This is a genomic window from Arthrobacter sp. ISL-48 (genome assembly GCF_018613805.1).
Taxonomy (GTDB): Bacteria; Actinomycetota; Actinomycetes; order Actinomycetales; family Micrococcaceae; genus Arthrobacter.
On sequence record NZ_JAGGPL010000003.1, the window covers coordinates 569443 to 626608 of the forward strand.

The 57166-nt window shown below is 64.1% G+C and carries 53 protein-coding genes, 1 tRNA gene, 1 other RNA gene and 1 riboswitch (2 of these 56 running past the window's edge); of the genes, 26 read left to right on the top strand and 29 right to left on the bottom strand.

Translation table 11 applies throughout. The annotated features are described in order from the left end of the window. From prmC to argS, 8 genes are all read right to left on the bottom strand, one after another. Positions 1–209, bottom strand: the 5' end (the start) of a protein-coding gene (gene prmC / locus J7E83_RS06530) for a peptide chain release factor N(5)-glutamine methyltransferase (RefSeq protein ID WP_214960137.1). The gene continues 661 nt to the left of window position 1, outside the view; only the first 209 of its 870 coding nucleotides appear in the window; it begins with the start codon at positions 207–209; the stop codon falls past the left edge of the window. A 13-nt stretch (positions 210–222) separates the two neighbouring features. After that, a complete protein-coding gene (gene prfA, locus J7E83_RS06535) occupies positions 223–1296 on the bottom strand; it encodes a peptide chain release factor 1 (RefSeq protein ID WP_214960153.1) in 1074 nt (357 codons plus the stop codon). Between the two features lie 320 nt (positions 1297–1616). After that, the gene (gene rho / locus J7E83_RS06540) at positions 1617–3857 is read right to left on the bottom strand and encodes a transcription termination factor Rho (RefSeq protein ID WP_214960155.1); all 2241 of its coding nucleotides are present in this window, start codon (positions 3855–3857) and stop codon (positions 1617–1619) included. A gap of 298 nt (positions 3858–4155) precedes the next feature. Next, positions 4156–5130 carry a homoserine kinase gene (gene thrB / locus J7E83_RS06545; protein WP_214960157.1) on the bottom strand — a complete coding sequence of 325 codons (975 nt, stop codon included), beginning with the start codon at positions 5128–5130 and terminating at the stop codon, positions 4156–4158. A gap of 2 nt (positions 5131–5132) precedes the next feature. Then, positions 5133–6239 (bottom strand): threonine synthase, encoded by a 1107-nt coding sequence (thrC, locus tag J7E83_RS06550; RefSeq protein ID WP_214960159.1) that lies wholly within the window; start codon positions 6237–6239, stop codon positions 5133–5135. Further along, positions 6240–7568 (bottom strand): homoserine dehydrogenase, encoded by a 1329-nt coding sequence (locus tag J7E83_RS06555; protein ID WP_214960160.1) that lies wholly within the window; start codon positions 7566–7568, stop codon positions 6240–6242. Continuing rightward, entirely contained in the window at positions 7569–9053 is a 1485-nt protein-coding gene (gene lysA / locus J7E83_RS06560) for a diaminopimelate decarboxylase (protein ID WP_214960162.1), read from the bottom strand. Positions 9054–9058: 5 nt separating this feature from the next. Continuing rightward, complete coding sequence (gene argS / locus J7E83_RS06565; protein ID WP_214960164.1) at positions 9059–10708, bottom strand: arginine--tRNA ligase; 1650 nt, start codon at positions 10706–10708, stop codon at positions 9059–9061. Positions 10709–10913: 205 nt separating this feature from the next. Between argS and J7E83_RS06570 the strand changes: the two genes are divergently transcribed. From J7E83_RS06570 to J7E83_RS06585, 4 genes are all read left to right on the top strand, one after another. Continuing rightward, positions 10914–11390 carry an FMN-binding protein gene (locus tag J7E83_RS06570; protein WP_214960166.1) on the top strand — a complete coding sequence of 159 codons (477 nt, stop codon included), beginning with the start codon at positions 10914–10916 and terminating at the stop codon, positions 11388–11390. A gap of 3 nt (positions 11391–11393) precedes the next feature. Beyond that, a complete protein-coding gene (locus tag J7E83_RS06575) occupies positions 11394–12266 on the top strand; it encodes an FAD:protein FMN transferase (protein ID WP_214960168.1) in 873 nt (290 codons plus the stop codon). Then, a complete protein-coding gene (locus J7E83_RS06580) occupies positions 12263–13828 on the top strand; it encodes an FAD-dependent oxidoreductase (RefSeq protein WP_214960169.1) in 1566 nt (521 codons plus the stop codon). Before J7E83_RS06575 ends, J7E83_RS06580 begins: the two co-directional genes overlap by 4 nt. A gap of 80 nt (positions 13829–13908) precedes the next feature. Further along, positions 13909–13981 (top strand) — tRNA-Arg (locus tag J7E83_RS06585). 81 nt (positions 13982–14062) lie between these two features. Here the strand turns inward: J7E83_RS06585 and J7E83_RS06590 are convergent. The 3 genes from J7E83_RS06590 to J7E83_RS06595 form a co-directional block, all read right to left on the bottom strand. Continuing rightward, positions 14063–14515, bottom strand: coding sequence for a PKD domain-containing protein (locus J7E83_RS06590; protein WP_311379593.1), 453 nt, complete (start codon positions 14513–14515; stop codon positions 14063–14065). 510 nt (positions 14516–15025) lie between these two features. Beyond that, entirely contained in the window at positions 15026–15685 is a 660-nt protein-coding gene (locus J7E83_RS21595) for a DUF6318 family protein (RefSeq protein WP_396020498.1), read from the bottom strand. Positions 15686–15960: 275 nt separating this feature from the next. Then, positions 15961–17427: an HNH endonuclease signature motif containing protein gene (locus J7E83_RS06595; RefSeq protein WP_214960171.1), complete on the bottom strand. Its 1467-nt coding sequence runs from the start codon at positions 17425–17427 to the stop codon at positions 15961–15963. 215 nt (positions 17428–17642) lie between these two features. Between J7E83_RS06595 and J7E83_RS06600 the strand changes: the two genes are divergently transcribed. Continuing rightward, the gene (locus J7E83_RS06600) at positions 17643–18701 is read left to right on the top strand and encodes a M4 family metallopeptidase (protein WP_214960173.1); all 1059 of its coding nucleotides are present in this window, start codon (positions 17643–17645) and stop codon (positions 18699–18701) included. Between the two features lie 60 nt (positions 18702–18761). Continuing rightward, on the top strand, positions 18762–19082 hold the full coding sequence (locus J7E83_RS06605; RefSeq protein ID WP_214960176.1) for a protealysin inhibitor emfourin: 321 nt from the start codon (positions 18762–18764) through the stop codon (positions 19080–19082). Here the strand turns inward: J7E83_RS06605 and J7E83_RS06610 are convergent. Continuing rightward, entirely contained in the window at positions 19079–20047 is a 969-nt protein-coding gene (locus tag J7E83_RS06610; RefSeq protein ID WP_214960178.1) for a GlxA family transcriptional regulator, read from the bottom strand. The two genes, J7E83_RS06605 and J7E83_RS06610, sit on opposite strands and share 4 nt — an antisense overlap. 81 nt (positions 20048–20128) lie before the next feature. Here J7E83_RS06610 and J7E83_RS06615 point away from each other — a divergent pair, with 81 nt between their 5' ends. Then, positions 20129–20293 carry a hypothetical protein gene (locus tag J7E83_RS06615; RefSeq protein WP_214960179.1) on the top strand — a complete coding sequence of 55 codons (165 nt, stop codon included), beginning with the start codon at positions 20129–20131 and terminating at the stop codon, positions 20291–20293. Positions 20294–20370: 77 nt separating this feature from the next. After that, positions 20371–24408 carry an ATP-dependent RNA helicase HrpA gene (gene hrpA, locus J7E83_RS06620; protein WP_214960181.1) on the top strand — a complete coding sequence of 1346 codons (4038 nt, stop codon included), beginning with the start codon at positions 20371–20373 and terminating at the stop codon, positions 24406–24408. Positions 24409–24450: 42 nt separating this feature from the next. On the opposite strand, the gene J7E83_RS06625 is transcribed toward hrpA, so the two are convergent. Genes J7E83_RS06625 through J7E83_RS06635 form a run of 3 tightly spaced genes read right to left on the bottom strand, consistent with a single transcriptional unit; the run spans position 24451 to position 26979 of the window. After that, entirely contained in the window at positions 24451–24882 is a 432-nt protein-coding gene (locus tag J7E83_RS06625; RefSeq protein WP_214960183.1) for an HIT family protein, read from the bottom strand. Then, a complete protein-coding gene (locus J7E83_RS06630; protein ID WP_214960185.1) occupies positions 24879–26063 on the bottom strand; it encodes an NAD(P)-dependent alcohol dehydrogenase in 1185 nt (394 codons plus the stop codon). The genes J7E83_RS06625 and J7E83_RS06630 overlap by 4 nt, the downstream gene beginning before the upstream one ends. Positions 26064–26109: 46 nt before the next feature. Then, positions 26110–26979 carry a sulfurtransferase gene (locus tag J7E83_RS06635; RefSeq protein WP_214960187.1) on the bottom strand — a complete coding sequence of 290 codons (870 nt, stop codon included), beginning with the start codon at positions 26977–26979 and terminating at the stop codon, positions 26110–26112. A 97-nt stretch (positions 26980–27076) separates the two neighbouring features. Between J7E83_RS06635 and J7E83_RS06640 the strand changes: the two genes are divergently transcribed. Next, positions 27077–28141 (top strand): PLP-dependent cysteine synthase family protein, encoded by a 1065-nt coding sequence (locus J7E83_RS06640; protein ID WP_214961029.1) that lies wholly within the window; start codon positions 27077–27079, stop codon positions 28139–28141. Positions 28142–28146: 5 nt separating this feature from the next. On the opposite strand, the gene J7E83_RS06645 is transcribed toward J7E83_RS06640, so the two are convergent. Then, the gene (locus J7E83_RS06645) at positions 28147–28803 is read right to left on the bottom strand and encodes an MBL fold metallo-hydrolase (RefSeq protein WP_214960189.1); all 657 of its coding nucleotides are present in this window, start codon (positions 28801–28803) and stop codon (positions 28147–28149) included. A 124-nt stretch (positions 28804–28927) separates the two neighbouring features. Here J7E83_RS06645 and J7E83_RS06650 point away from each other — a divergent pair, with 124 nt between their 5' ends. Further along, positions 28928–29431, top strand: coding sequence for a Fur family transcriptional regulator (locus tag J7E83_RS06650; RefSeq protein WP_214961031.1), 504 nt, complete (start codon positions 28928–28930; stop codon positions 29429–29431). Between the two features lie 77 nt (positions 29432–29508). Here J7E83_RS06650 and J7E83_RS06655 read toward each other — a convergent pair whose 3' ends face one another. From J7E83_RS06655 to J7E83_RS06675, 5 genes are all read right to left on the bottom strand, one after another. Continuing rightward, a complete protein-coding gene (locus tag J7E83_RS06655; protein WP_214960191.1) occupies positions 29509–30384 on the bottom strand; it encodes a metal ABC transporter permease in 876 nt (291 codons plus the stop codon). After that, entirely contained in the window at positions 30384–31199 is an 816-nt protein-coding gene (locus J7E83_RS06660; protein WP_214960193.1) for a metal ABC transporter ATP-binding protein, read from the bottom strand. The genes J7E83_RS06655 and J7E83_RS06660 overlap by 1 nt, the downstream gene beginning before the upstream one ends. Beyond that, positions 31196–32203, bottom strand: coding sequence for a metal ABC transporter solute-binding protein, Zn/Mn family (locus J7E83_RS06665; protein WP_214960195.1), 1008 nt, complete (start codon positions 32201–32203; stop codon positions 31196–31198). The genes J7E83_RS06660 and J7E83_RS06665 overlap by 4 nt, the downstream gene beginning before the upstream one ends. A gap of 86 nt (positions 32204–32289) precedes the next feature. Then, a complete protein-coding gene (locus J7E83_RS06670) occupies positions 32290–33360 on the bottom strand; it encodes a hemolysin family protein (RefSeq protein ID WP_214960197.1) in 1071 nt (356 codons plus the stop codon). Then, the gene (locus J7E83_RS06675) at positions 33357–34691 is read right to left on the bottom strand and encodes a hemolysin family protein (protein WP_214960199.1); all 1335 of its coding nucleotides are present in this window, start codon (positions 34689–34691) and stop codon (positions 33357–33359) included. Before J7E83_RS06675 ends, J7E83_RS06670 begins: the two co-directional genes overlap by 4 nt. A gap of 582 nt (positions 34692–35273) precedes the next feature. Between J7E83_RS06675 and J7E83_RS06680 the strand changes: the two genes are divergently transcribed. The 5 genes from J7E83_RS06680 (at position 35274) to J7E83_RS21600 (ending at position 41630) form a co-directional block, all read left to right on the top strand. After that, positions 35274–39098 (top strand): multifunctional oxoglutarate decarboxylase/oxoglutarate dehydrogenase thiamine pyrophosphate-binding subunit/dihydrolipoyllysine-residue succinyltransferase subunit, encoded by a 3825-nt coding sequence (locus tag J7E83_RS06680; RefSeq protein ID WP_214960201.1) that lies wholly within the window; start codon positions 35274–35276, stop codon positions 39096–39098. Positions 39099–39254: 156 nt separating this feature from the next. Further along, the gene (locus J7E83_RS06685; RefSeq protein WP_214961039.1) at positions 39255–39854 is read left to right on the top strand and encodes a GDSL-type esterase/lipase family protein; all 600 of its coding nucleotides are present in this window, start codon (positions 39255–39257) and stop codon (positions 39852–39854) included. Positions 39855–39942: 88 nt separating this feature from the next. Then, a complete protein-coding gene (locus tag J7E83_RS06690; protein WP_214960203.1) occupies positions 39943–40800 on the top strand; it encodes a DUF4097 family beta strand repeat-containing protein in 858 nt (285 codons plus the stop codon). Then, positions 40800–41417 carry a PadR family transcriptional regulator gene (locus tag J7E83_RS06695; protein WP_214960205.1) on the top strand — a complete coding sequence of 206 codons (618 nt, stop codon included), beginning with the start codon at positions 40800–40802 and terminating at the stop codon, positions 41415–41417. The genes J7E83_RS06690 and J7E83_RS06695 overlap by 1 nt, the downstream gene beginning before the upstream one ends. Positions 41418–41555: 138 nt before the next feature. Beyond that, entirely contained in the window at positions 41556–41630 is a 75-nt protein-coding gene (locus tag J7E83_RS21600; RefSeq protein WP_369299106.1) for a 50S ribosomal protein bL37, read from the top strand. 110 nt (positions 41631–41740) lie between these two features. Here J7E83_RS21600 and rsrA read toward each other — a convergent pair whose 3' ends face one another. After that, positions 41741–42001: a mycothiol system anti-sigma-R factor gene (rsrA, locus tag J7E83_RS06700; protein ID WP_214960207.1), complete on the bottom strand. Its 261-nt coding sequence runs from the start codon at positions 41999–42001 to the stop codon at positions 41741–41743. Then, positions 41998–42894, bottom strand: a complete 897-nt coding sequence (locus J7E83_RS06705) for a sigma-70 family RNA polymerase sigma factor (protein WP_396020520.1) — start codon at positions 42892–42894, stop codon at positions 41998–42000. Before J7E83_RS06705 ends, rsrA begins: the two co-directional genes overlap by 4 nt. 267 nt (positions 42895–43161) lie before the next feature. Here J7E83_RS06705 and J7E83_RS06710 point away from each other — a divergent pair, with 267 nt between their 5' ends. The 11 genes from J7E83_RS06710 to J7E83_RS21370 all read left to right on the top strand — a co-directional run bounded on the left by J7E83_RS06710 (position 43162) and on the right by J7E83_RS21370 (position 51945). Next, a complete protein-coding gene (locus J7E83_RS06710) occupies positions 43162–43710 on the top strand; it encodes a DoxX family protein (RefSeq protein WP_214960208.1) in 549 nt (182 codons plus the stop codon). Between the two features lie 6 nt (positions 43711–43716). Beyond that, on the top strand, positions 43717–45108 hold the full coding sequence (gene aroA, locus J7E83_RS06715) for a 3-phosphoshikimate 1-carboxyvinyltransferase (protein ID WP_214960210.1): 1392 nt from the start codon (positions 43717–43719) through the stop codon (positions 45106–45108). Continuing rightward, entirely contained in the window at positions 45092–46207 is a 1116-nt protein-coding gene (locus J7E83_RS06720; protein ID WP_214960212.1) for a ribosome small subunit-dependent GTPase A, read from the top strand. The genes aroA and J7E83_RS06720 overlap by 17 nt, the downstream gene beginning before the upstream one ends. 99 nt (positions 46208–46306) lie before the next feature. Beyond that, positions 46307–47119, top strand: coding sequence for a histidinol-phosphatase (hisN, locus tag J7E83_RS06725; protein WP_214960214.1), 813 nt, complete (start codon positions 46307–46309; stop codon positions 47117–47119). A gap of 167 nt (positions 47120–47286) precedes the next feature. After that, positions 47287–47400: riboswitch (SAM riboswitch) on the top strand. 35 nt (positions 47401–47435) lie between these two features. Further along, positions 47436–48884 carry an aminotransferase class V-fold PLP-dependent enzyme gene (locus J7E83_RS06730; protein WP_214960216.1) on the top strand — a complete coding sequence of 483 codons (1449 nt, stop codon included), beginning with the start codon at positions 47436–47438 and terminating at the stop codon, positions 48882–48884. Between the two features lie 127 nt (positions 48885–49011). Then, positions 49012–49770: a class I SAM-dependent methyltransferase gene (locus J7E83_RS06735; protein ID WP_214960218.1), complete on the top strand. Its 759-nt coding sequence runs from the start codon at positions 49012–49014 to the stop codon at positions 49768–49770. 31 nt (positions 49771–49801) lie between these two features. After that, the gene (locus tag J7E83_RS06740) at positions 49802–50515 is read left to right on the top strand and encodes a metal-dependent transcriptional regulator (RefSeq protein ID WP_214960219.1); all 714 of its coding nucleotides are present in this window, start codon (positions 49802–49804) and stop codon (positions 50513–50515) included. Positions 50516–50530: 15 nt separating this feature from the next. Beyond that, a complete protein-coding gene (locus tag J7E83_RS06745; RefSeq protein ID WP_251043472.1) occupies positions 50531–50935 on the top strand; it encodes a CrcB family protein in 405 nt (134 codons plus the stop codon). After that, positions 50932–51330, top strand: a complete 399-nt coding sequence (locus J7E83_RS06750; RefSeq protein ID WP_214960222.1) for a CrcB family protein — start codon at positions 50932–50934, stop codon at positions 51328–51330. Before J7E83_RS06745 ends, J7E83_RS06750 begins: the two co-directional genes overlap by 4 nt. Before the next feature lie 30 nt (positions 51331–51360). Next, positions 51361–51729, top strand: coding sequence for a hypothetical protein (locus J7E83_RS06755; protein ID WP_214960223.1), 369 nt, complete (start codon positions 51361–51363; stop codon positions 51727–51729). An 81-nt stretch (positions 51730–51810) separates the two neighbouring features. Next, a complete protein-coding gene (locus tag J7E83_RS21370) occupies positions 51811–51945 on the top strand; it encodes a hypothetical protein (protein ID WP_285289313.1) in 135 nt (44 codons plus the stop codon). Between the two features lie 9 nt (positions 51946–51954). Here the strand turns inward: J7E83_RS21370 and J7E83_RS06760 are convergent, their stop codons facing one another. The 6 genes from J7E83_RS06760 to ftsE all read right to left on the bottom strand — a co-directional run. Then, the gene (locus J7E83_RS06760) at positions 51955–52935 is read right to left on the bottom strand and encodes a S1C family serine protease (protein ID WP_214960225.1); all 981 of its coding nucleotides are present in this window, start codon (positions 52933–52935) and stop codon (positions 51955–51957) included. Positions 52936–53206: 271 nt separating this feature from the next. Then, positions 53207–53575, bottom strand: a transfer-messenger RNA (tmRNA) gene (gene ssrA, locus J7E83_RS06765). Between the two features lie 106 nt (positions 53576–53681). Next, positions 53682–54152, bottom strand: a complete 471-nt coding sequence (smpB, locus tag J7E83_RS06770) for an SsrA-binding protein SmpB (RefSeq protein ID WP_214960228.1) — start codon at positions 54150–54152, stop codon at positions 53682–53684. Positions 54153–54239: 87 nt separating this feature from the next. Continuing rightward, positions 54240–55646 (bottom strand): peptidoglycan DD-metalloendopeptidase family protein, encoded by a 1407-nt coding sequence (locus J7E83_RS06775; protein WP_396020500.1) that lies wholly within the window; start codon positions 55644–55646, stop codon positions 54240–54242. A 27-nt stretch (positions 55647–55673) separates the two neighbouring features. Next, positions 55674–56588, bottom strand: coding sequence for a permease-like cell division protein FtsX (gene ftsX / locus J7E83_RS06780; RefSeq protein ID WP_214960230.1), 915 nt, complete (start codon positions 56586–56588; stop codon positions 55674–55676). Continuing rightward, positions 56585–57166, bottom strand: partial view of a cell division ATP-binding protein FtsE gene (gene ftsE, locus J7E83_RS06785; protein ID WP_214960232.1) — the 3' portion only. It continues 210 nt past the right edge of the window; the window shows 582 of its 792 coding nt (coding positions 211–792); its start codon lies off the right edge, out of view — the gene reads right to left on this strand; it ends in the stop codon at positions 56585–56587. The genes ftsX and ftsE overlap by 4 nt, the downstream gene beginning before the upstream one ends.

Here is a 57166-nt window from a genome sequence, read left to right on the forward strand (position 1 = left end):
CGGGCCCGCTCGGCAACGAGCTCGGCGTATCCCTCAGGGGCCGGCGCGTCGCCCAGCATGAGGGCCCGCAACCTGCCAAGGCCTACGCCCAGCAGGTGATCCGCCAGCAGCTCGGCGTCAACGCGCGGACTGGGAACCCCGGCATCCCGGAGGAGGGCCGTGGCCTCGCTGACGGCAGCCGCCAGGGACTGCCCCGACATGGTTGTCATCTGAATCCGGCGGCTATTCGCCGATGGCGTCCAGGCGTGCCTGTTCGTCCATCTCGATGGCGGACTGGATCACCGGTTCCAGGTCGCCGTTCATGACCTGGTCCAGGTTGTACGCCTTGTACCCGGTACGGTGGTCGGCGATCCGGTTTTCGGGGTAGTTGTAGGTGCGGATGCGTTCCGAGCGGTCCATGGTCCGGATCTGGGACTTCCGCTGGGCCGAGTTCTCGGCGTCGATCTGCTCCTGCTGGTGGGCAAGGATGCGGGCCCGCAGGACACGCATTCCCGCTTCGCGGTTCTGCAGCTGGGACTTTTCGTTCTGCATGGCAACGACGATGCCCGTGGGGAGGTGTGTGATGCGCACGGCGGAGTCCGTGGTGTTGACGGACTGGCCGCCGGGGCCCGACGACCGGTAGACATCGATCTTGAGGTCGTTCTGGTTGATCTCGAGCTCTTCGGGCTCATCAACTTCGGGAAGCACGAGCACCCCGGCAGCCGACGTGTGGATGCGGCCTTGGGATTCGGTCACGGGAACGCGCTGGACGCGGTGCACTCCGCCTTCGAACTTCAGCCGGGCGTAAACCCCTTCGGCCGGATCGTTTGAGTTGCCCTTGACGGCCATCTGCACGTCCTTGTAGCCGCCAAGGTCGGATTCGGTGGCCGAGATGAGTTCGGTCTTCCAGCCGCGCGATTCCGCGTACCGCGTGTACATCCTGAGCAGGTCGCCGGCGAACAGTGCAGCCTCGTCGCCGCCTTCACCGCCCTTGACTTCAAGGATCACGTTGCGGGCATCGTCCGGATCCCTCGGAATCAACAACCGGCGCAATCTCGCCGCAGCGTCCTCGAGGGCAGCCTCCAGCACAGGCACCTCGGCGGCAAACTCCGGATCCTCGCCCGCCATCTCCTTGGCCGCAGCCAAGTCATCCTCAATGGCATGCCACTTGTTGTAGGCATCCACAATTCCGTTCAGCTGGGCAGACCGCCGCCCAAGCTTCCGGGCAAGCCGCTGGTCAGCATAAACAGTAGGATCCCCCAACTGTGCCTGGATGGCATCATGCTCATCCAGCAGGCCCTGTACGGACTCAAACATTTTTCAAAACCTTTCAACGCCGTGTGGGTAAGTTTAGTGACCCTCACAGCGGTAGGTGACGAGGGCGACCGCCGTCGGGGATTCTTGCCGGCCAGGGAGCACTCGATGACTCCCAACCTTCGCAAGCTCAGGTCGGGGTCCTCGTCATCTCCCTTACGGGCCTGTCGGAGCGCTGCAGCGGACGTACGCAGTACGTCAGCAGCAGCGCGAAGGGGCGGGGCCGGCAAAAATATCCGGCGGCCCCGAACGACGAAGGGGCGGGGGCGGGAAATCCGCGCGGCACCAACCGCACGAACTCACCGACACCCCGCCCCGTAAAACTACTTGTCGTTATCCGACTTCGCACCAAGCGTCGTCTTCTGGACCTGCATGAGGAACTCGACGTTGCTCTGGGTCTCCCGGATCTTGTTGGTCAGCAGCTCAAGGCTCTGCTGCGTTTCGAGTCCGGAGAGGACGCGGCGAAGCTTCCACATGATCTTGACTTCCTCAGGCGAAAGCAGGTTCTCTTCGCGGCGGGTACCGGACGCGTTGACGTCCACTGCCGGGAAGATGCGCTTGTCGGCGAGCTGGCGGGAGAGGCGGAGCTCCATGTTGCCGGTGCCCTTGAACTCCTCGAAGATGACCTCGTCCATCTTGGAACCCGTCTCCACGAGAGCAGTTGCCAGGATCGTGAGGGAGCCGCCGTTTTCGATGTTGCGGGCTGCACCGAAGAAACGCTTCGGCGGGTACAGCGCGGCGGAGTCGACACCACCGGACAGGATGCGGCCGGAAGCCGGTGCTGCCAGGTTGTAGGCGCGGCCGAGGCGGGTCATGGAGTCCAGCAGCACCACAACGTCCATGCCCATTTCCACGAGGCGCTTGGCGCGTTCGATGGAGAGCTCGGCCACGGTGGTGTGGTCGTCGGCGGGACGGTCGAAGGTGGAGGCAATGACCTCACCCTTGACGGTGCGCTGCATGTCCGTGACTTCTTCGGGGCGTTCGTCAACCAGCACCATCATGAGGTGGACCTCAGGATTGTTGGTGGTGATGGCGTTCGCGATGGACTGCAGGATGAGCGTCTTGCCGGCCTTGGGAGGCGAGACGATCAGGCCACGCTGGCCCTTGCCGATCGGGGCAACCAGATCGATGACACGGGGGCCGATCTTCTTAGGATCGGTCTCCAGGCGCAGGCGCTCGGACGGGTAGAGCGGAACCAACTTGGCGAACTCGACACGGTCCTTGAGCTCGTCACCGGTTTTGCCGTTCACGGACGTGACGCGGACCAGGGCGTTGAACTTCTGGCGGGCGGACTGCTGGCTCCGGTCTTCGCCGTCACGAGGGGCCCGGATGGCGCCGACGACGGCGTCGCCCTTGCGCAGGTTGTACTTCTTGACCTGTGCGAGTGAGACGTACACGTCGTTCGGGCCCGGCAGGTAGCCGGAAGTGCGGATGAACGCATAGTTTTCCAGCACGTCCAGGATGCCTGCTACCGGAAGCAGTACGTCGTCATCGGTGACCTCGACGTCGTCGACGTCGGGTCCCTGGGCCCGTCCGCGGCGGCGGTCGTTGCGATCGCGGAAACGGTCGTTGCGGGAGTTGTTGTCCCGGCTGTCCTGGCCGCCTGAGCGGTCATTCCGGTCGTTGCGGTCGTTGCGGTCGCGCCGGTTCCGGCGGTTGCGGCGGCTGCCGCCGTCCGCGTCGTCGTCTCGGCTGATTTCGCGAGTGTCCTCGCGGCGGTTACCTTCACGCTGTCCGGCGTCGCGGCTGCCTGCGGTGTCGCGGGCTGAGTCTTCGCGTACTGCGGTGTCGCGGGAAGAGCCGTCCCTTGCACCGTTGTCACGGCTACGGGTGCGGCCGCTGTCGCGGCGGTCGGAACGCTGGCCGCCGTCGGCGGCCTCGGCACCCTGTGCGTCGGTCCGCTGGTTCTCGGTCCGCTCGGCCCCGCGCTGGTTCTCGGTCCGCTGGTTCTCGGTCCGCTCAGCCCCGCGCTGCTCGGCAACGGGCTGCTCGGCCGGAGCCTCGACGGCGTCGGCTGCCTGAGGTTCCGTGGCTGCCACTTCACTGCGGCGGCGGTTGCGGGTGCGCGGCTGGCGACGCTCGCCGGCGCCGTCAGCTGCCGCTTCGCCGGGCTCGGCGGCTGCGGCCGCCGGGGCTGCTACGGCGGGAGCCTCAGCGGGTGCCGAATCTGCAGCGGTGCCAGTCACTACGCCATCGCTTCCGGCACGGCGGCTGCGGCCGCGGCCGCGTGCACGGGTTCCTTCGGCGGCCGGGGCCTCGGAGGCCTCGACTGCCGCCACCGGTGCGGCGGCCGTCGGAGCGGTGCGCGTTGTGCTCGCCTTCTCAGCAACCTTGGCCGGAGCCTTCGTGGCTGGAGTGCCGGCGCGGTGGGCGGAAATGGCCGAAACCAAGTCCCCCTTGCGCATGCGGGAACCGCCAGAAATACCCAGCTGGCTGGCAAGTGCCTGCAGCTGGGCGAGCTTCAGGCCGGCAAGGCCGCTGCTCTTAGCGGGTGCGGCCGTTGACGATCCGGCAGCAGAAGATGATAGTTCCACAGCTGGAGACAGCTCAGTGGTTTCGGTCACGAAGGATCCTTCCCCCTCGACGGCGTCCAGACTGGGAGCTGGACGCGATGATTTGATCTGGGCTGCAGTTCAGATCTGCAGCCGGGATTTTCGGCCTTGCCGGTTGGATTTCGGCCAGCAGGGCCGGATATTGATTCACCTAACGTTCCGTCATAACGGGACGCCGGACTGACGGTTCAGGGGCAGACAGATAAATGCTGCAGATTCCTGCGACAGACCAAGCAGGTGGCACCGGAAAATATTGCGCAGTAAGAGACCAACTAGCAACTGAATGCAGTTGCAGATCAGATAGGCGGAATTACCGCCGGTGCAAGTCCACCTTAGCACCTTCGACGTCCACTGCCAGCTTCATCACGCGCCAGGCGATACCCGGCGTGTTTGCCGCTGTGAACGCTTCGATGAACTCGGCCACTTCCGTAGCCTCGGCGTCGCCGTTGGCCAGCACCAGCACCGTAGGTCCGGCGCCGGAAACCACTGCGGCGCGGCCGGCTTTCCGCAATGCCGTGATCAGGGCTGCGCTGGGGCGCATGGCCTCGGCCCGGTAACTCTGATGGAGGTAGTCCTCCGTACCAGCGTGCAGGAATTCCGGTTTCTGCGTCAGGGCGTGAATCAGGAGGGCGGCGCGGCCGGAGTTCATGGCTGCCGCATGGTGGCCCACTGACGCCGGCAGCAGCGCCCGCGCAGCTTCCGTGGACAGCTCAAAATCGGGCACGGCCACCACGGGGATCACTGATTCGAGCACTGTCGCGCAGGTGCTGCTGTACCGGTCACTGTCCTGCCAGGACAGCGCCAGTCCGCCGAAAATTGCGGGCGCGACGTTGTCCGGGTGCCCCTCCAGCTCACTGGTGAGCTGGAGGATCCAGTCCAGGTCCCGCCGTCCCGGGGGCGGCACCAGCGCGTTGGCCGCCGAAACAGCGGCCACCACGGCTGATGCCGAAGACCCAAGGCCTCGGCCATGGGGGTTGACGTTTTCGGCCGTAATCTTCAGGCCGCCGTGACGGTAACCCAGCCGGGCGAAGGCGGCTTCCATGGCTCTGATGACCAGGTGGCTCGCATCCCTTGGAAGGGTATCGGCCCCCTCGCCGCTCAGCTCGAACAGCAATTCGTCCGTCTGGAGAGTTTCCACCGTCAGGGTGTCGTGCAGTGCCAGCGCCAGGCCCAGGCTGTCGTATCCCGGTCCCAGGTTCGCGCTGGTCGCCGGGACCCTGACCGTCACCTGTTGACCGGCGTCGATAACGGGCAGCCCCACGGTCGTCTGCGAGGTGGTGTTCACGATTATTTTTCTTCCAGTCCCAATTCGGCCGCAACCGTCACCACATCGTTGGAGACCTTGACCGGCTGCACCTCGCTGCCGTCTTCGGTGCGCAGGGCCCACTGGGGATCCTTGAGGCCGTGGCCGGTGACGGTGATGACGATGGTTTTGCCGGCAGGAACCTCACCGGCGGCGTGCTTCTTGAGCAAGCCGGCCACACCGGCAGCGGAGCCCGGCTCCACGAAGACCCCTTCGCGGGCCGAGAGCCAGCGGTGGGCATCAAGGATTTGCTCGTCCGTCACGGCGTCAATGAGGCCGCCGGACTCGTCGCGGGCCGCGATGGCGCCATCCCACGATGCGGGGTTGCCGATCCGGATGGCCGTGGCGATGGTGTCGGGTTCGGTGATGGGGTGGCCGGCCACGAACGGCGCGGCGCCGGCGGCCTGGAAGCCCCACATGACCGGTGTCTTCGTGGAAACTGCGGGCAGTGTTCCGGCGGTCTCGGATTCGAAGGGCGCGGAGTATTCCCGGTAGCCCTTCCAGTACGCAGTGATGTTTCCGGCGTTGCCCACGGGGAGCACATGGATGTCGGGGGCGTCGCCGAGCGCATCGACAATCTCGAAGGCACCCGTCTTCTGGCCCTGGATACGCGCCGGGTTAACGGAATTGACCAGGAAGACCGGGTAGGACTCCCCCAGCTTCCGGGCAATATCCAGGCAGTTGTCGAAGTTGCCGTCCACCTGGAGCAGCGTGGCCCCATGGGCGATCGCCTGGCTCAGCTTGCCCATGGAGATCTTGCCTTCGGGGACCAGTACCGCACACTTCAGTCCGGCCGCGGTGGCGTAGGCCGCGGCGGAGGCGGAGGTATTGCCAGTCGAAGCGCACACTACGGCCTTGGCGCCCGAGGCAACGGCTGCCGTCATGGCCATGGTCATGCCGCGGTCCTTGAAGGAGCCCGTGGGGTTCATCCCCTCAACCTTCAGGTACACGGAGGAACCTGTCAGTTCCGAGAGCTGCTGCGCATAGACCAGCGGAGTTCCGCCCTCGCCGAGGCTGATGACCCGGGTGGATTCCGTCACGGGCAGACGGTCAGCGTATTCGCGGATGACGCCGCGCCATTGGTGAGCCACTTAGACTCCTTCTACCCGCAGAACGGATGTAACTGAATTGATGACGTCCAGGCCCTTCACGGCCTCGACGGTGGCCGCAAGGGCGGCCTCTGATGCGCGGTGGGTGACGATCCGCAGTTCGGCTGATTCCACGTTGGACGCGCTGTCCGTGTGGATGGTCTGCCGCATGATTTCGATGGACACGCCGTGTTCCGCAAAGAGCTGGGCGATGCGGGCAAGCACGCCCGGCTGGTCGGCGACGTCCAGGCCGATGTAGTAGCTGGTGGTGGCGGATTCGATGCCCAGCGCCGGAACGTGGCCGGTGGTGGTCTCGGTGCGCCCCGGGCCGCCGAGCACAATGCGGCGGGCCGCCGAGACGAGGTCGCCCAGGACGGCGGAGGCCGTCGGGGTGCCGCCGGCGCCCCGGCCGTAGAACATGAGCTCGCCCGCGTTCTCCGCCTCGATGAAGACGGCGTTGAAGGCACCGTGTACCGCGGCCAGCGGGTGCTCGCGCGGAAGCAGCGTGGGATGCACGCGTACGGACACGCCTTCGGTGCCGCCTGTTTCCGCGCCTGCGGCGGGGAGCTTTTCGGCGATGGCCAACAGCTTGATGACAAAGCCGGCGTCCTTGGCCGCGGCGATGTCCGCAGCGCTGACGGAAGTGATGCCTTCACAGTGCACGTTCCCGAGTGCGAAACGCGTGTGGAAGGAGAGCGACGCAAGAATAGCGGCCTTGGCGGCAGCGTCGTGACCTTCGACGTCGGCTGTCGGGTCCGCTTCCGCGTAACCGAGGCGCTGTGCCTCCGCGAGGGCGTCGGCGAACTGGGCTCCGGTGGTGTCCATCTGGTCCAGGATGAAGTTGGTGGTGCCGTTCACGATACCCAGTACACGGGTGATGCGGTCGCCGGCCAGGCTGTCGCGAATGGGCCGCAGGATGGGAATGGCTCCGGCCACAGCGGCTTCGTAGGACAGCTGGACACCCGCTTTGTCGGCCTCTTCGTAAAGCGTGGGGCCGTCCTGGGCCAGCAGCGCCTTATTGCCGGTGACAACGCAGGCCCCGTTGCGGAGCGCCGAGACGATCAGGGTGCGGGCGGGTTCGATCCCGCCCATCAGCTCGATCACGAGGTCGGCATCCTTAACCAGGGTATCGGCGTCGGTGGTGAACAGTTCCTGCGGCAGCTCCACGTCGCGGCGGGTATTGACATTGCGGACCGCAATGCCGCTCAGCTGCAGCCGTGCGCCGGTCCTGGCGGCAAGGGCGTCGGCGTCCTCAATGAGAATCCGCGCAACCTGGGCCCCAACGTTGCCACAGCCCAGCAGGGCTACCTTCAGGGTTCGCATTTCCGTCATTCAGACTCCCATGTCGCGGTTGAGCAGATCTTCTTCGGTTTCCCCGCGGACAATCAGCCGGGCAGATCCGTCGCGCACCGCGACAATGCCCGGCCGGGCCAGATAGTTGTAGTTGCTTGACAGGGCCCAGCAGTAGGCGCCGGTACCCGGTACAGCAAGCAGATCACCGGCTGCCACGTCCTCGGGCAGATATACATCTCTAACAACTATGTCGCCGCTCTCGCAATGTTTGCCCACCACTCGGGACAGCTGTGGAGCCGCCGTCGAGGTCCGGGAGGCAAGAATCGCCGAATAATCCGCGTCGTAGAGCACCGGGCGGGCGTTATCGCTCATGCCGCCGTCCACCGACACATAGCGGCGCGGATGCGTAACGTTTTTGGCTTCCGTTTCGGCTGTTTTTCCTGTTGCGGACACCGGCGAGTCAACGCGGACCGTCTTCAGGGTGCCGACTTCGTAGAGCGTAAAGGTGGTGCTGCCCACGATGGCGCGCCCCGGCTCGATGGAAATCCGGGGAGCCCGGATGCCCAGTTCCGCACAAGTGGAACGCACGACGGCGGCCATCGCCTGCGCAATCTCCGCTGGCGGGCGGGGGGTGTCCGCCGGGGTGTAGGCGATGCCGTAGCCGCCGCCCAGGTCCAGTTCGGGCATCACAATGGAGTACTTTTCCTGCATCGCGGCAAGGAAGCGAAGGAGCTTCTCGGCGGCCAGGGCAAAGCCGTCCGGCTCGAAGATCTGGGAACCGATGTGGCAGTGCACTCCCAGCAGTTCGATGCTGGAGTAGCTCGTAGCCGCTGCCACGGCCTCCTCGGCTGCGGAGAGACCTGCCTGATCGGTGGAGTCCCCGGCCATGGAGAGGCCGAATTTCTGGTCCTCATGGGCGGTGGCGATGAACTCGTGGGTGTGGGCGTGGACACCGGGTGTCAACCGGAGCATGACCTTGGCTTTTTCGCCGCGTCCGGAGGCGATTTTTGCAACGCGCTCCAGTTCGTCCAGGCTGTCCACCACGATCCGGCCCAGCTCCATGTCGAGGGCGCGGTTAATCTCCGCGTCTGACTTGTTGTTGCCGTGCAGTGCCACCCGTGCACCATCAATACCCGCGCGTGCAGCCACGGCCAGTTCGCCGCCGGACGCGGTGTCCAGGCGCAGGCCTTCTTCCTCCACCCACTTGACCACGGCGGTGCAGAGGAAGGATTTGCCCGCGTAGTAAACGTCCACTCCCCCGCAGATGTCAGCGAAGGCGGCGTCGAAGGAGTCCTTGAAGGAACGGGCGCGGGCGCGGAAGTCTGCCTCGTCCATCACAAAAAGCGGCGTCCCGAACTGTTCTTTCAGGGCGGCGACGGAAAGGCCGTCAACGGCGAGGACGCCGTCGTCGTTGCGCTGCACTCCGGCCGCCCATAGAGGTTCCTGTAGGGCGTTCAGGTCTGCTGGCACGGCCAACCACTCGGGGGCCAGTGGAGACGCGGCGGTGTTTGCCTGTACCGACATGGTGCTCACATCCGTTCCGGCGCGGAAACGCCAAGGAGGTCCAGGCCGTTGGCCAGCACCTGGCTCGTGGCGTCATTGAGCCACAGCCGGGTGCGGTTGACATCGGTAACCGGCTCTTCACCCTGAGGTGCCACGCGGCAGGCGTCATACCAGCGGTGGTAGGCGCCTGCGATGGCCTCGAGGTGCCGGGCCACGCGGTGCGGTTCGCGCAGTTCGGCGGCCATGGCCACAATCGAGGGATAGGTCCCGAGGTAGGAGAGCAGCTCGTTTTCAGTGACATGGTCAAGCAGAGCCGCATCGAAGGCGCTCCGGTCCACTCCGGCGGCAACGGCGTTTCGCGCCGCACCGCGGGAACGAGCGTGGGCGTATTGCACGTAAAACACCGGGTTCTCGTTGCTGTGCTTCTTGAGCAGATCAGGATCCAGCGTCAGCGGCGAGTCCGCAGGGAACCGAGCCAGCGAGTACCGCACGGCGTCCTTGCCCAGCCAGTCGATCAGGTCCTTGAGCTCGATGATATTGCCGGCGCGCTTGGACAGCTTGGCTCCGTTGACGGAGACCAGCTGGCCGATCAGGACCTCGATATTAACGTCCGGGTCATCGCCTGCACAGGCAGCGATGGCTTTGAGGCGGTTGATGTAGCCGTGGTGATCCGCGCCGAGCAGGTAGATCTTCTCGGTGAAGCCCCGGTCCTTCTTGGACAGGTAATAAGCAGCATCGGCAGCGAAGTACGTGGGTTCCCCGTTGGCACGGATCATCACCCGGTCCTTGTCGTCCCCGAAGTCGGTGGTGCGCAGCCACACCGCACCGCCGTCGTCGTAAACATGCCCTTGTTCGCGGAGGCGCGCAACAGCCTTTTCGATCGCGCCGGCGTCGTGCAGCTCCTGTTCGGAGAAGTACACGTCAAAGTGGACGCCGAAGTCAGCCAGCGTGGACTGGATATCCTTCATCTGCGCCTTGTAGGCGGCCCCACGAATGACGGGAATGGCAGCCACTTCGGTGAGTTCCCGGATGTCCGGGTGTTCCGTGAGCACCTCGTGTCCAAGGTCCGCGATGTACTGTCCGGGGTAGCCGCCGTCGGGCACTGGGCGTCCGTGGAGCCGGGAGTAGACCGAGTTGGCGAAAACATTCATCTGCGAACCGGCGTCGTTGATGTAGTACTCGGCGGTGACTTCCGCGCCGGAAGCGCGCAGCACGCGGGCGATCGCATCGCCCAGGGCGGCCCAGCGGGTGTGGCCGATGTGCAGCGGCCCCGTGGGATTCGCAGAGACGAACTCCATGTTGACAACACGGCCGGCCAGCACGGAAGTAGTGCCGTACGTAGTTCCTGCCTCGACGATGACCTTCGCCAGCGCGCCGGCTGTCGCGGCGTCGACGGTGATATTAAGGAACCCGGGACCGGCAATGTCGACAGCCGAAACGCCGTCGATCGTCTTCAGCCGGGCACTCAGGATGGTGGCGAACTCCCGGGGATTCGTCCCGGCCTGCTTGGCGAGCTGGAGTGCGATGTTGGTGGCCCAATCTCCATGTTCCCGGTTCTTTGGACGCTCCACTCGCACGTCACCAGGCACGGCTGATGCGGAAAGGGCGATTTCGCCTGCGGCGACGGCATCTTTCAGGCAGGTGGATATGGCGAGGGAGAGTTCTTCGGGAGTCACGCCTCTAGCCTACCGGGGCCCGCCACATGGACGAATTTGGACCGGCCGGATGAATCCCGGAAAGCAGCGCTCGCGCCGCCTTTCTCTCACAGCGCCCGCCTCATTGCCTCATAGGAAGTGCACGGCTGCCACACAGGATGAACCATTACGCTGATTCCGACGTTGAGATCAGCGTAAGCACCCCGTCAACGAAACGAGCCCCTATATGAGACCGTCAATCCGCAAGAGTGTTTTTGCTGGAATCGCCGGCCTGTCCCTGATTGGAACAGTTGCCGGTTGCGCACCCTCCGCCTCCCAGGGTGCGCCCGCCCCATCATCCGGCGGCGGCTCCACGGAAAGCTCCGCCGCTACGCCGTCGGGATCTTCCTCACTGGCCAGCAGCGGCTCCGGCTACAAGGACGGCGCCTACAGCGCCGACGGTACGTATGTTTCTCCCAACGGGGCCGAAACCGTGGGCGTTGAACTGACACTCGCCTCGGGCACGGTCACCGACGTCAAGATCACCCAGCACCCGTCGAATCCAAACACCCGCAAATTCCAGGGCGAATTTGCCGGCGGTATCGCTGCACAGGTGGTCGGCAAGAGCATCGACCAACTCAACGTGTCGAAGGTGGCTGGGTCATCACTCACCAGCGGCGGCTTCAACCAGGCAGTGGAAAAGATTAAGTCGGAGGCGCAGTAAGCGGTGCCGCACGCGGAGTGGGAGGACTTCACTTTCGACGGGATCGGTACACAGTGGGAAGTCTCCACCCCGCAGCCGATTGACGCCTCCCTGCGCGCGCGGCTGCTGGTTCTGGTGGAACGTTACGACGCCGACTGGTCCCGGTTCCGGGATGACTCCATCGTCAGTGCCATGTCCCGGCAGCCGGGCCGCTTTGAGCTGCCCGGCGAGTCGGCGGCACTGGGCGAGCTGTACCGCACGCTTTACGGAATCACTGGTGGAGCGATGACTCCGCTCATCGGGGCGAGCCTTGAGCGGCTGGGCTACGACGCGTCGTATTCACTTCGACCTGCCGGCGCTGCCCTGCCGGCGCCGCGCTGGGAGGACATCCTGGATTGGGACGGCACCGTGCTGACTACCTCAGCTCCGCTGGTCCTGGACATCGGCGCTGCGGGCAAAGGTCAACTGGTAGATCTCCTGGCCGCGGAACTCAGGACGTCCGGTGTCGCTACCTTCCTCATCGATGCCAGCGGAGACCTGCTGAACAGTGGTCCGGAGCCGGTCACCGTCGCATTGGAACACCCTTACGATCCGGCCAAGGCAATCGGTACTGTTTCCTTGGCCGGTGGGGCGTTATGCGCGTCGGCAGCGAACCGGCGGGCCTGGGGCGACGGCCTGCACCATGTGCTGGACGGCACCACCGGCAGCCCCGTCCGGACCGCGGTAGCCACGTGGGCCATGGCAGAAAGCACCTTGCTGGCGGATGCCCTGGCCACGGCGTTGTTTTTTGTCCCGGGAGCGGAACTTGAGCGGACCTTCGAGTTCTCCTGGCTGACCGTTTTTTCCGATGGAAGCGCCGCCTACTCGGCAGGATTTGAAGGGACACTGTTCACATGAGCTCCGTTGACACACCCAAAGCCAGCGCCGTCCAGTCCCCCGCTGCACGGCTCGACACCCTGCTCGGCAAGGTCACCATGTACCGGCTCATCCTCCTGGTGCTGGCTTCGCTTGCCGCCTACAGCCTGCTGCTCAATGCACTCGGCTGGCTCACTTTCGGCATCCCGGAGATGCTGGTCCATCTGGTGCTGTGCCTGGGCCTGACCTACGCCTCCAACCGTGCCCTGGCGGCATTGTTCCACGTCCGTCCGCACTCAGAGTCGTCGCTGATCACCGGCCTGCTCCTGTACTTCCTGTTCTGGCCGACTTTTGTTCCCACCGACCTGGCCGGAGTCGCGTTGGCCTGCGTGCTTGCCTCGGCCTCAAAGTACGCACTGGCCTGGCGGGGCCGCCACATCTTCAACCCCGCCGCCGTCGGCGCGTTCGTGGCCGGCTTGACCGGACTCAATATCGCCACGTGGTGGGCAGCCACCCCGCCTATGCTGTGGCTGTTGGTCCCGGGTGTACTGCTGGTTCTCTACCGCACCCGGAAATTCCCCATGGCGGCGGTGTTCGCCGTTGTTGCCATGTCGATTGTGGCCTCTGAGCTGCTACGTACCGGCATGTCGCCGGCCATGGCCCTCTGGCAGCCGCTGGCGCAGCGCCCGCTGTTGTTTTTTGTCGGCTTCATGCTGACAGAACCGCTCACCCTGCCGCCGCGCAGATGGCAGCAGCTCGCCCTGGCGGCGGTGGTGGGCGTGTTGTTTGCGGTGCCGTACAACTTCGGCTTCATCGCCAATTCGCCGGAGCTGGCACTGCTGGTGGGTAACTTGCTGGCATTCATGGTGGGCCAGCGGGGCGGGCTGAAGCTGCATTTTATGAGCTCCCGCTCCTTGACACCCAGCACCACCGAATTCGCTTTCAAGCCGTCGCGGCCTGTCCGTTTTGTTCCCGGGCAGTACATGGAGCTGGACCTTCCGCACGCCAAGTCCGATGGCAAAGGCCGACGCCGGGTATTCAGCGTCACGAGTGCCCCGGGATCCGACACCGTGAAGTTTGGAGTGCGCACGGCAGAGCCGGTATCTGCGGCGAAGAAAGTCCTGCTTGCCCTGCAGCCTGGTGACCAGGTCACAGCAACCTCGGTGGGCGGCGACTTTGTCCTCCCCTGCGATCGCAGCAGGTCCGTGCTGCTGGTGGCTGCCGGAATCGGCATCACTCCTTATTTGGCGCAGCTGGCCTCAGGGGCAGCGGACGACCGTGACACGGTGCTCCTGCTCCTGGCCAGGAACGCAGACGAGATTGCTTATGCGGAAGAACTGCGGAGCTCGGGGGCCCGGATCGTGGTCCGGCTCGCTGAGGGCTCCGTTTCGCCGTCGTTCTTCTCCGGCACCGGAACCGGCGGTTCAGATGAGCCTGGCCGCGGTGCCAGACTGGACGCTGAGTCCCTTAAAGCCTTGGTTCCGGACATTGCCGAGCGCGAGGTGTACGTGTCAGGTTCACCGGCGAGTGTCGCGTCGCTACGGCGTGCGGCCCGGAAGGCAGGAGCACGACGGGTGCACGTGGATTCGTTTGCGGGCTACTGAAAGAGTGTGGTTTTCCATTGCAGGCCACCTTCCTGCTAAGCTCTAGGACGTCCCGCCGGCAACGGCAGGAACCCTGGATTGCCCTCGTAGCTCAGGGGATAGAGCGTCTGCCTCCGGAGCAGAAGGTCGTAGGTTCGAATCCTATCGAGGGCACAGATAAAACCCCCGCCGCTTGGATCAAGCGACGGGGGTTTTTTGTGTGACGGGCTGTTTGTGTGCGGGCCCTGGCGGGGCCTACGGGACGGCGACCGCTCCAGGGCAGCCTTGGCCTTGGGGATTCTGGTTGCAGTCGTCTGCGTAGTTTCGGGTGATGGACCGCCAAACGCTGATCGTCTGCGGCGGAGCGCTGAACTGGCCTTGGCCGGGAATTGGCAGTGGTGGCCCACCGTTCACTGAGTAGGTACCTTGAAACGACGTGGTCAGGACGACCTGGAAGTCGCCCGTCTCAGCGTAGGCGTGGCTCGTTCGCGTCTTTTCGCCCCAGCGCTCCTGCGGGAGGGGACCGCCCAAGGACGGCTGAGGGCCCAGGACAGTTCCGTCGCCATAATTCCACGTGTACTGAACCGGAGTAGCTACAACGTGGACCTTCTGACCGAACATCGTGATATCGAACTGCTGCTCGACTGCATCCGCGTAGAAGTTCGTTTCAGCGCCCCGGAGCGTGTGCGGGCTCGGCTGAGCCGTCACCGCCCCGGCGTTGATCGGCAGGCTCTCAAACTGCCTCTGAATGTCCGCGGCAATTCTCGGCAGAAGATCCTCCGGCTTCGCATCGTAAAGGCACGTTGGGCCTGAGTGGTACGTCCAAACCGCACCTGGGACTCCTCGGGGCATTGAAAGCCACATGACTGGTATGCCCTTTTCTCGCCCCTCAGGACCGTTCTTGCACTCAAGCTGCCTTGCAAGGCATGGAGTATCAAAGTCACCGCCACCAAGGTGACACTGGAGTTCGTACTTGTAGATATTCGGATCAGTTACCACTGCATCTGGTGCAGGTCTGGTGAAATCGCCAGTTACGGGGTCTAAAACCCAACCATCCAATTCGGCAGTGTTTGAGCCCCAGTGCCCCTTGACCGGGGGCGCCTTTTCATCGGCCGTCGGCACCACAACTGCCATAGCAGGAGATACAAAGACATTTACCGACAGAAGCCACGAAACAACCAAACAAAAAACGAAGCGGCGCGATATAAGGCCCATTGATTAGCCTGCAATCGGCTCGATCGTGTTGACGAACCAAGCCCCATCCTTGTATACCGCCAGCATTAGGCTGCCAGAGTTTGCGGGCCTCGGCTCAGTACTATCTATGGTGCCATCAGCGTTGTAGTACGACAGGGGCTCTTGTGAAACTTGTACTGCCACTTGGTAATTTCCGTCTGCAGCAACTCTGAAAGTCGTGCTGACTGTAGGCGTGGTCACCTTACCTCCGCCCAGCCAACGACCGTCTTGATGCCACCCCATCTGGACTTCCCTGGCTTGCTCACACATGGCGCAACTCGGGCTGGTAATCGCTGAAACTTGAGTTACGTCGCCCGTCTCATAGCCGTAGCTCAAGAGTTCAAACCAGTACCGGGTGAACGCCTCCAGTCCTTCCTTCGTCTCTGTCTTCGCCACTTCTGGCAGCACGGGAACGGGGACGTTCTCAGCCGGCCCGCTCGCTGAAGCTGGTCTGTAGGCCGCGGTCGGCGTCGGAGTCGACGTTGGACTGGGAGTGCCCGATTCTGACGCCGATGAGGATGATGAGACGTTCTGAGTCGGCTCCGAACCTGAATTACAGCCAGACAGCGCCAGTGCAGCTGCAACTGCGAGAGTGACCGTGACTGTCCGCGGGCGCTGAGACGTGTAGAAGTTCTGCGATGTCATGGGCCGCTGTTCCCCCAATAGTTTCAAGACGGCATTCTCCGGACAGTGGGTTAAGGGTAGCCCAGATCACATTTTTGCGATCAAAGTTATCCACAGACCTTGGTTGTACCACCGTCCAATTCAGGTGAAAAGTCATGTGGCCGACTTAACCCGCAGGCAGCACGAGGGGTGCAATCACCCAGAGCGGCGATAGAAGTCCTAAGTACTTAGCCGCGCCAGCCCCCGGCAGCTCCCGAGCACCAGGCTCGAAACACGGCCCCTCCGCCGATTGATCCCTAATCGACTTCGTGTCGGACGCCGGGCGTTGCACGCTTCTTCAAGAACACAGAGGCGCTACGGCTTTTTCCGTTTCCCGGCATTGTTGGCAGGTGTGGCCACGCTGGTGGTTCCCAGTCTTGGTTTTCGCTTTGGTAGCGGCGGCCGGTGGGTGAGGTCCAGCCGGGCGGCTTATTTTGGGTGGCTGGGGTGGGTCTCCACGCGCTGGTGTGTTTGAGTCTGTGGTGTTTGTGGCAGGGCTGGCCGAGGTTGGTGATGCCGGTGGTGCCGCCGTCTGCCCAGGCGAGGAGGTGATCGGCTTCGTTGTCCAGGGAGTGGTTGTTGCAGCCGGGGAACGGGCATTTCCCGTCCCGGATCCGGAGCCATTGCCGCATCGCTGTGGGAACCCGGTAGCTGGTGCGGCCGATTTCCAGTGGTGCGCCGTCGCGGGGGTCGGTCAGGACCCGGTGGAACGAGTCGGCGCCGTCGGCGATCAGTTCCCGTGCCATGGACGCCGGGATGGGCCCGTACCCGTCAAGGGTGGCCGGTTCATCGGTCAGGCCCAGGAGGGAGAACACCGGAACGGTGAGCAGGACCTGCGCCTTGGGGGATGGGGTCCCTTCGGTGACGCCGCCCAGGAGCCAGTTGGCGGCGTTATCGGCGCGCAGCTGGGTCAGGGTCCTGGGCTCGTCGGGGCCCTGCATTGCCCTGGCGGCGGTGGTGGCGCGGTCCCAGATCCCTGCGGCCTGCCCGGCAGGGAGGTAGGCCGAGAGCCAGGCCATCCCGTCCCGGTCCGGGGTGTATTCGAGACGCCGGTCCTGCAGGCCCTTGGCGTGGCGTTTTTCGATGGACACCGGGTGGTGCCGTTCCCTCCAGGTCCGGGCCCTGTACCGGAACCGGGACGGGATGAGCTCGCCCGCCGGGCAGCCCCGTGCCAGGTTCACCGCGTCCGGGTCCAGGAAATGCGCCTCTAATGCCGCGGCTCCCGCAGGATCCAGGCCCGTGGTTTCGTCGCATACGATCCGGGCGTGCTGCCACGAGATCGACCCGGCCTGCAGCGCGGACAGGGTCAGCGGCAGGTGCTTGGTCAGTGTCTGTGATTCGGCCAGCAGCGCCCCGGCGGCCCGTTCACTGACCGTCAGCACACACGCTACTTCCGCGACCACCGCCATCTCCTGGGCCGTGTTCTCCTGCGGGGACCCGGGCGGCACTGCGATGGCCTCTGCCGCACCGGCGTACCCGGCCGCTAGGTGCACTTTCAAGGCGGCCATGCCGGCTTCCGCCCGGGTCACCTCGGCCAGCCCGTCCAAACAGTCATTCCCGAACTGGCGGAGCGGATCAGCATCCCCGAACTCTGGAGGATCGGCATCAGCAGACTCACTACCGCCGAAAATGGCGGTGATCGCAGCCGCTGACGCAGCCACAGATGCAGCAGCAGCCATAATGGCCTCCCTGCTATCCGTACCCCACGCTGCTCCGCTATCCATACTCAAATCATCCACGGAGGGTCTGACAATAAGGGGCAAGGCTAGTGGTTCTGCAGGATTGACGATTGGTCCCGCAGAATTTCTCGGTCCAAGCGCCAGTTGGACACGACAAGGCCGGACCGAAAGTGTCCTTCCGCACCAATAGACAGGTGTGTGGCTACGCGCGATTGTCAGTACCTGCTCATAGGCTGGATCCACCAACTTGAGGGGTAGCCATGCATTTTCCAGTGACCTACTGTTCCATCATTCCGCCGTATCTGCTGCGTCGGTTGGCCCGCCAGGACGCGCCCCAGTTTTCCGCGGCGGCACGGGCCGCCAAGGAAGCACTGGTCCACGTCAGGTCGGTCCAGGCCGCCAGGGCGCTCCCGGCACCGGCCGTTCCGCCGGGAGTGCGGGAGGTTAAACCAGGACCCCCGAACCGCAGCGTCTACGATGCCGACGGCACCGAAAACCTACCTGGCAAGCTTGTGCGCAAGGAAGGGGAAGCGGCTTCAGGCGATCCCTCGACGGATGAAGCGTACGACGGCCTGGGTCACACCCACCGCCTGTTCGCCGACGTCTTCGGCCGGAACTCAATCGACGGTGAGGGGCTCCCGCTCGATGCCACGGTGCATTTCAGCAAGCTCTATGACAACGCCTTTTGGAACGGCCGGCAAATGGTGTTTGGTGACGGCGACGGCGAGGTGTTCCAGCGCTTCACGGGTTCGCTGAGCGTCATCGGCCATGAACTCGCCCATGGTGTCACGCAGTACTCGGCGGGGCTCGCCTACCGTAACCAGGCGGGCGCCATCAACGAATCGATTTCTGATGTTTTCGGGGCACTCGTGGAGCAATACTTAAAGCAGCAGTCCGTCAAGGAAGCCAGCTGGCTGATCGGCGAAGGGCTGTTCACAGCCCAGGTGGAAGGCTCGGCATTGCGCTCGCTCCAGGCCCCGGGCACGGCGTACGACGACGACGTGTTGGGCAAGGATCCGCAACCCGACTCCATGGACTCGTATGTGCGAACCAGCGCGGACAACGGCGGGGTGCACATCAACTCCGGCATTCCCAACCGCGCCTTCTACCTTGTGGCCGAGGCGATCGGCGCCAACGCATGGGAGGCTCCCGGAAGGATCTGGTACGACGCCCTGACCGGAGGTTCGCTGCCGCCCACGGCCACCTTCAGCGTCTTTGCCAGGGCGACGGCGTCGTCCGCGGTTGAACTTTTCGGGTCCGGTTCCATCGAACATGACGCCGTACGCCAGGCGTGGGAAACTGTGAAGGTCAAGCTATGAATCAATGCGCGGGCGGCCCCACCTGGCGGCGGGGCCGCAGGGAAGCCCAGGAAGCTGGCCATGAAGATCAGTGTGGAGCGCAGTGGCGGAATAGCTGCCCTGACCCGGGTGTGGACCGTGCACGCAGATGGCGAGTCCGCGAAGAGCCAATGGCAGCCCATAGTCGAGGCGTGCCCGTGGGACGCTGTGCCTAAGACTGCACGGGCGGCGGCGGAAACTTACGGGAATCAGCCGGACCGTTTCATCTATGCCATCCGCGCGGGGCAGCGCCGGGCGGCCTTGACGGAGCAGGCAGTCACCGGACCGTGGCGTGTACTCGTGGACAGCGCCCGCGCCGCGTCAGAGGATACCCCCGGCGGGCCCGGGCAGGAGCCGCGCTAACCGGCTTCCATGAGCTGGCCCCGGAACGTGCGCCGATAGGACTGCGGGCTGGTATCCAGCACCTTGGCGAAATGGTGCCTGAGCAGCACTGGATGCCCAAACCCGGATTCCCTGGCCACTTCGTCTATGTTGAGATCAGTGGATTCAAGCAGTTCCTGCGCCCGGAGCACCCGCTGCGAGTTGAGCCAGGCCGCAGGCGTCGCGCCGGTCTCGGAACGGAACCGGCGGGCGAAGGTTCTGGCCGACATATGCACCCGGGCCGCCAGCTCGCCGACGGTGTGCTCGCGGTCCAGGTTCTGCACCATCCAGCGCAACAGCTCCTCCATCGGCGCAGAGCCGCAGGTTGGCATCGGCCGCTCGATGTATTGCGCCTGGCCCCCGTCGCGGTGCGGCGGCACAACCATATCCCGCGCAATGGCCGCTGCCACATTGGCGCCGAGCTCCACCCTCACCAGGTGGAGGCAGGCGTCGATGCCCGCGGCCGTACCCGCGCTTGAGATGACGTTGCCGTCCTGCACGTAGAGAACATTCTCATCCACCTGCACGTCCGGATACCGGTTGGCGAGCTCATGCGAATAGTGCCAGTGGGTGGTGCAGCGCCGGCCGTTCAGCAGCCCGGCCCGGGCAAGGGCGAAGGCTCCCGAGCAGATGGACATGACCCAGGCTCCCCTGGTGTCCGCGGCACGCAGCGCATCAAGGACCGCTTCAGGGACGTCCTCATCCCGGCCGTAGGGGACCATGATCACCAGGTCCGCATCCGCTGTGGCTTCCAGGCCGAGGCTCACCTCCATGGAGAGGCCTGATTTGAGGCTGACGTTTCCGGGTTCCGGCGTGCAGACCCGGAAGTCGAACGCCGGAACGTTGCCGCCACGGCCTGACCTATCGATCCCGAACACCTCGAACACCGTTCCGAACTCAAAGATTGAAAAGTTGGGAACGACGATCACTGCCACTTTTTTCAGCATGCTTCCATTGTGGCAGAAATTATAGCTTTTTGGGCATTTCTGCCACTTCTGTCCGGCCTTCATGCAGAGAACGATGGACCTATGGAAATCTTCGGACTCGTCATCATCATCCTGGTCCTCGTTGCCCTCGCCACCACCTCCGCACTTCTGCGGCAACCCAGCGGCCATACCCCTACTTCAACCCCGGAGCAGGCCTGGTCCCACCTGGATCCTCCAAGCGCCAGCTATACGATGCGGATCTTCTGACCCTTACGTGAACGGCCGGCTGCAGCAGCCGCACAGCACGGGGAGCCAGCCAAGTTCCCAGTAGACTGTCTGCAGCCATGACTTTTCATATTTCCTACCCCGCCGAGTTGCCGGTCTCCGAGCGCCGCGAGGACCTGATGGCCGCCATTGCGGCCAATCAGGTGACCATCATCGCCGGTGAGACCGGCTCCGGCAAGACCACCCAGATTCCTAAAATGTGCCTGGAGCTTGGCCTGGGTGAGAATGGACTAATCGGCCACACCCAGCCACGGAGGCTTGCGGCACGGACCGTGGCGGAGCGCATCGCCGAGGAGCTAGGCGTGGACATCGGGCAAGAGGTGGGCTTCCAGGTCCGCTTCACCGGTGAGGTCAGCCGGTCCACCAAGGTCAAACTCATGACTGACGGCATCCTGCTTGCCGAAATCCAGCGCGACAAGCTGCTGCGCAAATACAACGCGATCATCATCGATGAAGCCCACGAACGCAGCCTCAATATCGACTTTATCCTGGGCTACCTGAAGCGGATCCTGCCACAGCGTCCGGACCTGAAGATCATCATCACCTCGGCCACCATCGATCCCGAACGGTTCGCAAAGCATTTCGGCAGCGAAGATGACCCGTCACCCATTATCGAGGTCTCCGGCCGCACCTTCCCCGTGGAAATCCGGTACCGGCCGCTTTCCCAGCCTGCCGGGGGGCCGAGTGAAGAGGACGCCTCCGATGACGAACTCGAAGAGGACCGGGACCCGCTGGACGCCGTCTGCGACGCCGTCGACGAACTGGCCCTTGAAGCCCCGGGCGACATCCTCATCTTCTTCTCCGGCGAGCGCGAAATCCGCGACGCAGCCGAGGCCCTGAACGCTAGGATCCAATCCAACCGCCGCCTCGCGGGAACCGAGGTCCTGCCGCTCTTCGCCCGCCTCAGCCTCCAGGAACAGCACAAAGTCTTCCACCCGGGAAACAAGCGCCGCATTGTCCTGGCCACCAACGTTGCCGAAACGTCCCTGACAGTACCGGGCATAAAATACGTTGTCGACACCGGCACCGCCCGGATCTCGCGCTACTCGCACCGCACCAAGGTCCAGCGCCTGCCTATCGAGCGTGTGTCCCAAGCGTCCGCAAACCAGCGCTCGGGCCGTTGCGGCCGCGTGTCCGACGGCATCGCCATCCGGCTCTACTCGGAAGATGACTTCGAAGCCCGGCCCCTCTTCACCGACCCGGAAATCCTGCGCACCAACCTTGCGGCTGTCATCCTGCAGATGACGGCCATGGGCGTGGCCCGCGGGCCAAAAGACGTGGAAAACTTCCCTTTTGTGGAGCCCCCGGATTCGCGGGCCATCAACGACGGCGTCACGCTGCTCCGTGAACTCGGCGCCTTGAGCGCCGCCCGCCCCCAGGACGACGCCGGCTACGGCGGCAAAACTGACGGCCGCAAGGGTGGCGGCCTGACCGCCGTCGGGCAGCAGCTTGCCCAACTGCCGGTGGACCCGCGGCTCGGCCGGATGATTGTTGAAGCAGGCAGGCGCGGCTGTGTCCGGGAGGTCATGATCCTGGCCGCGGCGCTGACAATCCAGGACCCGCGAGAGCGCCCTACAGACAAACAGCAGCTCGCCGCGGAGAAGCATGCCCGTTTCCGGGACGAGAACTCGGACTTCACGGGATTCCTGAACCTGTGGAATTACCTTCAGGAGAAGCAGCAGGAACTGTCTTCCACGCAGTTCCGGCGCCTCTGCCGGACCGAGTTCATCAACTACCTGCGGGTCAGGGAATGGCAGGACCTGTTCGCCCAGCTCCGCCAGATGGCAAGACCGCTCGGCATCAGCCTCGACAACCAGCGCCTGGTTGATCCGGTTGCCAGCCACGACGCGATCCATATCAGCCTGCTCTCCGGACTGCTCAGCCACATCGGCATTTTGGACGAGCGCAAACGCGAGTACGCCGGCGCCCGTGGCAGCCGCTTCGCCATCTTCCCCGGCTCTGCACTGTTCAAGAAGTCCCCTACGTTCGTGATGGCTGCCGAGCTGGTGGAGACCAGCCGGCTCTGGGCCCGGGTGGCGGCCAAATTCGATCCGGTGTGGGCTGAACAGGTAGCGCCGGACCTGGTGAAGCGAAGCTACAGCGAACCGCATTGGTCAACCAAGATGGGCGCCGTGATGGCGTATGAGAAAGTCACCCTGTACGGCGTGCCCATCATTCCGCAGCGCAGGGTCAATTACGGCCGGGTGGACCCGGACCTGGCCCGCGAGCTGTTCATTCGCCACGCCCTCGTCGAAGGGGACTGGAAGACCCACCACAAGTTCTTCCACCGTAACCGCGCCCTCCTGCTGGAGGTGGAGGAGCTTGAGGCCAGGATGCGCCGCCGCGGTCTCCTGGTGGATGACGAGACGCTCTTTGAGTTCTACGACGCGCGCATCGGCCCCGACGTCGTATCCGAACGGCACTTCGACAAATGGTGGAAAGAGGCGCGCCAAAAGAACCCCGACCTCCTCGACTACGACAAGTCGCTCCTGCTCGGTGAGGACGCCGACGGACTCGACGATTCTGCCTACCCGAAGATCTGGCTGCACAAGGGCTTCGAGCTGCCGCTCAGCTACGAGTTCCATCCGGTGGCTCCGGGGTCGCCGCCCAATCCGTCCGACGGCGTCACGGCAGAAGTGCCCGTACTCTTCCTTAATCAGCTCGACGACGCAGCCTTCCGCTGGCTGATCCCCGGCCAGCGGGTTGAGCTGGTGACTGCCCTCATCAAGTCGCTGCCCAAGCAGATCCGCAAGAACTTCGTGCCGGCGCCGGATGTGGCACGCCAGGCTGTGGCAGCACTTGAGGCGGATTTCGATCCGGCCACAGACGAGCTGGAAGCATCACTGGAACTTGCCCTCCGCCGGATCCGCGGGCAGATCATCCCGCCCGGGTCCTGGAACTGGGACGCGGTACCCGCCCACCTCCGCGTCAGCTTCCGCGTGGTGGACACCGGCGGCAAGGTGCTCGATGAGGGCAAGGATCTCGCGGCCCTCAAGGAGCGGCTGGCTCCTGCCACCCGTCGCGCCATAGCGGAGTCCCTGGGCGCTACCCCGCGCACTACGGCTCCAAGCACCTTCGCTCCAGGTACAGCGTCTCGGGGTGCCACGGCTCAAGGATCAACGGCTGCAGGATCAATGGCTCCAGAATTCGCGGGCAAGGGGTCCAACGGGGCTGGAAGAGGCGCAGGAGCGGCGGCTGACATGGCAGCCGCACACTCCGCTGGTTTCAGGGAGCAAAGCGGCCTGACCGCGTGGACCTTCGGTGCGGTGCCCAGGCAAGTGAGCAACGCAGTGAAGGGCCACACTATTACCGGCTACCCTGCTGTCGTTGACGAAGGATCCTCCGTAGCGCTGCGCGTGTTCCAGACGCCGCCGGAGCAGTTGGAGGCTATGCGCGGCGGCGTGATCAGGCTCCTGGCACTCAGGGTGCCCCCTCCGGACCGGTATGTGCTGGAGCACCTCAACAACAGCGAAAAACTCACGTTCAGCCAGAACCCGCACGGCTCGGTGTCGGCGTTGATCGCAGACTGCGCCCTCGCGGCGACAGACAAACTGACCCCCGCCGAGCTTCCGTGGGACCGCGAGGCCTTTGATGCCCTCTACGAACAGGTGCGCGCCGAACTTATCGATACGGTGTTCAGCGTGACGGCCGTGGTGGAGCGTATCCTGTCCAGCACCCGGCGGATAGAGAAACAACTCAAGGGAACTACCAGCCTCGCGTTGATCAGCGCCTTGAACGACGTGAAGAGTCAACTTGAGCAGCTGGTATTCCCGGGATTCGTGGCACGTACCGGATACGCACAGTTGAGCCAGTTGCCCCGCTATCTGGCCGCCATCGAGAAACGGCTGGAGCGGCTTCCGGGCAACGTCCAGCGAGATGCCTTGCACATGGCAGCCGTTCAGCGGCTCGAGGACGACTACGACGACGCCGTCTCGGCCCTGCTCCCGGGGCGGCGGGCCGGCGCCGAGCTGGCACAGGTCCGGTGGATGATCGAAGAGCTCCGGGTGAGCCTGTTCGCCGTCGAACTCGGCACCGCCTACTCCGTCTCTGAAAAGCGGATCCGGGCCGTCCTGAACAAGGCCCTGGCCCCGGCCTAGCTGGCGCAGGCGTAGGTGGCCGCCGGCCCGGCTGGCGCCAGCCTAAGTGCTTTCCGGAACGAATTCTCCGTATCCAGCGGCACGGAGACCGGCACGCAGCTTCTCCGCGTTGGCGTCCAGTACGCCGGGGTCCGGATTCTGGTCCGCCGAGGCGAAGTCGAAGTCGGCCATGCTGCGTGATGGCCAGACGTGCACGTGGAAGTGGTCGATTTCGTACCCGGCCACGATCAGTCCGGCGCGCGCTGCAGAGAAGACGTCTACCTGGACGGAGCCGATCCGCCGCGCCACTTCCATCACTTTCGCGAACGTTTCCGGGGATGCGTCCGTCCAGCGGTCCACCTCTTCAGTCGGTACCACCAGCGTGTGCCCGTCAGCCAGCGGCCCGGTGGTCAGGAAGGCGGCAACGTCTGCCTCCCGCCAAACGAAGCGTCCGGGGATTTCACCGTTCAGGATCCTGGTGAACAGGGTGCTCATGCGTCTGCCTCCTCGGCCGGGGCCTGCAGTGTGCTGGTGTCCAGCACAAACCGGTATTTCACGTCGCCTGCCACCATGCGGTCGTAGGCCTCATTCAGCTGGTCGGCCCGGACCAGCTCGATGTCTGCAACCACGTCGTGTTCTGCACAGAAGTCGAGCACCTCCTGCGTCTCGGCGATGCCTCCAATTATCGACCCGGCGTAGGCAATCCGTCTGCGGATCAGCGCCCCGGGATTGACCGGCGGCATGGCCTCGGCAGGCAGCCCAAGCTGGAACAGGGCCCCGTCCAGGCGGAGGGTGCGGAAGAACGGGTTGAGGTCGTGCGGAGCGGCCACAGTGTCAATGATGACGTCAATGCTGCGGTTGGCCGCAGCCATGGCGTCCTCGTCCCGGGAGAGGATCACCTCGTCCGCTCCCAGTTCGAGTGCTGCCGGAACCTTCGATTCTGAGGTGGTGAAGACCTTCACCACCGCCCCCATGGCCTTGGCCAGCTTTACGGCCATGTGCCCAAGCCCGCCGAGGCCAACCACACCCACCACGTCGCCTTCCTCCACGTCAAAATGCCGGAGCGGGGAAAAGGTGGTGACTCCCGCGCAGAGCAGCGGGGCCGCGGCGGCAGGGTCCAGGTTACCGGGCACGCGGACAACGTAGCGGCGGTCAACCACCACGGACGACGAATAGCCGCCCTGGGTGACAGAGTTGCCGTTGCGTGCATCCTTGGCGCCGTAGGTCCCGGTCATGCCGTTTTCGCAGTACTGCTCCAGTCCCGCAAGGCAGCTGTCGCATTCCCGGCAGGAATCCACCATGCATCCAACGCCCACGAGGTCCCCCGGGGCGAAGTCATCCACGGAAGAACCAACCCGGCTGACCCTCCCCACAATTTCGTGGCCGGGCACCAGGGGATAGCTCTGCGAGCCCCACTCACCGCGCGTGGCGTGGACGTCCGAGTGGCACAGGCCGCAGAATTCGATGGCGATCTCGACGTCGTCCTCCTTCGGCGTGCGACGGGCCAGTGTCAGCGGCACCAGTCCGCTGTCACTCGAAACTGCGCCATAGGCTGCTGCCAGGCGGCTAGTTCCAGCGGGCCGGGGGGCGGAGCCCTCCGCAAACCTGAGGTCGGCGGTGTCGGCGGGCGAAACGGGGCGGGCAAGGGGTGGCGGTACGGGGCGTCCAGGCGTCATACAGCGACGCTACCCCCGCGAGCCGCGCCATTTCCACTCCGAGGGATCACGCGCCAGTCAGGTTAGGGCGCTCCCCGCCGTCGGGCTCGCTGCCCGTCACCACCGGCAACGCCGGGTTGTTGGACCATTCGGAGAATGATCCGGGATAGAGCGCTGCCCCGAACCCGGCGATTTCGAGCGCGGCGACCTCGTGGGCGGCGGTCACGCCGGAGCCGCAGTACACAGCCACCGGGACGCCGCGGCTGATTCCGAGCCCCTCGAACCGGCGCCGCAGTTCGTGTGCCGGCAGGAAGTGCCCGTGTTCGTCCAGATTCTCCGACGTCGGTGAACTGAGGGCGCCGGGAATGTGGCCAGCGCGGGGATCGACGGGTTCAATCTCGCCGCGGTACCTTTCGGCGGCGCGGGCATCAAGGAGGATGCCGCTGCCAGCCCAGCCTGTGGCAGTGTCGGCGTCGATGGCAGGCATCCTGCCCTCCTCTAGGGAGACGTTGCTGGCGGAAACGTCAACAGGTCCGTCCTCCACGGGCAGTCCGGCAGCGCTCCAAGCGGCCAGGCCGCCGTCGAGCAGGTAGACGTCCTGGAAACCCGCGTTGCGGAGCATCCACCAGAGCCGCGCAGCAGCCAGGTTGCCACTGTTGTCGTAAGCGACCACCACATCGCCGTCGTTGATCCCCCAGCGCCTGGCGGCGGCCTGGAATTCCGACGGCGGCGGGAGGGGATGCCTTCCCCGCTCAGCCGCCGCGGGCGCGGCGAGATCCGTGGCGAGGTCCACGAAGACCGCACCGGGGAGGTGCCCCTCGAGGTAGTGTTCCCGGCCATGTGGATCACCGAGCACCCAGCGGACGTCCAGCAGTACGGTGCGCTGGCCGCCGGAACGGCGGGCTTCCAGTGCGGCGACGTCCATGAGCGGACCCATGATTCTCCTTGGGGGGTTGGGGCAGCGGATCTGACTACCTTAGCCCCGGTCCAGGGCTGGCCGCCGGTAGGCTGGTGCGGTGAAGAGCCCACGCAGCATGGACCGGACCTGGGCAAGCCAGGCGATCCGCAAGATCACCGCAGAAAACAACCGCTCAGCGGACACCCATCTCTACGTGGTGCCGTTGCCCGAGCACTGGGGCGTCCAGCTCTACCTCAAGGACGAATCAACGCACCGCTCCGGCAGCCTCAAGCACCGGCTGGCCCGCTCGCTCTTCCTTTTCGGGCTGGTGAATGGCTGGATCCGCGAGGACACCACCATCGTGGAAGCTTCCAGCGGCAGCACAGCGGTCTCAGAGGCGTATTTCGCCCAGCTCCTGGGCCTTCCCTTTGTGGCCGTCATGGCCCGCACCACCAGCCGGGAGAAAATCGATCTGATCGAGCAGTTCGGCGGTTCCTGCCTGCTGGTGGACCACGCATCGGAGGTCTACGCCATGGCCGAGGAGGTGGCGGCGACCAGCAACGGCCACTACATGGACCAGTTCACCTACGCTGAGCGGGCCACGGACTGGCGCGGGAATAACAACATCGCCGAGTCCATCTTCCAGCAGCTGGCCCTTGAAGAGCACCCTGTCCCCCGCTGGATTGTGGTGGGCGCCGGAACCGGAGGGACCAGCGCGACCATTGGCCGATACCTCCGCTACCACTGCCACGACACTCGCCTCGCCGTAGTGGACCCCGAGAATTCGGCGTTCTATCCGGGCTGGCGTGACGGCGTGACAGGCTTCAGCACAGGAATGCCCTCACGCATTGAAGGCATCGGGCGGCCCAGGATGGAGCCCAGCTTCGTCCCCTCGGTCATTGACAGCATGATCCAGGTCCCCGATGCCGCGTCCGTTGCCGCCATGCGGCATCTGCGCACACTGGCGCATCTGCATGCCGGGCCGTCCACGGGCACGAACCTGTGGGGTGTATGGCAGCTCGTGGCCGAAATGATCGCCGAGGGGCAGCGCGGCAGCATAGTGTCGCTGATGTGCGACGGCGGCGAACGGTATGCAGGGAATTACTACAACCCTGCATGGCTGGCCAACCAGGGGCTGGACCCTGCGCCCCACGAGGCAGTCATCCGCCGGTTCTTCGATACGGGCGTCTGGAGCGGGTAGTTCCGCTAGACCTCCACGGTCTCGCCGGTGGACAGGTGCGTGAACTCCGTGCCGTACTTGGCACCGAGGCGGGTTACGTGCGCCTCGACCATCTTCACGCCCATCTCGTTCAGGAGCCCGTCATGGAGCTGGAAGGCGCGCGGAGCACGGACGCCGATCACAAAGTCCACCACCTCGCTGGCCTTGTTCCACGGTGCATGGATCGGGACCAGCAGGGTCTTGACGCTGATGCCGTCGGGGATGATGAATGAGTCACCCGGGTGATAGACGTTCTCGTCCACGAGGTATCCGATGTTCGCGACCACAGGGACCTGCGGATGGATCAGGGCGTGCTGTCCGCCGAAGCTGCGGACGCTGAAGCCTGCTGCCTCGAAAGAGGATCCAGGCTCAACGGTGTGGATCCGGGCTGCCGCCTCCGGCGCTTCTTTCCGCAGGTTGGCGGCCACCCCTGCGGGGGCGAACACCGCCAGGCCGTCCATCCCGCGGAGGGCATTTACCATCGCGGGAACGTCTATATGGTCACCGTGCTCGTGGGTGATGAGTACAGCGTGCGCGCCCTGCAGGGCCTCCTTTGCCTCAGAGAATGTTCCCGGATCCAGCACGAGCACACGGCCGTCCTTGTCGAGCCGGATGCAGGCGTGCGTGTATTTGGTCAGCTTCATAGCGCCAGCCTAGGGTCCGGTCCGGGGCCATGTCCACGAAGCTCGAGCCTGTGTGGCCATGGCTTATGAGGACCCGCTGGTAATCTTGATCTTTGCCACCATCCTTAGGGAAGCGAGTCCATCAATGCCGTTCGGCACCAAGGCTGACGAAACGACGCCGTCCACTCCCTCGCCCGCCGCGGGAGCAGGCGCTGCTGCAGGCGCTGCGACCGGCGCGGGCAAGGAGCAGCGCGTCACCAAGCAGCGGCTGGCCGTCAGTGCCGCGCTGGACGAACTCAACGACTTCGTCAGCACCCAGGAGCTCTACCGCATCCTGCAGAATCAGGGCGTCTCCGTGTCCCTCGCGACGGCGTACCGGATCCTGCAATCCCTTGCGGACGAGGGCCTGGTGGACGTCCTGCGCAACAGCGACGGAGAGGCCGTCTACCGCCGCTGCGCGGTGACCGGCCACCACCACCATCTCCTGTGCCGGAACTGCGGCAAGGCGGTTGAAGTTGAAGCTCCGGCCGTGGAAACGTGGGCAGCCCGGACAGCGGCAGATCACGGTTACACCGACGTGGCGCACACCGTGGAGATTTTCGGACTGTGCCCGGACTGCACCGCGCTCAAGGCCGCGGGTAACCTCTGACTGCACGGGTCTGCTCCCGGTTGCCCCGCGGCCTCGCTGCACGGGGCTGCTCCGCACCCGCCGCGCCGTTTGAGGCGTCAGTGCGCGTGCACGATACGCCCGTTGATCCCCCTCTTGGCGCGGACGCTTCCAATGACACGGCACACCACATAGATCAGGAATGACAGGGTGGTGACGTAGGGGCTGATGGGAATGCGGCCGCCCAGGGCCAGGAGGATACCGCCCACCGTGGCCGTCATGGCAAAGGTAACGCTCAGAACCACCACAGTCAGCGGGGAGGATGTCACGCGCAGGGCTGCGGCCGCTGGTGTGATGAGCAGTGCGAGCACCAGAAGGGCTCCGACCACCTGGATGGACAGCGCCACGCTCACGCCCAGCAGCACCATGAAGACGAGGGCGAGAGCCCTCACAGGTACGCCGCGGGCCTCGGCCAGCTCCGGATCAACGCTGGCAAAGTTCAGCGGCCTCCAGATGACCACCAGCGCAGCCATCACCACGATGGCTGTCCCCGCGAGTGCCTGCAGCTGGACAGTGTCGACGGAGACGATCTGTCCCGTGAGGAGACCGAACTTATTGGCGGCCCGGCCCTGGTACAGGGACAGGAAGAGGATGCCCAGGCCCAACCCGAAGGGCATAATCACACCGATGATCGAGTTCTTGTCCCGCGCCCTCACTCCCATCAGTCCCAGCAGCAGTGCGGCCACCACGGAACCGATGAGCGAGCCGAAAACTATGTCAGCCCCGATCAGCAGGGCAAAGGACGCCCCCGCGAATGACAGTTCCGAAATGCCGTGTACGGCAAAGGCGAGGTCCCGCTTCATGACAAACGTGCCCACGAGCCCGCCCAGGAGGCCAAGGACCGCCCCTGCCCAGATGGAGTTCTGGACCAGCACCAGGAGTTCGCCGTAGTTCTCGAAGCTGAAGATCGATCCGATGATGCTGTCCGCGTCCATCAGGCCACCTCCCCCGCTGTCACGTGGACATCAGCATGGTGGTGCGTGGTCGCATCCGGGAGACCGACGACGACGATGCGCCCGTTGGCGTGGATGACCTCCACATGGCTCCCATACAGCTCCGATAGGACCTCGGTGGTCATGACTTCCTGCGGTGTCCCCACCCTGAAGCTGCCGCCGGCGAGGTACAGGACGCGGTCCACGTAGTCGATGATGGGGTTGATCTCGTGCGTGACAAAAACTACGGCACTGTTCTGCTCGCGGCACTGTTTGTTGATCAGCGCACTGACCGCCTGCTGGTGATGCATGTCCAGGGACAGCAGGGGTTCATCGCAGAGGAGAACCTCCGGATCCGTGGCGAGGGCCTGCGCAACCCTGAGCCGCTGCTGCTCACCCCCGGAAAGCAGACCCACGGGCACGTTGGCGTAGTCAGTGGCTCCAACCACTTCCAGGAGCTCGTCGATCCTGCGGTTTGCCTTGGATTTGTGAAGGCGCAGTCCCCAGCGGTGACCGTCCACGCCGAGCCCCACCAGGTCCCTGGCGCGCATGGGAGTATCCGGGGCAAACGACTTCTGCTGGGGGATGTAGCCAATGAGGCTGCTCCCCCGCTCAACTGCGTGACCCCCCAGCATGGCCCGGCCCGCGTGCAGGTCCTGGAGACCAAGGAGGACTTTCAGGAAACTGGTCTTTCCGCTTCCGTTAGGGCCAAGGACGGCGAAGAATTCGCCGGGCCTGATGTCCAGGTCGAGATCCTCCCAGAGCGCCCGTTTGCCGAACTGCAGGGACGCTCCGCGGAGGCTCACCACTGGTTTCAACTATTTTTCTCCAAAGCTTTGCTGATGTTATCCACATTGTCTGCCATCCACTGCAGGTACGTCTTGCCCTCGGGCAGTGTTTCGCTGAAGTCGACCACGGGAACACCGGCAGCTTCGGCGGCCTTCTTGAGCGCTTCCGTCTGCGGCCCCTCCGTTTGCGTGTTGTAAGCGAGGAACCTGACGTCCTTGGATCCCGCGAGATCGGTAGCAGCCTTCAGCACGGAAGGCGGGACATCGGTGCCTTCCTCAATCGCAGCACTGTACTCTTCGGGGGTCTTGTTCTCCAGTCCGGCGGCCTCAAGCATGTAGAGCGGAACAGGTTCGGTAATGGCTACCGGCGATCCGCCCGCGCTGACCTTCAAGGTGGCGAGCTTGGCAGTGAGCCCCTCCAACCCGGCTTTGAAGGTTGCCGCATTTGAAGTGAACGACGCGGCAGATCCTGGCTCGAGTTCTCCAAGTTTGGCCGCCAGTGCGTCCGCCAGCTTGTTCATCGCGTCCATGCTGTACCAGACATGTTCGTTGAAATCGCCATGGCTGTGGTCGTGCCCGTCTCCAGAAGCATCGCCCGTCGCGCTGGGCTCCGCGCTGGAGCCCTGGTCGGCTGCGGGAGCCAGCCCGGAAACGTCCACGACGCTGAGAATGTTGCTGTGCGGGATGTTGCTGTCGTCGGCAATCTTGTGGATGAAATCGTCATAGCCACCGCCGTTCCCGATCACCACATTTGCCTTGGAAACCATCAAACGGTCCTGCGCAGTGGCCTCATAGGAATGCGGGTCCTGGCTGGACTTGGTGATGACGGCCTCAACGTTGACCTTGTCGCCGCCTATGGCCCGGGCAATGTCCCCGTAGACATTCGTAGAAGCCACAACGTGGACCTTCCCGTCAGAAGAAGGCGAAGAGGACGAGTTGCTCGAAACGCTTGCTGCCGGACTGCACGCGGTTAGCAACAAGCCCAGACCGGCGATGGTGGCCAGGGATGTACGGATGGAGGCGGGACGGCGCACGGAAACCTCAACTCAGTTCAGGGGATGGACTTCTTATCTCCCAGAAGTCTAACCCTAAATAGGAATGATTCCTATTTAGATTCGTCTCAGGCGCCGTTCGGCTGGCCCAGCCGCCTGATACCGGTGGCCTGGGTGGCATCCCGGATCTCGCCCACCAGCAGTTCGATCACGTCTTCGAGGAACAACACGCCATGGGTCTGGCCGTCGGGACCGATAACCCGGGCGAGGTGCGAGCCGGTGCGCTGCATGACGGACATCGCCTTTTCGATCTCATCGTCCAGGGCGAGGTTCGCCAGGGAGCGGATCCGGCTCTCAGCAATGGGGTGCTGATAGTCGGCCTCAGGAATGGACAGCACGTCCTTCACATGGAGGTAGCCTGCGAGCATACTGTCGTCGTCGAGCATGGGAAACCTGGAAAACCCTGTTCTGCTGACCGCTTTCTCGAACTCAACCGGGGTGGTTGCCGCCTTCAGCATGACCAGTTTGTCCAGCGGCACCATGATGTGCGATGCGGTGTGCTCTGAGAATTCCAATGCACCGGTAATCAATCCTGCGTCGTCGTCCACGAGGCCGTGGCGGGTGGACTCCTGCACGATCGACTGCACCTCCTCGAGCGTGAAGGATGAATTCACTTCGTCCTTGGGCTCAATCCGGAGGAGCTTCAGGATGTGGTTCGCGGACCAGTTCAAGGCCACGATCGCTGGCCTGACCAGGCCGGCCACAAACATCAGGGGAGGGGCGAGGAACAGGGCCGCCTTGTCTGCCACCGATACCGAGATATTCTTGGGGACCATCTCGCCGAAGGTCACATGGAGGAAGGTCACCGCCATGAGGGCTATCCCAAACGCCACGACGTCGGCGATCTCCATCGGCACCCCGAAGGCCTCAAGCGGGGCGGCCATCAAGTGATGGATGGCAGGTTCTGCCACCTGCAGGATCAGCAGGGAGCAGACGGTGATTCCCAGCTGGGCGCAGGCCAGCATGAGGGAGACGTTTTCCATGGCGCGCAGGGTGGTCTGCGCCCTCAAGGATCCGGCGTCGGCCAGTGGCTCAATCTGGCTGCGCCTGGCTGACATCACGGCGAATTCGGCCGCGACGAAAAACGCGTTGCCCAGCAGGAGAACAATCAGCCAGAGAATCCCGGCCCAGTCACTCATCGTGCAGTCCCATCATGAGAGGCATGCTCAGACTTGGGGGCGGCCGGCTGGAAGCAGATTCTGTCGATTCTTCGTCCGTCCATCCTGGTCACGCTCAGCGTCCCGCCGCCCACGAAAACGGTGTCCCCCACGGAGGCAATGCGGCCCAGTTCACTCATGACGTAGCCGCCCACCGTCTCGTATGCAGCCTCGTCGGGCACTGTAAGTCCGGGGATCTGTTCGGACAGCTCATCCGGCCGCAGCAGCCCGGGAAAGTACCAGTCCCCTGACGCACTCTGAAGAAGGCCTGGCCTGACTTTGTCATGTTCGTCGGCCACTTCACCCACGATCTCCTCAACGAGGTCTTCCAAGGTGGCGATGCCTGCCGTTCCGCCGTACTCATCCAGCACAACAGCGAGCTGCAGGTTTCCCTCCCGGAGTTCGGCGAGCAGGGCATCGAGGTGGATGGTCTCCGGCACCCGCAGGACGTCGGTCATGATGGCTCCGGCCTCCAGGTTGGCCCGCCGGTCCCAAGGCACTGCCACCGCTTTCTTCACGTGGACGAGTCCCCGGATATCGTCCGAGGACTCCCCAATGACAGGGAACCGCGAGTAGCCGGTGCGCCGCGCGGCGTCCAGGATGTCCGATACCGGCTGGTCGGCGTCGATGGTTTCCACCCTGATCCGCGGCGTCATCACGTCCGCCGCCGTTCGGGCGGAGAAGTTCAGGGTCCGCGCCACAAAGTTGGCCGTGCCGACGTCGAGCGTTCCCATGGCTGCGGAACGCCGCACCAGGGAAGCAAGCTCGGCCGGGGTCCTGGCACCTGAAATCTCTTCCTTGGCTTCGAGGCCGAACACGTTCAGCACCTTGTTGGAGAAGCCGTTCAGCACGACGATGGCCGGCCTGAAAATGGCCGTGAAAACCAATTGCGGCCTGGCCAAGGCCTTACCTACCGGGAAGGACAGGGCGATCGCCATGTTTTTGGGTACCAGTTCACCCAGCAGCATGGACAGCAACGTTGCCAGTGCCATCGCAATGACCAGGGATATGGAGGCGGCCGCGACTTCGGGAATTCCGACGGCGGCGAGCGGGCCCTCCAGCAATTGGCCGACGGACGGTTCCATCACATACCCGGTCAGCAGGGTGGTCAAGGTAATGCCCAGCTGGCAGCTGGAAAGCTGGGTGGAAAGGGACTTCAGGCACTTAAGCAGCGGAACGGCCCCGGAGTCGCCGTTCTCGATGGCACGCTGGACTGTGGCCTGGTCCAAGGCAATGAGGGAAAATTCGACGGCGACAAAAAACCCGGTCCCGCCGATGAGCAGGAACCCTGCCGCGAGGAGCAACCATTCCATTCAGCATCCCGCCCTGGAAGACAGGGACGGACGGTGGACCACCTGGGCGTGGTGAACATTGCTGCCGGGAACATCGCTGTTGTGCGCTATGGCGCACTGCATGTACTTCGGGCGGAAACTGCCAGGCGGAGGATGGTCAGCCGTAGCCGACGCTGCTTCCCTGGAGGCTCCGGCGGGATGGACCGACGCAGATTGATGGGCGCGTGTTCGGGGTTTGCCGGCTCTGCGGGTGGACTGCGCGGCGCTGTTCTTCGTGCTCCGCTGACAGCCCCCAGGCCGGCACCTAGATTTACTGTCCATAAGAATTTCAGTCTACAGGAGCAGATTGCCGCGCCCGTCAGTGCTCACCGTCAGTCCGCGCCTGCCCTGCCGTGAGGGACGAACAAGGGGCTCCGCGACGCCATAAATGGCATTCGCTGCGTCACTTCATGATTTGGGTCACCCTTATTGGCAGTTAACACAGGATGCTCATTAGACTGGCAAAGGTCTGGGTTCAGAGGACGCAGAGACTGGTCCGAATGTTGTGCTGCGGCACCGTGGCGGCCAGAGAGAAATCAAACTCATGGAAGAGGCGTATTTCAAGTGCCAGAGCAGCCTAGCCACCGTCTACCAGAGGAATTTGGCGGAAACGAGTGGCTCGTTGACGAACTGTACGAGCAGTACCAGCAGGACAAGAACGCCGTTGATTCCAAATGGTGGCCCCTGTTCGAATCCTTCGACTCGGGCAGCGGTTCTTCTTCCAACGGGAACACAGCCCTCGCCGTAGCCCACCCCGCAACACGTGAAATGCCTGCGGTAGCTCCGCCTCCCGCTCCGGCCCCTGCTGAACCGGCACCGTCGCCGGCAGCACAGCCCGTAGCTCCTGCCGTTTCGCCGACGGCATCCGCCGTCACGCCGGCGCCCGCACCGGTGAAGAAGGCTCCCGCGACGATTGCCCGCGACGGCTCGAAGAAGACCGAGCCCGGATCTGGATCCCAGCCGATCCCGGCCCAGCTCCCCAAGAACGTCAAGGCTCCCACGGCACCTGAAGAAGACGTCGTCTCAGTACTGCGCGGCCCGGCCAAGGCCATTGCCTCGAACATGGTCACCAGCCTGGAGGTGCCCACCGCCACGAGCGTCCGGGCGATCCCTGCCAAGCTGCTGATCGACAACCGCGTTGTCATCAACTCCAACCTGGCCCGTGCACGCGGCGGGAAGGTTTCCTTCACCCACTTGATCGGCTATGCCGTCATCCGGGCCCTGTCGCAGTTCCCTTCCATGAACGTCTACTACGACGAAGTGGACGGCAAGCCCGTCGCGGTCCAGCCGGCACATGTCAACTTCGGCATCGCCATCGATATGCCCAAGCCCGATGGAACGCGCCTGCTGATGGTGCCGAACATCAAGAAGGCTGAAACGCTCAACTTTTCCGAGTTCTGGCACACCTACGAGGACCTCATCAAGCGCGCCCGCGCCGGCAAACTGACTGCCGACGACCACTCCGGCACTACGGTCTCCCTGACCAACCCGGGTGGAATCGGCACAGTGCACTCCGTGCCGAGGCTTTCAAAGGGGCAGGCAGCCATCATCGGCGTCGGTGCACTGGACTACCCTGCCGAGTTCCAGGGTGCCAGCGAAAAGATCATTGCGCACAACGCCATCAGCAAGGTCCTCACGCTGACGTCCACCTATGACCACCGTGTCATCCAGGGGGCCGGCAGCGGCGAGTTCCTGAAGCTGGTCCACCAGCTGCTGCTCGGCGCCCAGAACTTCTACGACGAGATCTTCGAGTCCCTGCGAATTCCGTACGAGCCGGTGCGTTGGAGCCCCGACCTGCAGGTCGACCCGTCAGACCAGATCAATAAAGTCGCCCGGATCCAGCAGCTCATCCACTCCTACCGGGTACGGGGACACCTGATGGCGGACACTGATCCGCTGGAGTACGTTCAGCGCAAGCACCCGGACCTTGACGTCCTGACGTACGGACTGACGTTGTGGGACCTGGACCGGGAATGGCCCACCGGCGGTTTCGGCGGCAAGCCCATGCTGAAGTTCCGGGACATCCTCGCCGTGCTTCGCGACGCATACTGCCGCACCACCGGCATCGAATACATGCACATCCAGGAGCCCGAGGAACGCAAGTGGTTCCAGGATCAGCTGGAGCACCCTTACTCCAAGCCCACCCGTGAAGAACAGCTGCGTATCGTCTCAAAGCTGAACGCTGCCGAAGCCTTCGAGACGTTCCTGCAGACCAAGTTCGTCGGCCAGAAGCGCTTTTCGCTGGAAGGCGGCGAGTCCCTGATTCCGCTGCTGGACGCCATCATGTCCGACGCCGCGGATGATGGCCTGGACGAAGTTGCCATTGGCATGGCCCACCGTGGCCGCCTGAACGTGCTCACCAATATCGCCGGCAAGACCTATGCCCAGGTCTTCCGCGAATTCGAAGGCACGCAGGATCCGCGCTCGGTGCAGGGATCGGGTGACGTCAAGTACCACCTCGGCACCGAAGGTACCTTCACCTCGGATAACGGCAAGGAGACCAAGGTCTACCTCGCCGCCAACCCGTCGCACCTTGAGGCCGTGGACTCTGTGCTGGAAGGCATCGTCCGCGCCAAGCAGGACCGTCTGGACCAGGGCGTGGCCTTCCCGGTCCTGCCCATCATGGTTCACGGCGACGCAGCTTTTGCCGGCCAGGGTGTGGTTGCCGAGACGCTGAACCTCTCGCAGCTCCGCGGCTACCGTACTGGCGGTACCATCCACGTGGTGGTCAACAACCAGGTGGGCTTCACCACGGCGCCGTCCTCATCCCGCTCGTCCACGTATTCCACGGACGTCGCCAAGATGATCCAGGCCCCCGTGTTCCACGTGAACGGTGACGATCCGGAGGCAGTTGTCCGCATCGGCCAGCTCGCCTACGAATTCCGCCAGCGTTTCCACAAGGACGTTGTGATCGACATGGTGTGCTACCGCCGCCGGGGCCACAACGAGGGTGACGACCCGTCGATGACCCAGCCGCTCATGTACAACCTGATCGAAGCCAAGCGCTCCGTCCGCAAGCTGTACACCGAGTCGCTCATCGGCCGCGGGGACATCACCGAGGACGAAGCGGAGCAGCTGCTTCGCGACTATCAGGAACGGCTGGAACGGGTCTTCGCCGAGACACACGCCGCCCAGACCTCACCGATCCCGATCATCACGGCAGACTCGGCCGCGGTATCGGACATCGAGCGTCCCATCGCCCAACAGGCCGACTTCGGCACGAACGCCCCGGCGTCGACGGCCATCTCCCCGGAGACGCTGGCCCGGATCGGCAAGGCGCACATCGAAGTTCCCGAGGGCTTCACTGTCCACGCTAAGCTCAAGCAGCTTCTCGAGAAGCGCGAGCAGATGTCCCGTGAAGGCGGCATCGATTGGGGCTTCGGCGAGATTGCGGCCTTCGGCTCACTCATCATGGAGGGCGTTCCGGTCCGCCTTGCCGGTCAGGACTCGCGCCGCGGAACGTTCGTTCAGCGCCACGCCGTGTTCCACGACCGCGCAAACGGCAACGAGTGGCTGCCCCTGGGCAACCTCTCGGACAACCAGGCCAAGCTGTGGATCTATGACTCCTTGCTCTCCGAATACGCGGCCATGGGCTTCGAATACGGCTACTCCGTCGAGCGTCCGGATGCCCTGGTCCTGTGGGAAGCGCAGTTCGGTGACTTCGTCAACGGCGCCCAAACCATCATCGATGAGTTCATCTCTTCGGCCGAGCAGAAGTGGGGCCAGCGGTCCTCGCTGGTGCTGATGCTGCCACATGGCTATGAAGGCCAGGGCCCGGACCACTCATCGGCCCGGATCGAACGTTTCCTGCAGATGTGTGCGGAAGAGAACATGATCGTCGCGAACCCCACGACGGCTGCATCGCACTTCCACCTGCTGCGCCGCCAGGCGTACAGCCGTCCCCGCAAGCCGCTGATCATCTTCACTCCGAAGCAGCTGCTCCGCCTCAAGGCTGCCGCGTCGCCCGTCGAAGACTTCACCACCGGCAGCTTCCGCCCCGTCATAGCCGACCATGAGCAGCTGGCGGCTGACGCCGTCGAACGCGTGCTGCTGGTGTCCGGCCGCCTGTACTACGATCTCTTGTCCACCCGGCAGAAGACCGATGACAAGACCACCGCAATCGTCCGCGTGGAGCAGCTTTACCCGCTGCCGCATGCCGAGATCGCAGCGGAACTGGCGAAATATCCCAACGCCGAAGTCGTGTGGGCGCAGGACGAGCCCGCCAACCAGGGGCCGTGGCCCTTTATGGGCCTCAACCTTCCCGGGGCCCTGGGCCGCGCCGTCCGCCTGGTCTCGCGTTCTGCGTCGGCCTCAACCGCTGCAGGTTCCATGAAACGGCATGCAGCCGAGCAGGATGCGCTCCTGAAGCAGGCATTTGCACGGAAGTAGCAATGGAGGCTGCCCGGCCGGACGTCGAAATACCAGACTCCGGCCGGGCAGTTCTGTTTAATGGGATCACGGCCATCCAAGAACAACCAGGCCCAAGCGATGATGCCCGCAGGGGCAGCATGGAATGCCATCCGGCACGGAAGTAAAGAGGAACTTGTGGAAGACAGAAAGCTGCGCATCGCAGCTGTTGGAGATGAACTTCTGGCCGGGCTGGGGGACCCCCGGGCACTCGGCTGGCTGGGCCGTGTCCTGGCACGCACTCCGCAGGACGGCCTGACGCTGGAAAGCTATGCCCTGCCCTGTCCCCAGGAAGGAACAGAAGGACTTGCTGCCCGTTGGCTGGAGGAAGCCGGCCGCCGGTTCAGCGACCAGCATGAAAACCGCCTGGTCATCGGCCTGTCCGGCCGGGACATTGAGTTCGGCCTCTCAACGGCGCGAAGCCGGCTGAACCTCGCCAACATCCTTGACTCCGCTTCCCAAAACCGGATTGAAGTGTTTGTGGTCGGCCCTCCGCCTACCCTGGATCCAGCCCAGAACCGCCGCCTGGGAGAGCTGAATACCGCCTTTGCGGACGTTACGACGCGGCGCAAGCACGCATATGTCGATACATTTTCGCCTCTCCTGAACCACGAGCAATGGCGCCAGGACCTCGCCGCCAACACGGGGACGCCCGGGCAGTCCGGCTATGGCCTGATGGCCTGGCTGGTTCTACACAGGGGCTGGTTCCAGTGGCTTGGAATGGACGCCCCCGAGTAGGCCGCTTCTCAAATCGCGATATATCTTGACCGGAGTCCCGTCGCGCTATATCTTGAACGGGTACGATATATCGCGACTTGGAGGACCGATGACCGATCACAGCTGGACCGTTACAGGTCGCCAAACCATTGACGTGGACGGCGTCAGGTCGCTAAAACTGGGCATGGTCCGAGGACGGTTCGACGTCATGACCCACTCGGACACCGTGGCCCGCGTTGAGATTTCAGAGGTCCAGGGCGACCCCGTGTCCGTCACGTTGGTCGACGGCAGGCTTGAGGTCCGCCACCAGCTGCACGGCCCGCAGGGCTGGTTCAAGAACCTCATGGGGACAGTCAACCAAAGCAGCAACAACTCCGCAGTCATCAGCATCGCGCTCCCGGAGGGCGTAGAGGTAGAAGCCGGAACGGTCAGTGGTGACGGCTTAGTGTCCGGGATCAGCGGACGCACGCGGCTCAACACCGTCTCCGGCTCGGTTATGGCGGACGGCACCGCGGGCAACCTCCACGTCAACACCATCAGCGGCGAGGTGATCGCCCGCAACCACGACGGCGCCCTGGCCGCCAAGAGCGTCTCCGGCGAAGTCACTGCCTCCGGCAGGTTCAGCCACGTCCGGGCCAACACGGTCAGCGGAGACATGAGTTTTGACCTGCTGGGATTCACGCACGACTTCGGCGCCAACTCGGTTTCCGGAGACCTCACCATCCGCCTGCCCTCCGACGTCGGCGTGGACATTGTGGCGAAGTCCGCCAGCGGAACCTTGATCATTGACAACCAGCGTTACTCCCAGCCCGGCGGCACAGTGGAAACCATCGCCGGCCCGGACGGCAAGCTCATGCTGGTCCGGACCAACTCCGTTTCTGGCAGGACGTCGATCTTCCACAACGAACCTGCATGGAGCGGGGAAGCAAGCGACGGGGAAGCCAGAAGCCCGGAAGCGGGGCACTGATGCCGCCTGTCTTCGCCCACGGAGCCCTCCGGCTGTATATCCTGGCCCTCCTGGAGTCCGGCCCGAAACACGGCTATGAGCTCATCAAGGCACTGAATGAACGTTTCGGCGGCACGTACTCCCCCAGCGCCGGCACCATCTATCCGCGCCTGGGGAAGCTGGAGGAAGAAGGATTGGTAGCCACCGAGTCTGCTGGCCGGCGCACTAATTACCGCATCACCCCCGAGGGCGTGGCGGAGCTGAACAGCCGCCGGGATGAGCTGGTCGGCGTCGAGAATGATATCTCCGCGTCCGTTCGCCGCCTCGCGGACAACCTCCGCGACGATATCCGCAGCAACATGCGCGGCCTCCGGGCGGACCTCGCCGCAACGGCCGAGGCCGCGCGTTCCACGGCACGCGCCGCCAATGCAACTTCAAAGGGCGCTCGGCCCTCACAAGAGGGACTCCGGATGCTCAGGGAGGCCGAGATGCTGATCCAGGCGTTCCGCGACGATCTGCGGGTGGAACTGCGCGGCCTTCAGGCCAGCCGGGAGCCGCTGAGTCCTGTGGCACTTGAAACCATCAAGACTGTGCTGGACCAGGCCCGGATCTCGATCAGAAACTCCCTGCACAGTTGAGGCTCCGGAGGTGGGCTGGCCATTGAGCCGCAGCCGTTGAGCCGCAGGTCACGGGCCGCTCCTGGTTTCGCGGCCTGTCCCATCATGTGGGAGACTTGAGGGCAGCTCTTTTGAGTACCAACATTAAGGAGGCCAGCTATGAGCAAGCGTGCACGTAAACGTCGTGACCGTAAGCGTGGCGGCGCGAACCACGGCAAGCGCCCCAACACCTAAGCAAAGCTTGGAATGACGGTTAAGCGAAGGACCCCGGAAGCCACACGGCTTCCGGGGTCCTTTGTCTTTCGGGCGCTCAAGTTAAGTGCGGGCGTGACCCTCTGTTGCGCCTACGCATCGACCGGACGGATCGAGTGGATCCGGTCCAGGATGGCGTTCTTCAGATTCTCCGGGGCAGCTTCCGTGCAAGAGCGCTTCACCATGGTTCGGATAACGCACTCAAGGTCGTACTGCTGCGTGCACTCAGGGCAATCATTGAGGTGGTGCTTGATCTCAGTGATGTCCTCACGGGTCAGCGCCCCGTCAAGGTACTCATAGATGCGTTGCATCCGGGCGTCGTCGCAGTCGCCCAATCCCTGGCACTCGGTCATTTCCTGTTCTCCTGTTTTGTGCTTGCGGCCGCGTCCTGGGGTTCGACGGCGGCTTTGAATCCCCGATCGGCGGCATACTCCGCCAGCATGTCCCGCAACATTTTCCGGCCGCGGTGGAGCCGGGACATCACGGTGCCGATAGGCGTGTTCATGATGTCCGATATTTCCTTGTAAGCGAAGCCTTCGACGTCGGCAAAGTACACCGCCAGACGGAATTCTTCCGGAATGGCCTGAAGCGCGCGCTTCACGTCTGAATCCGGGAGATGGTCCAGCGCCTCTGCCTCCGCGGACCGCAGGCCGCTGGATGTGTGCGACTCTGCCCTCGCCAGCTGCCAGTCCTCAATGGTGTCGGAGTTGGACTGCAACGGCTCGCGCTGCCTCTTGCGGTACAGGTTGATGTACGTGTTAGTGAGGATCCGGTAAAGCCATGCCTTGAGGTTGGTTCCCGGCTTGTACTGGTGGAACGCGGAAAACGCCTTGGTGTAGGCCTCCTGGACGAGATCTTCGGCGTCCGCCGGGTTACGGGCCATGCGCATGGCGGCCGAGTAGAGCTGGTCCACGTACTGCATGGCGTCACGCTCAAAACGAACGCGGCGCTCTTCGGTGGTTTCGGTGGCCACATCCACGGGCTCTTCCGTCGATTCAGGGTGCGGAGAATCATGAGGCCCGGAATCAGGTTCAGGGCGCGCCGACGCTGCCGCCGTCCCGGCGCCCATTTGCGCGTCGATGCTGCTCTTGGCTTCGCTTCCGGAGGCCTCATACATGGCCTCAACGGCCGGATCCAGGGTGCTCATTGCCTTCAAGTCTAGTGTGACGCCGCGCGCACGCGGCGATCCATACTCGGGAGGATCAGATTCCAAAGTCTCCATGACCACCGGGCCCGTGGCTTCCATCCCGTCCTTCATCAACCTCAAGGGCAACTCCACTTCTTTTTCGGCCGTACATTGCTCCGGCCGTTCGTTGTCCGGCTGTTTTTAGCCCGGCTGTTCAAACCCGTCAGTTTTTGTGTGGCCGTCTACCAAGGCTGTTTTGTCCGGGTAGGCCAAATTTCCGGACCCGCAATCCATAACCCCTGGCGGCAGGCAAATATTCCTCAAAAGTGCAAGACTAGGACGGACTCCGCCGCATTCGACGCGGTTCGTCCACCCAGGAGGAAATCCATGTCCTTTGTCCGCACACTCGCCCGGCCCATGCTGGCATCCAGTTTCGTTCTCGCCGGGCTGGACAAGCTCAAGAACGCAGATGACACTGCCCAGCAACTGTCGCCGCTCCTGCGTAAGGCAACCGCTTCCCTGCCCTTCCGCACCGACGAGAAAACATTGGCACGGGTCATTGGTGGAACGCAGGTGGGCGCCGGAGTACTGTTCGGCCTAGGCAAGTTCAGCCGCCTCTCGGCAACGCTGCTCACTGTTATTTCAGCCCTGAATACTTTTGTGGAATGGCGCAGCGCGGACATCAGCTCCAAGGAAGGCCGCGAAGCCCGCCGCAGCCAGCTCCTCAAGAACCTATCCCTCAGTGGCGGCGCCCTGCTCGCGTCCGTGGACACGGCCGGAAAGCCGGGCCTCGCGTGGCGCGCGGAGCACCTTGCCGCGGACGCGAAAAAGGGAGCTTCCCACCTTGCGACCGATGCAAGAAAGACCACGGGTAAGAAGCTCCACAAGGCGGACAAAGCCGTGCGTCGCGCGGTGGAGCAGGCGACGGGGGCTTAAGGACGCATGACCGGATCCGCCGCAACCGCCACACAGGAATCCTCCGAAGCGGTCCCCCACTGGCCGGCCCCGTTTGCCACCCGGCCCGTCAACGCCACCATTACGGTGCCGGGATCGAAATCCCTGACCAACAGGTTCCTTGTTCTCGCGGCGCTGGCTGACGGCCCGTCCCGGCTCCGGGCTCCGCTGCATTCCAGGGACTCGGCTTTGATGATCGAGGCCCTCCGCCAACTGGGTGCAACCATCACTGAGGTGCCTGGAGACAGCGCCTTCGGACCTGACCTTGAAGTCACTCCCCTGAGCCAGCAAACGCCCTCGTCGCGGACCCGGATCGACTGCGGCCTCGCCGGAACAGTCATGCGGTTCGTTCCGCCACTCGCGGCACTGCGGAACGGCACGAGCGTCTTCGATGGGGACCCCCACGCCCGGAAGCGCCCCATGGGAACCATCATCGAGGCACTCAAGGCACTGGGTGTGGCTGTGGCCACCGAGGATGGCGGAACCCCCGCGTCGCTGCCGTTCACGGTCAAAGGAACGGGCGAAGTCCGGGGCGGCCATCTGGTGATTGACGCCAGTGCCTCGTCGCAGTTCGTCTCAGCGCTGCTATTGGTGGGAGCGAGGTTTACCGAGGGACTCCATCTGGAGCATGTTGGCAAGCCGGTACCAAGCCTGGACCACATCAATATGACAGTGGCTGTGCTGAGGGGCGTCGGCGTTTCGGTGGACGATTCAGTGCCGAACCATTGGGTGGTGGCGCCAGGACCCATCAGGGCCTTCGACCAGCGCATCGAACAGGACCTGTCCAACGCCGGCCCGTTCCTCGCGGCGGCCCTGGCCTCAGGCGGAACGGTCCGCATTCCAGACTGGCCTGCCGGGACTACCCAGGTGGGAGACCTCTGGCGCAGCATCCTGGCGGACATGGGAGCGGAAGTCAGCTTGGCTGACGGGATCCTGACGGTTACCGGTGGGCCGGAGATCAAGGGGGCTGACTTCGATGAGACCAGTGAACTGGCACCGACTGTCGCCGCCCTGTGCGCCTTGGCCACCGGGCCTTCCCGGCTGACTGGCATCGCGCACCTGCGCGGCCATGAGACGGACCGGCTGGCCGCGCTCGTTACCGAAATCAACCGCCTCGGCGGCGACGCGGAGGAGACCAGCGACGGCCTCGTGATCCGTCCGGCAAAGCTGCACGCCGGCGTCGTCCACAGCTATGCTGACCACCGGATGGCCACCGCCGGTGCCATCCTTGGCCTGGCGGTGGAAGGCATCCAGGTACAGGACATCGCCACCACCGCGAAGACCATGCCGGATTTCCCCCGATTATGGGCAGACATGCTTGCGCAGGGCCAGGCCTCCGAAAACGGGGCGGAAGGTTCGGACGTTGGCCCGCAGCACTGATTCCTGGGACGAGTCCGATGTCCGGATCCGTCCGAGCAAAAAGGGCTCGCGCCCCCGCACCAAGGACCGTCCGAGTCATGATGACGCCGTAACGGGGCGCATCATCACGGTGGACCGCGGACGCTATACGGCCGTGGTCGGCGAAGATTCCGGTGAAGAACGCATCATCATCGCAGCGCGGGCACGGGAACTGCGTCGCTCCCCGGTCGTGGCAGGCGACTTTGTCTCCCTGGTCGGCGATGTTTCCGGCGATCCGGACACCCTCGCACGCCTCGTCAAGATCCAGGACCGCCGAACGCTCCTGCGCCGCAGCGCCGATGACACCGATCCGGTCGAACGCGCTGTAGTCGCCAATGCGGACCAGCTCGTAGTCGTCGTGGCGGCCGCCAATCCCGAGCCGCGGACCGGCTTCATCGACCGTGCCCTGGTGGCCGCCTACGATGCCGGGATTGAGCCCCTGCTGCTGGTAACCAAAGCGGACGTCAAGGATCCCGCGGAACTGCTATCGAACTACGAGCACCTTGATTTTCCGGTCATTATCAGCCGGACAGCCGATTCCGAGGCATCCGGCATCGACGCCCGCTCCGACGACGGCCTCTCCGCCCGCCTGGACATCAACGCCGTTTCCCAGCTCCGGGCGCACCTCGACGGCAAAGTCACCGTGATGCTGGGGCACTCCGGCGTGGGCAAGTCCACCATGGTCAATGCACTGACCGGGGCCGAACGCGCGACGGGCGGCGTGAACGCTGTCACCGGCAGGGGACGCCACACCTCGTCGTCCGCCCTCGCCCTCAAGCTGACTGACGCGCCGGCCGGCAGCTGGATCATCGACACCCCCGGCATCCGCTCCTTCGGCCTGGCGCACGTGGACCCGGACCGGATTCTCCGGTCCTTCCCGGACCTGGAGCCAGGCACGGACGCCTGCGAGCGTGGCTGCAAACACACCGCTGCCGCGGTGAAGTGCGGACTGGACGCCTGGGTGGCGAGCGGCCAGGCCGGCCCCACCGGCGCAGCCCGGCTGGCGTCCCTGCGGCGCCTCCTGGGCACTGATCCCCGGCTGGAAGGCCAGGAAACCAAGGAGCTGGGCAGTCCCAGCTAGCGGCAGCGCACTGTGTTTCCAAGGGGCTGGGGGGGGTTCAAGGCCCTTCAGGGGGCAGATGTCCCCGACCCGGCGGCGCATTGACGGTAGTTTGGAACCATGATCCAACCCGCTTCGAGCTACAACGATGACCTGCGCCTGGCCCATGTGCTGGCCGATTCCGTGGATGACCAGACAATGAGCCGCTTCAAGGCCCTGGATCTGCGCGTCGAAACCAAGCCGGACCTGACACCGGTCACCGATGCGGACAAGGCCGCCGAGGAAGCCATCCGCGGCCAGCTGTCCCGCTCCCGGCCTAGGGACGCCGTCCTGGGCGAGGAATTCGGCAGTTCGGGGCATGGGTCCCGGCGCTGGATCATCGATCCCATCGACGGCACCAAGAACTTTGTCCGCGGCGTTCCCGTCTGGGCCACGCTGATTGCCCTCGTCGACGAGGGTGAGCCCGTGGTGGGCGTGGTCAGCGCCCCGGCTTTGGGGAAACGCTGGTGGGCGGCCAAGGGGGCGGGGGCCTACATGGGCCGGTCCCTAGCGGCCGCCACGCGGCTTCGGGTATCGGACGTGTCGAAGCTCTCGGATGCCTCCCTCTCCTATTCCAGCCTGGGCGGCTGGAAGGAACGCGGAAACCTCGACGACTTCCTTGGCCTGACAGAGGACGTCTGGCGTACGCGTGCATACGGTGATTTCTGGTCGTACTGCATGGTGGCTGAAGGCTCGGTGGACATCGCCTGTGAGCCGGAGCTGAACCTCTACGACATGGCGGCGCTCGTGCCCATCGTGGTTGAGGCTGGCGGCAGGTTTACGTCGCTCGAAGGCGAGGACGGCCCGTTCGGGGGCAATGCCTTGGCCACCAACTCGATCCTGCACTCAGAAGTCCTCAAGCGGCTCAACCCGGACCTGGACGATCTCCTCTAACCAGAAACCTCTGGCAGGAACCGAATTTTCCACGGCGGACGCTTCGAAAAGGGGCGTCCGCCGTCGTATTCTTCGGACAGAACCGGATCTTCCTGTGCCGCGTAACAAAACCCTTAACATTGGGCCGGGCTTTTTCCTCGCCCGGAGCATGTTCTACGCTCTTAACAGGTCACGAGTGCCAGCGCGAAACCCCGGTTTGCTGGCCGGCAACCCTCCATTCGCGGCGGGGTGCCCCGGGTGACGACCAGGCCGGTCCGGAACGGACCCGGCAAGCGCGGATTCCCACAGAGGGAGTCCTTCTTAGAGTGAGGTCTCTGTGACAACTGCCACCGTCTCCCCCAACGCCGTCTCCCCCAACACTGCCGCCCCCACACACGCCGCAAAGACTGGAACGCTGTTCAGCGAACGGAGTGCGATCGCCGGGCGTCCCCTGTCCGCCGTCACGGGGGCCGAGATCCAGGCGCCCCTGATCCAGGGCGGCCACGTGCGGTACGCCAACCTTGACTACGGCGCTTCAGCCCCGGCCCTCTCGGTCGTGTCGGCCTACCTCAATGAGATCCTGCCGTTCTACGCCAGCGTCCACCGTGGTGCTGGCTATGCATCCCAGATCAGCACCTCTGTTTATGAAAACGCCCGCAACATCGTCCGGGATTTCGTGGGCGGCCGCCCGGATGATTCGGTCGTCTTTACCCGCAACACCACCGACTCACTGAACCTGCTGGCTGGCTGCCTTCCCGTCAGGGAAGGACGTCCGGACGGCGATGTCCTCTATCTCGACATCGAACACCACGCCAACCTCCTGCCGTGGCAGGGGGTGCCGCACCGCAGTGTCGTGGCCGCCGACACCATCGCCGGCACCATTGAGGTACTCCGTGCCGAGCTGGAGCAGGGCGGCGTCAGCCTGCTGGCCGTCACCGGGGCGTCCAATGTGACCGGCGAGATCCTTCCCATCCGGGCCCTGGCTGCCCTGGCGCACGAACACGGCGCCAGGATAGTGGTGGACGCCGCGCAGTTGGCACCGCACCGGCGCATTAACATCAGCACGGACGACGTCGACTACCTCGCCTTCTCCGGCCACAAGCTCTATGCGCCCTTCGGCGCCGGCGTCCTGGTGGGCAGGCCTGACTGGCTCGACGCCGGGACCCCTCACCTAGCGGGAGGCGGGGCCGTCCGCGAAGCCAGGCTCGACGGCGTCAGCTGGGCAACCGGGCCGGCCCGCCATGAGGGCGGATCACCCAACGTCCTTGGTGCGGCCACCCTGGCCCGCGCCACCCAGGTCATCGGCGCTTTGGATCAGGACCGGTGGCATGCCCATGAGGCAGCCATCAGGTCCTTCCTGGTAGAAGGGCTCCAGAAGATCGACGGCGTCACTGTGCATCAGATCTTCAAGGACACGCATCCCGACACGGACACCATCGGCGTCGTGAACTTCTCCGTGGCCGGCTACGATGCCGGCCTCGTGGCCGCCTACCTGTCAGCTGAACACGGAGTGGGCCTCCGCGACGGACGATTCTGCGCGCACCCGCTGCTCAAACGCCTCGGCATTCCCTCCGGTTCGCTGCGCGCCAGCTTCGGCCTGGGATCACGGCTTGAAGACGCCCAGCGCCTGTTGGCCGGCATCGAGGAACTGCGCCGCACGGGCCTGGGATGGGACTACGTGGTTGATTCCGGGCGCTGGGTTCCGGCCAATGACACCCGCACCTACCCCGAGTGGGCACCGAACACGCCTGGAACCGCGGGCGCTGCCCCGTGTATTGAGGACTGACCAGCTTCTGAACCAGCCGCAGAGGCTGGGCCTGAGTTAGTCGCCAATTTTCTGCCTGGCTGGTACCTGGCGGCACGTGCGGTAGATTCGAAGCATACCCAAGCGCATCAGGCGAAGGAGACGGCACGTGGTACGGGGTGGCCCCAAACTGGACCACGGGCGCCGTCTGGAACTCGGAGAGAGCTTCCAGGACGGCGGCGAGCACTACGAGCGCGTGCGGCCCGCTTATCCGGAAGAGTCGGCGGACTGGCTCGTTCCCGCCGGAGCCCGGGACGCCGTCGACGTGGGAGCCGGCACCGGGAAGTTCACTGCATTGCTGCTGGCCCGGGGGCTGTCTGTGTCGGCCGTCGACCCCTCAGCGGACATGCTCGGACAGTTGGCGCTCCGCTATCCCGGGGTGCCCGCCATCCAGGGCACTGCCGAGGCGACGGGGCTGCCGGACGCTTCCTTCGACGTCGTCAGCGTTGCGCAGGCCTGGCACTGGTGCGATCCGTTGGCGGCGAGCAGCGAGCTTTCGCGGATCCTCCGTGCAGGGGGAAGGCTGGGGCTCATCTGGAATCAACTGGACACCTCTGTTCCGTGGGTGCATAGGCTCTCACGGATCATGCACGCCGGAGACGTGTACAAGCCTGGCTTCCGTCCCGTGATAGGACCGGAGTTCGAGGGGCTTGAGAGCCACATGACACGCTGGGAAGACCAGCTCACCACCCTGGACATCATGGAACTGGCCAAGTCCAGGAGCTACTACCTTCGCGCCGGCGAGGCCACTCGAAGCAAGGTGCTCGCCAACCTCGACTGGTACCTGCATGACCACCTGGGCCACGCCTCCACGGGGGAGGTGGGCCTGCCGTATTTGACCCTCACGTGGCGGGCAGTGAGGGCATGACGACGGCGGACCACCGGGTAGGCTTGGTGTCGTGAAGACCAGCGCGCCCTCCTCCTCGATCGAGGACTACGTCAAGGTCATTTACTCCTTTACGGAGTGGCAGGACAAGCCCATCACGTCCTCACAGCTGGCGCAGCGCCTCGGTGTCGCCAACTCCTCCGTCTCCGAGATGGTCCGCAAGCTCAAGGACCAGGGCCTGGTGGACCACAAACCTTACAGTGCCATCACCCTTACCAGGGACGGGATCCGGCTGGCACTGTCCATGGTCAGGCGCCACCGCCTGATCGAGACGTACCTCGTGGAACAGTTGGGCTACAGCTGGGACGAGGTCCACGACGAAGCAGAGCTGCTCGAGCACGCTGTCTCGGACACTTTCATTGAACGGATGGCGGGCAAGCTGGGAAACCCCACCCGGGACCCCCACGGGGATCCCATCCCGACAGCGGACGGCACGGTCCTGATGCCGAACGCCCACCTGATGAGTGAACTGGACAAGGGGCACACCGGGCGGATTACCCGGATCAGCGACGAGAACCCGGATCTCCTCCGTTACCTGTCCGCAGAGGAAATTGACCTGGACGCGGAGGTGGAAGTCATTGGCCGCAAGCCTTTCGGCGGCGCTTTGGTGGTGCGGCTCCGGTCCGCGGGCACGACCCGGGACTACGACCTGGCCGATGAAGTGACATCTGCGCTCTGGGTGCACAGCGAGCGTTCCCACCCGGGCTGCGTCCTTGAAGACCGCTGAATGAAGAATGCCTGGATGCCGGAATGGCGGGCATGGCTGGCGGTTGCGGCCGGTGCCCTCGTGGGAACAGAGCTGCGGTACGGCCTGGGTCTCGCCTTTCCCAACGACGCAGGAGATCTGCCATTGGCCACTCTTTTGATCAACGTCTCCGGAAGCTTTGTCCTCGCGGCCCTGACCACTTTTTGGATCGCGCGCCCGCATACGGCTTTCTGGCTCCGGGCTGGCCTCGGTCCGGGGCTCCTGGGCTCCTACACCACCTTCTCCGCCGTCGTGTTTTCCGTTGACCAGCTGGCCCGGACCGGGGACCACCCGGTGTGGATCGCCTATCTGGGACTTTCGCTGCTGCTGGGGCTTGGGGCGGCGGCCGGCGGCTGGCGACTCGGCAAAGTGCTTGCCGACCGGTCGGCAGCAGCGGCATGATGGCTGCGGTCCTGGTGGGAGTGTTCGGCGTTGCAGGTACCCTGCTGCGCTTCGCCGTGGACAGCTGGTTCGCGCACCGGGCCGCCCGCACCGTCCGCGTCAGCCGAGGCGGGATGCTGCGGCACTGGCCGTGGGCCACCCTCGTGGTCAACGCCACAGGGTGTCTCATCATTGGGCTGTCCATTGGGATTACCGGCCGCCTGGGCCTGACGGCGGAATGGCACACCGCCGTTGCCACCGGCCTCGCGGGCGGGCTGACCACTTTCAGTTCGTGGACCACCGCCACGGTCAGGCTGCTGAGTGAGTCACGCTTCGCCGCGGCCGCCCTGAACCTGGGCGCCAATCTTGGTGCTGGCTTTGCTGCCGCCGCGCTTGGCATTGCCCTCGCCTCCTAGGTTTGGTGACGTCACGTATTGTTGACTGTGATGATTAGCAGACGCGACGCGGCAATTGCCCTTGATGTTCCGATGGAAATGGCCCAGCGCCATGGCATCCCCAAGCGGCTTACAGAAGCGGACCTGGGTGAGATCCTGGACAATCCACCGCCATGGCTCATCCAGTCGCGGGCTAACCGGACGGGCAAGCGCCCTGTCTGGGTCCACCTGGAATGCGCGGTCTGCGGCTATGAGGAAGCTGCCCGCCCCAAGAAGTGGTGGCCAGAGTTCACCTACGTGGTCTGCGGACACCATCCACCCAGTGAAGTGCCGCCCCCGCGGAGTGGCTTCGTCCGGAGCGAGTACGACGGCGTCGGCACCCGCTTTGTGGGCATCGCGGACGTTTCCGTTCCGGACTGAATCCGGGCATTACATTCGCGGCGAATCAGGCGTATTTTACGAAGAGGGACGCAAGCCGTCCCGCATTGTAAGGAGTACGCCATGCCGGACAAATCACCCCATCAGCACCAGGCGAAAAAGCAGGTCAAGACCATCAAAGAAAAGCGCGCCGAGAAAAAGGCCAAAGCCCCGGGTGGTGGTGCGCCGGATCCGGTGGCCCACCTGAAGAAGCGCTGACCCAAGGAGTTACGGGTTCCCGGCCATTTCTTCCGGTACCGCTACAAGGTCCTTTTCTCTGCCGTCCCTCAGGACGGCGATATGAAGCGGCTGGCCGATGGCGTCGGCAAAGAGCAGTTTCTGCAGGCTTTCAGCATTGCTGACCTGACGGCCACCCGCGCTCAGGAGAATGTCCCCGGCCGACATGCCCGCGTTGTCGGCGGGAGAACCTGCCAGCACTTCCACCACGCGGAGCCCGTCGCGTTGCCCGGTCCTGACCACGGCGCTGGCGTTGAGCCTGATGGGGGTACTGACAACACCCAGGTAAGCCCGCCGGACACGCCCGTCAGCCAGCAAGGCAGAGATGATCCTCCGTGTCGTCGCATTGATGGGAACGGCCAGGCCCAATCCTGCACCGGCTACGGCGGTGTTTATACCTACGATCCTGCTGCGGCTATCCGCCAGGGCGCCGCCCGAACTCCCGGAGTTAAGGGCCGCATCTGTCTGGATGACGTCCTCGATCACGCGCCTGTTGCTGCCGGCCCACACCGGGATGGCACGTCCCAGCCCACTAACGACACCGGCGGTTACTGATCCCGCGAGGCCCAGCGGGTTACCTACGGCAATAACCAGCTGGCCAACCCTCAGCGATTCGGCATCACCGAATTCCGCCGGTGCTACCTTCGGCGCCCGACCGCGGACAACGGCAAGATCTGACAGAGCATCCGCCCCGACAAGTTCCACGTCGGTCCGGCTGCCGTCCGCAAAGACCGCATGGCCCTCCTGCGTTCCTGCCACGACATGGGAATTTGTCAGCAGGTAGCCGTCTTCGGTGAAAAGCACCGCGGATCCTGCACCGACCCGGAACCGTCCGTTGCGGCCCTTCCCCGTCATTTCAATCGCCGCCACATGCGGAGTGACGGTCTCAGCCACACGCATGACGGTCTCCGAATACGAGTCCAGGGGACCGTCGTCGGACGCTGGTGAACTGTACTCCCGCGCCTGGTCCATGGCGCACCTCCTACGCGCTGCTGATGGCTCCCGGTTTCCAGATTCCTGGCATGCCGGGTCTTATCTGCGTCAACTGTTCCGACCGCCGTCCTAGTCCCCGGCGCGCTACGCCGTCGGTGAACGCGTGCCCCGGCTCCCGGCGGGTGGACTGGAGCCGTCGTCGGACGTGCTCGAACGGCAGGGGCGAACAGGCAGGCTCGAACGGAGGGTTAACGAACAGCGGCCCGGACGCAATGTCCGGGCCGCTGTCGGTGTCTTGCGACACAGCAAAATGTGGAGATGGGGGGAATTGAACCCCCGTCCGATGTCGTGTTGTCAGGGCTTCTCCGGGCGCAGTTTGCGTCGGATTTTCTCGGCCCCAGCTATCTTGCAAACAAGTAGCTGATCCGGGCCCAGTCATCTAAGAGTCCCGTTTGCCCCGATGACGGAGGCAAACAGCAGTGGCTATCTAAATGACGCCAGGATCCGGGGCAATAGCAACCTCGGGCTGACGGACTGTCTTACTGCTTAGGCAGCAAGAGCGAAGTCAGTGCGCTTGTTTTCGGCACTTATTGGTTTGCAGACAGCGTTTACGAGATAATTCTGCATCCTCGGCCCGCTTCACCTGTCGCGACTAACATCGTCGAAACCGATCATCCCCGTATTTTGTTATCAAACCGACTGTGGCACCAACTACTGGAACCAAACGCTGCCGGACTATCAAGCATAACGCATGCCGGCACGAACTTTTCCTTCCGGCTTGGGTCCTACCGCCGGTTGCGCTCCCGGATGTCCCGCAGGGCTTCGCGGTTGTCCTGCTGCTCGCGAAGGCTTTGGCGCTTGTCGTATTCCTTCTTGCCCCTTGCGACACCGATCTCCACCTTGGCCCTGCCGTCCAGGAAATAGAGTTGGAGCGGCACGATAGTGAAGCCCGATTCCCTGATCTTGTGCGAGATCTTGATGAGTTCCTCCCGGTGCAGCAACAGCTTGCGACGCCGGCGGGCTGAGTGGTTGGTCCAGCTGCCCTGGTTGTACTCAGGGATATGGATGCCCTCCATCCACAGCTCGTCGTTGTAGAAGGTGCAGAAGCCGTCCACCATGGACGCGTGGCCCTCCCGCAGGGACTTCACTTCGGTTCCCATCAGGGCAATGCCGGCCTCGTAGGTGTCCAGCACGTGGTAGTCATGCCGGGCCTTCCGGTTGGTGGCCACTACTTTTCGGCCACTTTCTTTGGGCACGGTGAAACTCCTCGGTTCTTAAATCCTCGTTGCCTCCGGCAGTTCCGGCGCGGCGTCATACCAGTGTACGGCAGGCGCCGGAGCGCCTTACAGCAGGCGCATCGGGTCCACGGCAACACCGTTGAGCCAGGTTTCAAAGTGCGCATGGCAACCGGTGGAGTTACCCGTATTTCCGGAGTACGCAATCAGTTGTCCCTGGGACACCTGCTGGCCGTTGGAAACCACAATGCTGCTGTTGTGGTAGTAGATGGTGGTCAGGGAATTGCCCTCCACCACGCCGTGGGAAAGTTTGACCCGCCACCCGCCACCGTCAGCGGAGTTCCATCCCGAGGAAAACACCTCACCGGCTGCTGCCGCATACACAGGAGTGCCGCAGGCTGCACCGAAATCGATGCCGGTGTGAACGTAACCGCCAGTGCCGTAGAAGTCGATGGTCCCCGGCGGCGTAGCGCGCCAGCCGAATCCGGAGGTGATGGGAACGTCGTTGGCGAACGGGTGCCTCAGGCCAAAGGCCGACGGCGATCCGGTCACTGGAGCGTAGGGCTGCACTGCCTGGCCTTGGGCCCGGGCTGCGGCGGCCGCGGCCTCTGCGAGGCGCCGCTGCTCGGCTTCCCAGGCTTCCCGAAGTTTGCGGTCACGTTCGGCGATTTCGTTTGCCACGGCATTCTGGCTCGCCTGGACTGATACAAGCTGCGCCTGGATGCCCGGCTTGGCAGCCTGCAGCTCTGCATCGAGCCGGGTGGTGTCTGCGATGAGCCGATCAACTTCCGCCTTCTTTGCGGCGGCCTCGTCCCGGGCAGCTTTTTCCCTCTCCAGCGCGGCGTCGGCCTTAGCCTTCAGGTCCTGGATTTCTGCTTCAACAGCTTCGAGCCTGGCCTGTGAGTTGACGTTGGTGGCGTTCTGCTGGGAGAGCTTGTCCATCGCGGAGTTCTGGCTGCGCATAGCCTGATCAGCCAGATCCATGGTGTCCGTCAGGCTTCCGCCGCCATTCGACCCGAAGAACAGGGTCAGGTTGGAGGGGACTCCACCGGCCTTGTAGGCCTGGGTGGCAATCTGGCCGATGAGCTTCTTGGTGTCCGCGATCTTCTGCTTGTCCGTCTCAAGCTGCTGGGTGATCTTGGCTTTGTTCTGTTGCGCGAGGTCCACCCTCGCTGAAAGTGCCTCGACCTCTTTGACCGCGCTGGCCACCCTGCCCTGGGCTTCCAGGAGGGCCTGCTGGGCGCCGGGCAGCTGGCCCTGGTAGATCACCAGGTCGCCGGCCGCCTTGGCGATCCGCGAGTCCACAAATTCCAAGGACTGCTGCACACGAGCCGCCTCAGCTTCCAACGCAGCTTTCTTGTCCTCCAGATCATCCGCGAACGCTGCCGGGGATGCTGCGCCAAGACTGGCGGCGAGAACAAGCGCCAGGACACTGCTGATGATGCCGGTTCGGCGCGCGGAAATAGGCCGCCTGTCCTGCCGGTGCCGGGGCGAGGTACGGTGCATTGCAGTCATAAGCATCCCTTGGTCGGTTTGCACAGCCTAAACCCTCAAATATCTGCGTAGGGTCAAGAGAGACGAAAGTCCTGCCAAGGATCCACCAAGGATCAGCAGCGCTGGCGCAAGAATAAGTGTTTGCCCCGGCGAGATGAATGCCGTGTCCGGATATTGTTTCGACAGGTACTCGCCCAGGAAGAAGTGGGCTACTGCCCAAAGGGTGCCGGACGCCAGGGCAGCACCAATCACGGCCGCGATAACGCCTTCAAGGATGAATGGAAGCTGGATGACTGTCTTGGAAGCCCCCACCAGCCGCATGATCCCGGTTTCACGGCGGCGGCTGAAGGCGGAAAGCCGAATGGTGGTGGCGATCAGGAGGATGGCGCAGACAATCATCACGCCGGCAATGCTCACGGCGACGAGGGACGCTGCGTTCATGGCCGAGAAGAGCCGCTCAAGCAGCTGGCGCTGGTCGATCACTGTTTCCACACCCGGCTGGGAGGAAAACGTCTCGCTGATGATCTGGTACTTCTGCGGGTCCTTCATATTGATCCGGAAGGAGGCAGGCAGCTGGTCCGGCGTGACCGAATCCACGATTGGCGAGTTAGAGAACTGGTCCTTGAAGTGCTTGTACGCCTCGTCCTTGGACTCGAACTGGAAATCGTTGATGTACTGGGCGACGGCCGGTGACTGGAGCAGGGTCTTGATGCTTTCCTGCTGCTCGGGGGTGACCGGTCCGCCGGCGCAACCCGCCGCCGTCGAACCGTCACTGCAGAGGAAGATGGCGACCTGGACTTTGTCGTACCAGTAGCCCTTCATCTGGTTGATCTGAAGCTGGAGCATGCCGGCGGCACCTACGAACGTCAGGGAAACGAAGGTGACCAGAATGACCGACACCACCATGGAAAGGTTCCGTCGGAGGCCGCTGCCGATCTCGCCGAGGATAAAAGCGAGCCTCATCGCTGCTCCTCCCCTGGGTGCAAACCCTGGTCCTCGGGACTGGGTGGCGGGTCTTCTCGCCCGCTGGCGTCCTTGAGCCGGCGCGACTGGCCCACAATGGGAATCATCGAGGTGTACAGCGCCTTGGCTTCGTCGCGGATAACCACGCCGTTCTTCAGCTCCACGACCCGTTTGCGCATCTCGTTGACGATGTCGTCGTCGTGGGTGGCCATCACCACGGTGGTGCCGTTCTGGTTGATCTTGTCCAGCACGCCCATAATTCCCATGGACGTGGTGGGATCGAGGTTTCCGGTCGGTTCGTCGGCCAGGAGGATGCCGGGACGGTTTACCACTGCGCGGGCAATTGCCACGCGCTGCTGCTCGCCACCGGAGAGTTCGTGTGGCATCCGGTGTTCTTTGCCTTCGAGTCCGACGGTCTTGAGCACCTCCGGGACAGTATCGCGGATGACGCTGCGGCTCTTGCCGATGACCTGCATCGCAAAGGCAACGTTGGCAAAGACGTTTTTCTGCGGAAGGAGACGGAAGTCCTGGAAGACGACGCCGATACCGCGGCGCAGCCGGGGCACGCGCCAACTGGA

Excerpts from the sequence above, each read along its gene's own strand:
- J7E83_RS06605 (WP_214960176.1), top strand. The coding sequence starts at position 18,762 with ATGAAGATCAGTGTGGAGCGCAGTGGCGGAATAGCTGCCCTGACCCGG.
- J7E83_RS06600 (WP_214960173.1), top strand. The coding sequence starts at position 17,643 with ATGCATTTTCCAGTGACCTACTGTTCCATCATTCCGCCGTATCTGCTG.
- J7E83_RS06675 (WP_214960199.1), bottom strand. The coding sequence starts at position 34,691 with ATGGAATGGTTGCTCCTCGCGGCAGGGTTCCTGCTCATCGGCGGGACC.
- J7E83_RS21370 (WP_285289313.1), top strand. The coding sequence starts at position 51,811 with ATGCCGGACAAATCACCCCATCAGCACCAGGCGAAAAAGCAGGTCAAG.
- hrpA (WP_214960181.1), top strand. The coding sequence starts at position 20,371 with ATGACTTTTCATATTTCCTACCCCGCCGAGTTGCCGGTCTCCGAGCGC.
- J7E83_RS06640 (WP_214961029.1), top strand. The coding sequence starts at position 27,077 with ATGGACCGGACCTGGGCAAGCCAGGCGATCCGCAAGATCACCGCAGAA.
- lysA (WP_214960162.1), bottom strand. The coding sequence starts at position 9,053 with ATGTCGGTACAGGCAAACACCGCCGCGTCTCCACTGGCCCCCGAGTGG.
- J7E83_RS06555 (WP_214960160.1), bottom strand. The coding sequence starts at position 7,568 with ATGACGGAAATGCGAACCCTGAAGGTAGCCCTGCTGGGCTGTGGCAAC.
- J7E83_RS06695 (WP_214960205.1), top strand. The coding sequence starts at position 40,800 with ATGCCGCCTGTCTTCGCCCACGGAGCCCTCCGGCTGTATATCCTGGCC.
- aroA (WP_214960210.1), top strand. The coding sequence starts at position 43,717 with ATGACCGGATCCGCCGCAACCGCCACACAGGAATCCTCCGAAGCGGTC.
- J7E83_RS06655 (WP_214960191.1), bottom strand. The coding sequence starts at position 30,384 with ATGGACGCGGACAGCATCATCGGATCGATCTTCAGCTTCGAGAACTAC.
- J7E83_RS06580 (WP_214960169.1), top strand. The coding sequence starts at position 12,263 with ATGAGCTCCGTTGACACACCCAAAGCCAGCGCCGTCCAGTCCCCCGCT.
- J7E83_RS06650 (WP_214961031.1), top strand. The coding sequence starts at position 28,928 with ATGCCGTTCGGCACCAAGGCTGACGAAACGACGCCGTCCACTCCCTCG.
- J7E83_RS06745 (WP_251043472.1), top strand. The coding sequence starts at position 50,531 with ATGCCGGAATGGCGGGCATGGCTGGCGGTTGCGGCCGGTGCCCTCGTG.
- J7E83_RS06595 (WP_214960171.1), bottom strand. The coding sequence starts at position 17,427 with ATGGATAGCGGAGCAGCGTGGGGTACGGATAGCAGGGAGGCCATTATG.
- J7E83_RS06750 (WP_214960222.1), top strand. The coding sequence starts at position 50,932 with ATGATGGCTGCGGTCCTGGTGGGAGTGTTCGGCGTTGCAGGTACCCTG.
- J7E83_RS06705 (WP_396020520.1), bottom strand. The coding sequence starts at position 42,894 with ATGGAAGCCACGGGCCCGGTGGTCATGGAGACTTTGGAATCTGATCCT.
- J7E83_RS06645 (WP_214960189.1), bottom strand. The coding sequence starts at position 28,803 with ATGAAGCTGACCAAATACACGCACGCCTGCATCCGGCTCGACAAGGAC.
- rsrA (WP_214960207.1), bottom strand. The coding sequence starts at position 42,001 with ATGACCGAGTGCCAGGGATTGGGCGACTGCGACGACGCCCGGATGCAA.
- J7E83_RS06610 (WP_214960178.1), bottom strand. The coding sequence starts at position 20,047 with ATGCTGAAAAAAGTGGCAGTGATCGTCGTTCCCAACTTTTCAATCTTT.
- J7E83_RS06630 (WP_214960185.1), bottom strand. The coding sequence starts at position 26,063 with ATGACGCCTGGACGCCCCGTACCGCCACCCCTTGCCCGCCCCGTTTCG.
- J7E83_RS06755 (WP_214960223.1), top strand. The coding sequence starts at position 51,361 with ATGATTAGCAGACGCGACGCGGCAATTGCCCTTGATGTTCCGATGGAA.
- J7E83_RS06615 (WP_214960179.1), top strand. The coding sequence starts at position 20,129 with ATGGAAATCTTCGGACTCGTCATCATCATCCTGGTCCTCGTTGCCCTC.
- J7E83_RS06690 (WP_214960203.1), top strand. The coding sequence starts at position 39,943 with ATGACCGATCACAGCTGGACCGTTACAGGTCGCCAAACCATTGACGTG.
- J7E83_RS06760 (WP_214960225.1), bottom strand. The coding sequence starts at position 52,935 with ATGGACCAGGCGCGGGAGTACAGTTCACCAGCGTCCGACGACGGTCCC.
- ftsX (WP_214960230.1), bottom strand. The coding sequence starts at position 56,588 with ATGAGGCTCGCTTTTATCCTCGGCGAGATCGGCAGCGGCCTCCGACGG.
- J7E83_RS06570 (WP_214960166.1), top strand. The coding sequence starts at position 10,914 with ATGAGACCGTCAATCCGCAAGAGTGTTTTTGCTGGAATCGCCGGCCTG.
- J7E83_RS21595 (WP_396020498.1), bottom strand. The coding sequence starts at position 15,685 with ATGACATCGCAGAACTTCTACACGTCTCAGCGCCCGCGGACAGTCACG.
- J7E83_RS06710 (WP_214960208.1), top strand. The coding sequence starts at position 43,162 with ATGTCCTTTGTCCGCACACTCGCCCGGCCCATGCTGGCATCCAGTTTC.
- hisN (WP_214960214.1), top strand. The coding sequence starts at position 46,307 with ATGATCCAACCCGCTTCGAGCTACAACGATGACCTGCGCCTGGCCCAT.
- J7E83_RS06635 (WP_214960187.1), bottom strand. The coding sequence starts at position 26,979 with ATGGGTCCGCTCATGGACGTCGCCGCACTGGAAGCCCGCCGTTCCGGC.
- J7E83_RS06775 (WP_396020500.1), bottom strand. The coding sequence starts at position 55,646 with ATGACTGCAATGCACCGTACCTCGCCCCGGCACCGGCAGGACAGGCGG.
- J7E83_RS06670 (WP_214960197.1), bottom strand. The coding sequence starts at position 33,360 with ATGAGTGACTGGGCCGGGATTCTCTGGCTGATTGTTCTCCTGCTGGGC.
- prfA (WP_214960153.1), bottom strand. The coding sequence starts at position 1,296 with ATGTTTGAGTCCGTACAGGGCCTGCTGGATGAGCATGATGCCATCCAG.
- J7E83_RS06625 (WP_214960183.1), bottom strand. The coding sequence starts at position 24,882 with ATGAGCACCCTGTTCACCAGGATCCTGAACGGTGAAATCCCCGGACGC.